We start from the raw sequence: 57,671 nt of genomic DNA, 5'->3' as shown, positions 1-57,671 counted from the left end.
AAAAAATTGGCGGTTCAAAAAGAATATCTTTTGAACCGCTCATTTTATTTAGTGACAACTAGAACCACCATTATTTGAATGACAAGCTGATGTTTTTGCTTTTGGACGAGGTAAGTCTAATGCTGGATTTCGATCAAAGAAGCCCACTGGTTTCAATTGGAAATTGATATATGCAGTTGGCATAACTGGCCAATCCTCTGGTCTTGTAATGTGATGATGCCCCATTGTATACCAAACAACAATATCTTCGTTTTCAATATTCCGATTTGCTGCAGCATATTTTGGTAATCCATCTCCTCCCTTATGTTGGTTTGGATAGTTACCGGCTGCATACATTTCATCTTTATCGTACTGAGTAACATATAAATGATTTTTCAAAAAGCCAGCCCGTTTCATTACGCTTGATTTATCGCTTGCAAATGGCAGACAGTTTTCACCAACTTGAATTTTGTAGCCAACAGGGGTGCCAACAGCATTCAAAGAATTGGGATTAATAATCTTCCATGTACGTTGAGATGCTAAATCAATGGTACGCTGAGCTTCTTGTTCCGTTTTTAACGTTTTCACATCAATATAGAAGGCATTGTTATTCGGATTATGAGCACCTTCTGACTCTGGTAGGGTACTCACTTCCACTACTGAATTCTTTATTCCATCTAACATCGTGTCTAATCGATAATTAAAAAAGTGTTGATGATATGTTGCGTTTAACTGTGGAGCGATCTCCGTACCATACTTCGATTTTCCGCTCTCATCATATGTTCCTGTATTTAACATGCCAGTAAGCTTTACTTCGTTCTCTATCGTTCCTTCTTGATAGAAACTCCAATAAAATCCATAATCGTAATTCCCTACTGTACAGAAGAATGATAGAACTAATCGTCTAGAGCGACGTACTTCCACTTGGTCTGTGCGCCAATCAGTATGTTTCCAAGCTACCCCATAATCCTCTTCGTGCAGACATACAGCATTTGGGATGGTACGAACATTCCCTCTGCTGTCTGTCATTACTGCATCAAAATAGCGAATCTCTCCTAAACAATCACATCCTAATGTTAACGGGTTTGCCAGCTGTCCTAAACCATATTCACCGCAATCAAAAGCATTTTGTGTATTATGAGAAAAAGTTCCTTCACCATATGGGACAACCATTTCCGATAGAGCTGCGCGGTATAATATTGGACGAATTTTTCCTTTATCTTCATATCCAACGGTATGAAGCACTAACCCTTCTCTTGGTGTAAATCCAAAACGAATATTCCATTTTTGCCACTTAATATTATGACCATCTACTTCAAAGCTTGGCCCTTCAGGTTGAATAATCTCTAACGGCTTTAAATCTTCCCTTACCTGAATGCTATCTGATGTTTCTGGTGTATAATTTGCATCCGTTGGTGGAATCGGCCGAACACCATGGTCTTCAAATCGATGAACCTCCATTCTATTAAGATCAACATAAACGACAATTCCTGTTAAAGGATACGCATAGCCATTGTCATTAGAGAATTTTCGTACCCAGCAAATTGCTCGAGCCAACCGCTTGCCTTCATCTTCTTTAATTCCGTAATAACCAGCAGACCAAGGGTCAACCATTACTAAATTAACATCCGTAATTCCTCTTTTCAGTAATGCTTCTTGGAATTCAGGATAGTTTTTCACAACCTGTTCACACTCTTCAAATTCATCTAACATAACAGCAGGTTGAACTCCAGGAACATATGTCCAACTAATAACCGCCTCCTTCGTTACGGAAACAACCGCTTCATACGTTTTCTCCGTTTCATTGTCTAAAACAATGATAAAGGCTTCCCGTTCAATCGGATCACCCGCTGCAAAGCTAAGCACAATATCCTTTGCTGGCTCATTTAACACAACTGTAGAAAATCTTACTTGCTCACTTAAATTTTTCTCCGTTATTAAAGTTTTAACAGCAATATTAATCTCATCAGCTGTTAGAGGTTCTAAAGGATGTTTTACTGCATTAATGATTTGTTCATTGACTTGCATAAGTAATTCCTCCCTTATTTGATTTCTCTTAGCTTATATCGATTATTGATGAATTTCACTGTAAAAAACGGAACGAATTGAAGGTTATCCTAAAAAAGCATGTAAGATTCGGTGACAAAATCTCTGTTTTTCCGGGAGGTTTGAATTACATTTGACTTATCAAGCTGAGAGGAGATTAATAAATGATAACAGGGAGTTATTTTTTCAATCCGATCCAACCTGAAATGGAGCCTCATTGTCCAATTTATATGGAATCCAAACCAAAATGTACAATGAGTCAGGATGTATCCTTATACTATCAATTCAAAACAGACGAAAACTCATCTGGAGAATTATCTGTTATTCCAGACGGCTGTATTGATTTACTATTTTCCTGCGACCCTTCTGACCCGTTTGCCATTATTGCCACTAGCCCAGAAGAACGGTGTTTCTATCAATTTAAACCAAACATTGTCCATTTCGGAGTGAGATTATATCCAGAGCAAACCAGCATTATGTTTAAATGTTCCATTAAAGAAATCATCCAACAAAAACAGATACCCCTATTTGATGTGCTAGATGGATATTATTCTTTATTTGAAGATTTCTATACTTGCACTACATTCAATGAACGAATAGTATGGTTCAAAAATTTTCTGAAAAAACAACCACTTCAAGCTGACTTCAATCAAAACATTATCCATTTTTGCTTAAACAAAATTTATGAGACAGAGGGATTAGTCCATATTAAACAACTATCCTCAGAAACTGGATATTCCTCTCGATATATCCAAAAGAAATTCGAAGACCAAATTGGATTTTCTCCTAAGCAATTCAGTCAAATTGTAAGATTACAATATACAGTAAATAAGCTACTAAATATGCCTCATCGTCTTAACGACATTATCGATAGTCAAGGCTACTATGATGAAGCACATTTTTATAAGGGGTTCAAAAAATATATGACTGTTACCCCAAAGCAATATAGATTAATTTTCAACTAACAAAATGAAACGGCAATCTGAATGTGTGTAACTTTCTTTGCTAGCCACAACTCTCAGGTTCTTTCAATCTAGAAAGTATGTTTGTGAAAGTTACATATATAATGGCAGAAGAACGATATGAAGATAGAACGGGAGGCATGTTTTATTATTTGAAGGAGTGATTTCATGGTTATATTTTCCTTTTTCAGGAGTGGTTCGGAATAAATAGTGTTCCATTTGTTCTGCTAGAGTACCTATCTTTTCCTTTATCTATGATAGATACTCTTGGTTTTCTAATTTTCTAATAAAATATAATTATGCCTGATAGAAAAATTACAAGAAAAAATTAAATGATAAGAGAGGAGATATTAGAAATAATACTTAACATTTCTAAAACAAAATCTCCGACAAATACACAACGATCGTCACTGTGAACATGCTGCATAAGGTCGACAACAATACAGCTTGGGCAGCATATTCGGGATAATTATTATATTCCAATGCAAAAAGGGAACTATTTCTAGAGGTTGGAAACGAACTTGCAATAAACAATGCCTGTGCTATTGTTCCTTCTATGTTAAAAAGGAAAATAACAATGAATGCAATTGTAGGAGATACTATTAATCTACCTAAAAGACTTAGGATCAATGGTTTGGACAAACGGGTTATTTTTATAAAAGCACTCTGTGCCCCAAGTGTTATAAGTGCTATCGCCAAAAAGGCATTGGATATATTTTCAATCGGAACCCAAATATACCCAGGTAGTCTTAAAGAAGTAATTTGAAAGAACATTCCCAATAAAAAGGCATAACATACCGGGTTTCTTAAAAAAATTTTTAATGCCTGCATTCCTTTTTTATTAACAGATACTGTATTAAATAACCCATAGGTGTAGGTAAGTAGGTTTTGAAAGATCATGACAACAATTTGTATTGATAAGCCTAAAGGATTATTTTGAAAAACAAGTTGACTTACAGGTAATCCAAAATTGCCAGAGTTACTTAATACAACACTATTCTTAAACGCTGAGGATAACCCGTTTTCTAATTTAAACATTTTTGAAAGTAGTGAACTTACGATCATTAGAAACATACTTTGTACTATTAAAATACTAATAATTAAAAGGAGTGTATTTCCTCCCATTTTACTTTGATAAACATTAGCAAAACCTACTGCTGGCATAAGTAGATATGAATTTAATTTTGATAAAGTTCCCATATCAAATGTAAATTTTCGATGAAGAAATGCACCAATTGCAATAAGTAAAAAAACGGGTAAGATCACATTTAATAAAATAGTTAAAAACACATTCATTTCTTAAAACCCCCACTATATTCTATTACAGAATAAAACAACATTCCTCCAATATAATGGAGACACTATAGAAAAACTGTTTTCTTGCCTTTACCATGCTTCAAATATTTGTATATAAACATTATAGTTTTTGTATCTTACGGTAAATGCTATGTCATATTCTCCTGTGGACTCATCAACGATTTCTTTAATTCCAGTAAACGGTAGACAGAAATATCTCCCTGTTAATGGTTCGCTAACTGAAATTCGATCATTCCGAAAATGGACTTCTCCTGCTTTAATAAAGCTCATAAAACTAAATCCTGCCTTCTTTTCCATGTTGTCATGTAAGGTTGCATCAAAGTTTTTCCCCTCATTATTTTTAAATAATGTTAAAAGTTGTTTTGCAATTTTCTTCATTTGTCTCCTCCCTTATTCATTAATTATAAAAACGATATGATTTTAATTAAAATACAAATAAACTATCGATATGTATTCAAAAAAGGAATAACCACAACAAAGAAGCACGAAAAGTCTCCGCGCTTCCATTAAATATCATGTTTAAAATCTAATTTCCCAACAAATTCAACAAACTCTTTAACAACCTTCAATTCAAGAGACTCATTGTGATAAAACATCCATGTTTTCCTTTTAAGAGTCTCTCCTTTTTCGTTTTTCAAATGAATTTGATATGTATTTGGCTGATCTTCAACTAGTACACTTGGGAGGATGCCATATCCTAAACCGTTTAGTACCATTTCTTTGCATGTATCAGCCTTATCTACTTCCATCCCAATGAAAGGAGGTACTGAAAAATTACCAGTCCACCAATTGTCAATAATCGCCTTCAATGCAGTATCTGTCTCATACTCTATTCTTGGCAATGATGGCAAGTCCTCAAGCTCAATTTTCTCTTTAGATACGATACATATATTTTCCTCAAAAAGAAGCTGTTTAGATTCTGACCAATGATAGTCTCCACGAACAATACCAACATGTACATCACCGTTATAAACTAAATTGAAGACTTCCCGACTCCACCCCGTTGTAACTTTATAGTTTACATCTGGAAATTGTTCACGAAAAAGCTTTAAAAGTTTTGGTAGCTTATGTCTCGTCGTATAATTCGAAACCCCTAACCTCAAAGTACCACTGACCTCTTGATCCATATTTTGAACAGATTCTTTAATGTGACGAATACGCATAAGCATTTCATCAGCACATTTTGCTAAAAATTCTCCTTGAGGTGTAAACTGTATACCCTTTGTACCGCGACTAATAATTGCTAAATCGAACTCTTTTTCTATTTGTTGAATTCTTTTTGTTAATGAAGGCTGTGATATAAATAAACTTTGTGCTGTTTTTGTAATGTTTTTTTTCTCATAAAGAACCTTTAAAATATGCCAATCGCGTTCATTCATTTCCATCCTCCTTCCTCATTTAAATAGCCTTATTATTTTCACCCCTTCGTGACCATATCACCACTGGAATCAGTAATAAAGATAAAAACCCTCCAACTAATGACAGCGTTAGATAACTAGAACCAGCCACAACCATTCCAGACAATGCTCCGCCAGCTGCTCCTGATAACGCAATTAAAACGTCAACTGTACCTTGAGTTTTAGCTCTTGTGGAAGCTTTAGTTGAATCAACAATAAGGGCAGTTCCACTTATCAACCCAAAATTCCATCCTAATCCAAGTAAAGAAAGAGAGACTACTAAAAGAACCATAGAATCTCCTGGTGCAAATGCTCCGATTAAACCTGCTAAAAGTAACGTTGCGCCAGAGGCAATAGCCATCGCAGTACGACCCAACTTATCAACAAGGATACCAGTAAACAAAGAAGGGAGATACATCGCACCTATATGAAACCCAATGACAAGACCCACTGCACCCAAGCTGTGTCCATGATCTCTCATATGAACTGGAGTCATTGTCATAAGAGCAACCATAACAATTTGAGTAAGCACCATAATCGTTGCTCCAACAAATATGCCTCTTTTGTTTTCTGTATTTTCAGCAGTTGCATACCTTCCTTTATCACTAGAATCTAAGTTGGACGCTTCAATCGTTCTTGCTATAAGTAATGGATCAGGACGAAGCATGATCAAAAGGACAACACCAGCTAAGATGTATGCTGCTCCTGCTAAAATGAAAGGACCTGCAAGTGATGGCACGCCAATAGAAAGGGCAAATTTCCCCATCACATTTACTAGGTTTGGACCTGCAACTGCACCAAATGTCGTAAAAACCATTGTCGTACTAATAGCAGTTGCTCTCTGTTTACGATTCGCTAAGTCAGTCCCTGCGTAACGAGCTTGTAAATTCGTTGCTGATCCCGCACCATACACAAGAAGGGAAGTAAATAAAAGAAAAACACTATTTATGATTGCAGCCATTATGACTCCTATCGCTCCGAGTCCACCAATTAAAAACCCAGCTGTCAGACCGATTCGACGTCCAAACGCCTGTGAAAGTCTCCCAACAAATAAAGCTGCTCCTGCTGACCCTAAAGTAAGTAATGCTGAAGGAAGCCCAGCGAACGCTTCAGTACCGAGCATTTGCTCGGCAAGAAGGGCCCCCACAGTAATTCCAGCAGCTAACCCTGCACCACCAAAAATTTGTGAAATACTTACAACGAGTAATGTCCGCTTGTATAACATTTTTCGTTTTTCTGAAGAATGTATCGAGTCTGTTTGGTCGTCTAACACCTTTCCACTTTCTTTCTGTGGCATACTCTTCCCTACCTTTCTATAAAACTTCCAACTAGATTTTGAATCATCATACCACGTACAAAAAAGAAATAATACGCAAAATAACATTATAATTCACAGATTACATCACAAAGTAAATACACGAAAAAAGCTCAGGGTTTATGCTCTGAGCTTTTAGAATTAGACAATTTTTTATTGAGTAATATATCAGCAAAATCATGAGAGTTTCCAGGCTGGAATTAATGAATGGAAATTAAAAAAATAACTCATAGGTATATGTATAACTGTGTAAATTGAAAGAGTAATTATATAAGTCAGAAACCATTGAGGAACAGTAACGTTAAGAAATGAGTATAGTAAGAACATTCCTACTGGAAAAGGAACTAATACTATTAACCACATTGGACTTCCTAAGGCTTCTGTTAAAGCTCCTAGTGAAACAACGGAAAAACCTATTATTATTGCTTGCCAAAGAGGTAATCCATTTTTAAGAATTAAGCTGGCAATGTAATAGGAAAAACCATTCAAAGATACAGCTAGAATAAAATCAAAAAAATATTTCATCTGTAGCCCCCTACCCTATTCAAATATATACCATAATAATTTTCTTCTAGATTAGTTCCTTTAACTACTCGTTAACGAATATTAGATTATTAAATTCTCTTATTCATTTTAACATAAATTACCTATTCCCATTTTTAATTTTTTAAAATATCCCCTTAATAACCAAAAATAACGGAAGAACAATAGTTGTTGTCACCCTATTAATAAAAAAACAAAGACTTATCACCAACCCTAAATGATAAGCCTTTGTTCTTTCCTCTTTATTTTTTGATTAGAGTTGTGTTTCCCCAAGTTTGCTACACTCTACGTTCAATTCATCACTCTATTCTCTACTTCTAAAAAGTTTACAAAATGATTCAAAGTCTGTAACGGATTTTCTTTTACTAATGAAATGTATTTCTCCTTAACACGGTCCGTTGCAATCTCACTTTTCTTTATTCGTTCAATGATATAGTCCATACTTACCTTTTGGATCTCTGCCTGTTGAAGTTTTGCTTCTTTCGAAAGAGCCATGCCTATCGCACCTATTATCGCATACACTACTAAAGAAGAGATCATTGTTTCGTTTAAACCGTTTCCAAATAACATAGATAGGATATTAAAAATGGATAAAGTGATTAAAGGAAAGGACCAGAAAACATACCGGGAAGCTTTTTTTACAAACGGAGAGATGACTTCATGTAATTTCTCAACCTCTTTCTTTGCAAAATTCGGCAATTCTATGTTGGTAAGTTTCAATACTTTTCCTCCTAACATGTATGATCAATTTCTTCTAATAATTGACTAAGATTCGATCCATTTACCTGGATGTTAATGATTGGTTCATTAACATTTTTGATATTTTTTATAAGTTTTACTTCTTCATGAAGTCTCTCCATTTTCTTGTCCAGTTCAATAGCAGATAAAGCTGCTTCTTTTAATTCATTTGTTAAATTCTCCGGAATTTCTTTCCCAAATTTGTAATAGATCTTATGTTCTAGACTTGCCCAAAAATCCATTGCTTTTGTTCTTATTTGAATCTCAACATAGGTGTCTTCTACTCGATCAGACAAAAAAACCGGAATGATTATAATAAGATGAAGACTTTGGTACCCATTTGGTTTTGGATGTTTAATATAATCTTTACATTGAACCACATCTATATCTTTTTGCTTTTGAAGCATCTCATACACTTTATAAACATCAGAAATAAAAGAACATGTTATTCGGACACCAGCTATATCTTTAATATTCTCTTTTATCGACTTTATTGTTAAATCACAATTCTTTCTTTTCATTTTTTGTAAAATACTTTCAGGTGTTTTAACTCTTGAGCTTATATTTTCAATTGGATTATAGTCATGAACATACTTAAATTCTTCATTCAAAATATTAAGCTTTGTGGTGATTTCATTAACAGCAAATTTATAGGTCATAATAAACTTTACAAGTTCTAATGTATCCATTTTGATTTCGTCATGATCTCTAACACTTAATGTATCCAAATTGTTAGTACTCCTTTATAAAAGCTTATTAAGAGAATGTTTAACCTTCTATTTTAAATGAATTGTTTTTGTAGGTCTTCTGATTAATTGAGCATTAATGCCTTGCTTTTGTAGCTTTTTTACTATGCTTTTAAAATCAATCTTAGTCTTTACAAGATCAGTTCCCACAGTTTTACTCCTTTTGAAATCCCTTTTTAAGTAATTCGATTTGATTAATATATTTGGTTAGAGCTTCTTCTTCAGATAAGTTTAGAACGAACACACGAACTAAATTATGAATTGTCACTGAGACCATTATTTCAATCATATCAATCAATTCTTGTTCACATTTAATGTTCAAATGATCTATTTTCACTAATTTTAGGAAACTTAGGTAATGAGATTTTTGACTTTTTTCATACATACTTCTAGCCAACGTATTTTCAATTTTATAATTCATATTTAAAAATACATTTTTAAAAAAAGCTTTATTATCCTGATTATGCTGGCTCTGGACAATATGTTGAAAAAGATCAATCAAGGTCTCTGTCAAATCACCCTGTTTTCTTCTTAAAATGGTCATTACTCTTCTATTCGTGTTTTGTGTAAATTCATCTAACAAATAAAAGTACAAATCCTCTTTATCATCAAAATATTGATAAAAACTTCCCCTTGGTATCCCTGCACTTTTTATAATATTGGCAATTGATGCCTCATGAAGGGGTACCCGTGAGAATTCTTTTTTTGCGGAGTGTATTAATGTATCCTTCTTCTCTTTGGGTAAGTGATAAAACGTTTGTTTTGGCATGCTATTGAACTCCTATCCGCGTAAGTGACAAGGTGTCATAATTCTCTATACCTTAATCATATATGACATCATGTCATATGTCCATTCGAAATGACAAGGTGTCACATAAATGTCATATACAGCATTTATAGGCTTATGATTCCCTTCTAAATTACGGGTAACCTGGGTTAATCGTAAAAAAGCGCCCATCAATTAATGAGCGCAGCTTTCACATTTTGTTTCTTTAGGCAATTTCTTATTTAGTTAACTTCACTGGTAGACCCTTTTCAGCTGATACTTGAGCAGCAACAGCCACTTCTTGTGTTTTATATGCATCTCTGTAATCTGATAATATTAGTGATGGATCACCGGTTCGAACAGCATGTATAAATGCTTCGTTTTCTTTTTCATATGGATTGACGACCTCTTTTACGGACGATGTTTCACCTTTTTTCGATATCTCTAATCCATTGAACCCTAAACGCAAAATTCCCTTGTTCGTGTAATAGTCAAGACCAACCATCGAGTCTCCTTCAGGTAATAGACATGTATTAGAAAGGTTTGCTATGACCCCACTGCTAAATTTGATTGCAACAGTTCCAACATCAGCTACAGTAACACCCTCATATTGAGTGGAAAGAGATCTACTAGCATAGGAGGCATAGACTTCCTCTACCTCTCCAATTGTATAGCGAAGCAGGTCAACCAGATGGGTTGTTTGTTCAATAAACTGTCCTCCCGAGGTTTGTTGATTTCGCCACCATGGTACAGTTGGCATTGACCCCATCCATTCACCAGTTGCCATTCCAAGAGTACAGTTTTTAAGCTCATTTTTTAAGTAACTAACAGAGTCTTTGTAGCGAAAATGGTAGCCCACCGATGTAATAATCGACTTTTCATTAAGCTTTGTTATTACTTTTGTTGGAACCTCTAAATCAACACTTAAAGGCTTTTCTACTAAAAAAGGAATCTCTCTAGTTAGTAATTCTAGTTCAATTTCACCGTGCGCAAATGGCGGAACACACACATAAACAGCATCAAGCTTATCGCTATCAAGCATTTCTGCTATATTTCCATAAGAATTTACATCTCCATAAGAAGAAGCAAATTTCTCAGCCTTTTCTTTACTAGTTCCACAAATAGCTTTAATTTTTACCCCTTGCATGTTACTTAAGATTTTTGCATGCACTCCACTAAACCAACCAGTTCCAATGATCCCTACCTTAACCATTTAAATCCATCCCCCTTTTTCAGATAAAAAAGAAAACGCAAACTACAGTTGGCGTTTTCAATAACAATGTTAATTCAGTTATTCTTATTAATAAATACTAGATATATGCTTCATAAATACATCCTGACCTATTGGTGTATAGGAATAACTTTATTTTTCACTTTCGTAACTTCTATATATTGAATATGGTGTCCGTCACTTTCATGTACTTTAAAGAGGTAACCGTCATTTTCTACCTCTACACCAACAGTTGCGTTGAAGTTTTGTGTAAGAAACCAACCACCGATTGTATCGATATCTTCATTAGGAAAATCTGTATCTAGGAGATGATTAACATCATCTATCAATAATTTTCCATCTAGAATATAATGATCATCATTGAGTTTTCGAATTTCGGGAACCTCATCTTCATCAAATTCATCTCTAATTTCCCCAACAATCTCTTCAAGAATGTCTTCAACTGTTACCAATCCAGATGTGCCACCATACTCATCAATTAATATAGCTAAATGCGTTCGATCCTTTTGCATTTTTAACAATAAATCATGTATTGCTATTGTTTCAATCACTTGAATAACCGGATTAATATATGAGTTTATATTAAACTCTTTATCATTACCCCCATCTGTAAAATGAGAAGTTAATAGTTCCTTTATGTTAAGGAAGCCAACGATATTGTCTTTATCTCCATCTATAACTGGGTATCTTGTATATCGTTCATTCTTAATAATCTCTACAATTTCTTCATAGCTTGTATCTATATCTATAGAAACAATCTCAGTACGTGGTACCATAATCTCTTTTGCAATTCTTTCGTCAAATTCAAAGATATTATTTACGTACTTTAACTCGTTCTTATTTATTTCTCCGCTCTTATAGCTTTCAGACAAAAGCATACGAAGCTCCTCTTCTGAATGAGCTAATTCATGTTCAGATGCAGGCTTTAACCCAAACATACCTACTAACACACGCGCTGAGCCATTTAAGAACCAAATAAATGGATACATTAATCGGTAAAACCAGATAATTGGGTGGGCAAACAATAATGTTACAGCCTCTGCTTTTTGAATCGCAACTGTTTTAGGGGCAAGTTCACCTACAACAACATGGAGGAACGTAACTAAAGCAAACGCAATACCAAAAGATAGAATATGCGTAACAGATTCGTTTAGAGCAAAATGTTCGAACATAGGATGTAATAGCTTCTCCACAGTCGGCTCCCCTAACCAACCTAGTCCTAATGCTGTAATTGTAATTCCCAATTGACAGGCTGATAGATATTCGTCTAAATGTGTTACAACTTTTTTAGCAGCTACTGCACCTTTATTTCCTTCTGAAATTAACTGATCAATTTTTGAAACACGTACTTTCACAATGGCAAATTCAGTTGCCACGAAAAAGGCTGTTAATGCTATTAGGGCTAAAATTAAAAGTAAATTAATGGTTATCAATGAGTCGTCTTATTAAGTAAGACGTACACCTCCTGGTAATAATATGAATTAGTTAAGTTAATTTCATAATTATGACTCTTAAATCAAAAAACGAATATTTTTCTTCATCCTAAACTGGTTAATACAATACACGGATAAAAACACTATTAAAGGTGAATGTCATACGTTTTTTGGTGAACAAATAATACATTATGAAATTGACTCAGTTAAGCAGTAATAACAATGATTGAATCAAAGACAGACTTTCCTGAGAAACATTCTTTTTAATAAACTCATGATTTTTTAAGTTGCTGTTTTCAAGTTGAGATAAAACCTCTGTTACGTCTTTTTCCAATCCTTTGATTTTTAGACGTAACTCCAAAACGTCAATTTCTTCTGCGTTTTTGTCAATCATTCTTTTCTTTATGTCTTCTAACGACATTCCTTGTTCTTTACACTTCTCGATATCATTTAATTGTTCAACAGATGAAATATCGTAAAAGCGATAATTCGAAGGGGAACGTTCTGCTTTTAGAAGTCCAAAATTAGTATAGTAATCTATTGTTCTTTTTGTAACACCTGTTCTTTCTGCCAGTTCACCGATTTTTAACTTTTCAGTCCCAAAAGAAACCCCCCAAACCGTCACGTGATAGTTTTATTATATTTATCACAGCTTTAAAATACAACTCATATACTGATTGTTAATAAATATTTCACAATTTGTTTACAACAAGCCTTTTTTCCTTAACCGGACAGCTTACAGGTATTAAAAAAGCTGCTCTTTGTAGAGCAGCTTTTTTAATATAACCCACTATGCAGCTTGCTTCTCTTCTTTCTTTTCTTTCGTTAAGAACCATCCAGCAGCAGCAATTCCAATTAATACAGTATAGAAGAAAAGCTTCCACCCAGTGGAATGTGCAAATTCATAAGAAAGTACACCAACATCTGGATGCCCTAGTGTTAATACAGCAAGCTTCACTCCTACCCAACCAACAATTGCAAAAGCCGCTATTTCAAGGCCAGGTCTTGAATGAAGTAACTTAACAAAAAGATTAGCAGCAAAACGCATGATAATTAATCCAATGATTCCACCAGCAAAAATAACCAGAAACTTACCTCCATCCATTCCACCAATTTGTGGAAGGTTTGTGTTCGGAAGTGTCATAGCAAGGGCAACAGCTGCTAAAATTGAGTCAACTGCAAACGCGATATCAGCTAATTCCACCTTTAAAACAGTTCCCCAAAAACCTGATTTTCCTTTTTTGTTTTCTTCTTCATTTGTTTCTTCTTTCTTTTTAAATACGAGCTTTCGTACTATATGATTTATAGCAATAAATAGTAGGTATAGAGCACCTATCGCTTGCACCTGCCACACATCCACTAGGAACGAAATCGCAAAGAGGGAACCAAATCGGAACACGAAGGCTCCTGCTAAACCATAAAAGAGAGCTCTTTTTCTTTCCTCCTCCGGTAGATGCTTAACCATGATTGCTAAAACAAGAGCATTATCTGCTGCCAACAAGCCTTCTAGTGCAACTAATAAGATTAACACCCAACCATACTCCATTAAAATTGAAAGTTCCAAATTAATTTCTCCTCCTTATGAACCCTTAGTTTAAAATCTTTCATACAATAAACTTCCAATCTTGAAGGTTACTTTTCACCTAAATCTCTGACGAACCAACATTTTGACTCACTCCTCTTGTCATGTGAATTTTCCTTAAAAAGTTTTTCAGTCTCCGGAAAAAGAAAAAACCTCTACCGTAAACGGTAAAGGTTTTAATAAAAATAAAAGACCTTTACCAATAGGTAAAGGTCTTGCTAACAACCGAACGTTGCCAACAAAGCCGAGAGATACGAAATCTCCGAAATGACGACTTTGCTGTAAAAGCTACTCCCCTTTAGGAGAACTATTTAGTTAATCAAACTATATATAATTTATTAGTTTTTGTCAACTACTTTTCATGAGGTCTTGAAAATACATTTTTTAACTCTTAAAAAAGTCTGTTGAATCCTCAGCTTGAAATAAGAAATGTTTTATTTGCATTTTGTTTTAAAAAAGAATAAGATAAAATACAAATCGTAATCATTACGTTTTAAAAAAGTTATATAAGGAGTTGTTTACTAATGGCAAAAAAGTCGAAAATTGCAAAAGAAAGAAAAAGGCAAGAACTGGTTAAAAAATATGCAGAAATACGAAAAGAGTTAAAAGAAATGGGTGACTATGAAGCATTAAGAAAATTACCAAGAGATTCAGCTCCTACCCGTTTGCATAACAGGTGTGAAATTACGGGAAGGCCTAGAGGATATCTTCGCAAATTCAAAATGTCTCGAATTGCTTTTCGGGAATTAGCTCATAGAGGTCACCTACCTGGCATCAAGAAATCAAGCTGGTAAATTAGACTAACTCCATCAAATAACATATTAAAAATCGTACTAACAACCACTTTTATGGAGGTATCTATTTATGGCAACATGGAATCTAAACAATACCACTCATCATGTTCTTATTTGTAACGGTAGCAGTTGCACTCATGTTGGCGCTGAAGACCTGACCCAGGAAATACGGAGAGAAATTTCTGAAAGAGGTTTAGATGATAGAATTCACACAACACGTACTAGATGTAATGGAAGGTGCCACGATAAGTGTGTTGTCATCAACTACCCTCAGGGACATTGGTATAAGGAATTGCTACCAGAGGATGCTCCTTTGTTTATTGACTCCCTGCTTGATAATGAGGATCATACAGGAAAAATTAGTCATTCTTATAACGGTCAAGGATTTGAGCGTTCACCGGACGTTGCGACCGGGATATCTAAGAATCGGGAAAAAGTAAACAAAATGTCAAAATAATCATAAGAAAAATAATAGTATCATGAAGAAGGTGACTTATCGTGCTCGACCAAATGTATCGCCAGGCTATCTTAGATCATTATCGACAGAAGCGCAATTTCAAGGAGTTATTAAGTGAAAGTGTTCATAAAGTGCATTATAAAAACCCTACTTGTGGAGATGTGATCACACTGTTTATTGAAAGTGAACAGTATTTTATAAAAAATGTAGCCTTCCTTGGTGAAGGGTGCAGCATAAGTATGGCATCTTCTTCTATGATGACAGAGTTAATTCAATACAAATCCATAAAAGAGATTGCCTTATTAAGAAAAGCATTTGAAGAATTGATTCGTACTGGAAAACTGACAAATGAACAAGTTGATTTAGGAGATAGTGTCTCCCTACAGGGTGTTCATCAATTTAAAGCAAGACATAATTGTGCGTTAATGCCTTGGCAAGCATTAGATAAAGTTTTTAAAGATAATCTAGAATACCGTCCGTTCCAATAAATCATGAAACAAGGACAGTCCAACAGCTATTCTTATAGACTGTCCTTTATAAACTATGAAAAAATATAAGGATTTTGGGGCGTATCTATGTTCTCCACAGCTTTTACATTAATAACAGGTATATACTGTTGATTCTCTTCCTTCACCTTCAGTGTCCCCTTTATACGTACCCATGTATTATTCATTAAGTCAAACTCATCGCTATTCTCAAGAATAAATCCACTTGCATGTGCATCCGCTACACAGTGTGTAACTTGAAATCTAGCAATTACTTTTTCTCTCTTGGACATGAATTGATCTTCTGCTATAAACCCTTCTATCTCTATTTCCTTTCCCTCAAAAACTTCAGGGTATTCTGATATCATCCCTATATATTCAGTAAAACCGGTATGATCCAAACGAATAAGAGGCTGAGTCATAAGACTTTTTATGTGACCATTTGCAAGTTCAATTCCACTCGACAACTGATGATCAAGACCGGAATATTGAATGCCCCGCTTCAATGCTTCTTCAGCCCCAAAGGTTCTATAAGGCATCATAAACCCTGTTAAAAGTGGAATTGAAATAATTCCAATAGACAATATCATTTTAAGTGAAGACCCCTCTTCTTCGTGTTGACATCCCCAAGGGCCGCAAAGACTATGATCATACTCAGCTTCAAGTGGCCTAAAAATACGGGGAACTTGAAAGAAAAAAAGAATCAAAAAAATAACGGAAGCGAACTGACTAAAATGAAGATAATTAGGGTGGATAAAATGTTTCATATCCCCCGATTGATGCAAAATGAAAATAAAACTGGCAAACAGCAGTAGAATAATTGCTTTTATTGCTTGTCTCTTTTGTAGGGTCATGAAGTAGCCTCTCCTTTATATAAATGGGTTTGCTAGTAATAAAACAGCAAGCACAGTAGTCGTTATAAGGATTGTTAGTGTTATGACAAAACGGAATTTGAAAACAGACATTAACATGATCGTATTCTTTAAATCTAGCATTGGTCCATAAATTAAAAAGCCAAGTAAAGAGGTTTTCGGAAGAAGGTGATCAAAAGATGCTGCAATAAATGCATCCGCTTCTGAACATAGAGATAATAGATAAGCAAGTCCCATCATGACGAGAGTTGATCCTACTAAACCATCTCCTAGGTCTACAATTGACTTTGTTGAGATAAACGTCTGAACAAAAGCTGCTAGAACTGCTCCAATAATTAAAAACTTCCCCATATTAAAAAATTCATCAATAGCATGTTCGACCATAGATCGTAATCGTATTGGTAATGGTTGCTTCACCTGTTCTTGGGCTTCAAGATGAAAAGAATTCTTCGTTATTTTCAATTGATTTTGCTTAAATAGCACACAGATCATAGCAGTTATCATCAGTGCTGTAAGTAATCCTAAAACCATTCGTAATAGTGCCATTTTGGGATCCTCACCAAAAGCCATATAGGTAGAGAAAATAACAATTGGATTAATTAGTGGTCCTGTGAGCAAAAAACCAACACCTGCAAAAAGAGGCATTCCTTTTCCAACCAACCTGCGAACAATTGGAACGATTCCACATTCACATGCGGGAAATAATGCACCTACAAGACAACTCATGATTATTGCTAGAAACTTGTTACGAGGAATGAATCTCCTAATTTGTTCTTCTGATACAAAAACTTGAATAATTCCTGAGATCATTACACCCAGTAAAACAAACGGTAACGCTTCTAGTAAAATACTAATAAAAACTACATTGAAGGTTAATAAAGAGTCTGAAAAAAAAGATTCACTTAGCTTTATCCTCTTTTGAAAATAAAAGAGCAAAAAGCAAGATCCAAGAAAAGCAAAGCCTATTAATTCACTATTGGCTCTTGTCCTCATTTTATAAGTCCTCTGCTACTTATCTCCACAAATAATACCTCCCTAAATTCATATTCGCTCCGTTTTACTACTTACTTAAAAAAAGGCCAACCGTTTATGTTAGCCCCTTTTGTCTTGTAAAGCTAGCTGAGAGACTCTTTATTTTTCAGCATATATTGGTTCTTTAAATGTTTTTTCCCAATCTTGTTTTATTTCTTTCGCATCAAGATTGACTCCAATCATGACTAGATAACTTTCACCATTAAATGCTGTAGGCTCCCAATTTACTCGATTCATAACACATTGCATTAAATATGTGCCTTCTTTAACAGAAAGGTATCCCTTTGCTCTGAGCAAATGATTTTTCCATCTTTTTAAAAACTTCTCAATTTGTTTTGTTGTTGTTTGTGTAGTAAGTGGAAGTGAGATGCTTTTGATCCTGGAAAAGGATGGTCTTGTATCCATTTCATTCATATCCTCTTTTCTTGTTCTTTTCTGCCTCTTTATTCCCGAACTGTGACTGAAAAATAGATCATTTATATCTACTCTACTAAAAGTTGTGTAGATTATAGGTGATGTTGTATTTTCTTTTCTCACAAGCTTTTCTACCTTTTTCTTCTTAGCTTCCGATACTAAATCCATCTTATTGATAATAAGAGTATCAGCCACATTTATTTGTTTTCTTGTTGTTCTAACAAGGTCACGGTCTGACTCAAACACTTATTATAAGCAAGAACATTTTCCGCATCCACGATAGTTATGACTTTTTCTAAGTAAAGAAGATGAAGAAGATCAGGCTCTGTTAAAGAGTCCACAACCTCTTCTGGATCTGCCACTCCTGTTAACTCAATAAAGAGCACATCCGGTTTACGACTAAGAAGTGTTTTTAGATAATCAGTTACTTCATTTTTTTTATTACAGCACATACAACCATCTAGTAATTTTTCTAGATGACTATTTTTTAACATTGTTGATATACTCTCTCCATCTGTATCTGTTTTTCCAATTTCATTCATTAAAACGGCTGGGTTTATATTCTTTTCACTGCATGTATGTAGTAATTGCTTTAACAAAGTTGTTTTTCCACTTCCTAAAAATCCGCTTAATATATACACTGGTATTTTCCCCATCACTTTCCCTCCTATCTAACACTCTACATATATACCAAGCATAAATCGAAATTATTCCTATTAGGGTAAATTAGTTTTTTCATTTGAAATTAAAAGAAGCTGATTCACATAGGAATCAGCTTCTTTTTATGACAGAAAGAGATAATACCTTTTGTCTCTTTCATTATTTTTGTTGAAATGTCTAGTATAATCAATCCACTTGTAGCTACTTATTTTCTCTTCTAGTTTAGAGTTTATTTCATCCTCAATTTGATGCATGAGCTTTAGTGTTTCATCAATTGTTAGATGAAAACGTTTGGCTGCTTGATGGTGCGGGGAATGCTCTTTAAGAAGAGTTAAAAACTGTTCCTTTGATTTCGATTGCTGTGCCAAGCTATCCTCTACACCTTCAATGAATTGATATAGCTTTCTTTTCTCGCTTGGAAGAGAAGCAATAATACTTTTAGCAAATAGCTCCATCATTTTATCAGTCATCAATATTTCCCAATTAGCTATTCTTTTTCATATTGTATTTTTGTAAGAAGCGGTCCACTCTTCCACCTTTATCAGTGAATTTTTGTACCCCTGTATAAAATGGATGAGTGTCAGAACTAATCTCTACCTTTATTAGTGGATATGTATTTCCGTCCTCCCAGTCAATTGTTTCATTTGAGCGTTTTGTAGAACCTGTTAAAAATTTAAATCCACTGTTCGTATCCATAAATACCACTTTTTGATAGTCAGGATGTATATTGGGTTTCATTTTAATCACCTCATCATTTATTCAAATCGAAATGGTTACGATTTATTCAAATTATAATACCTTGCTTCCCTAAAGTCAAATGTGCCTTAGATGTAAAGTTTCATCTCCAGCGACAATGTCATACTTATATTCACTACACACTCAAGGTTCTACTTTTTATAACAGTGAGAAAATATTATTTACATAACCAAATTTTGAGTGTAGAATACAAATCGTAATCATTACTATTTAAGTCGGATAATTTTAAAAACAAAATGTTAGGAGTTTAACCATGAATACAAAATCTTATTTACTAACCTCGATGCTAACAATAGGTCTTCTATTAACAGGATGTGGGAATCAAGAAGATCAAACTACAAACGCTACAGAAAGCAAAAATGATACTAATAGTAAGCTAGAGGTATACACAACCATTTTCCCATTAGAGGATTTCACGAAAAAAATTGGTGGAGATGAGATTACAGTCACTAGTGTTTACCCTCCAAATGTTGATGCTCATATATATGAGCCAACTGTTAAAACAATGAAAAATATCGCTGATTCAGATTTATTTATCTATACTGGTGCTGGTGTAGAAGGTTTTGCTGAACAAGCTGAAGAGACGTTACAGAAAGAAGACGTTCACATATTGAAAGCCGCCGAAGGTATTGAACTACTTAAAACACCTGAAGAACACTCACATAAAGATAATGCTACTCATGCGGAAGAACATTCACATGAAGATAATGCTGCTCATGCGGAAGAACACTCACATGAAGATGATACTGCTCATGCGGAAGAACACTCAGATGAAGATAATGCTGCTCATGCGGAAGAACACTCACATGAAGGTAATGCTGCTCATGCGGAAAAACACTCACATGAAGATAATGCCGCTCATGAGGATGAACATCATCTTCACGGAGATCAAGATCCACATGTTTGGCTTGATCCAATACTCTCTATTAAACTAGCAGAAAACATTAAAAATGCACTAATAGAACTAAAGCCAGAATCAAAGGAAATATTTGAGGATAATTTCACAAATCTAAAAGCCGATTTAACTGCTCTAGATCAAACATTTCATGAAACTCTTGAAAATTCAAAAACAAAATACATTCTAGTCTCACATGCTGCTTACGGATATTGGCAGGATCGATATGGCCTTGAACAAATTGCAATAGCAGGTCTTTCTCCTTCTCAGGAGCCTAGTCAACAACAACTTACAGAAATTATTACAGAATCCGAAGAGCATCATTTAAAATACGTTTTATTTGAACAAAATGTACAATCTAACGTAGCGAAAGTCATCCAAGATGAAATCGGCGCTAAGTCACTTACCCTTCATAATCTTGAATCCGTAACAGAAGAAGACATAAAAAATAATGAAGATTATTTCAGTATTATGGAGAAAAACATTGAAACGCTTAAAACTGTGTTAAATTAATAAGATGATGTGTTGCCAATGAGGTATGGTTGTAAACATACCTCATTTTATGTTTAAAACGCATTTTTCTAAAAGCTTCATCTTGAGGTCATCAATCAGCCTGTAAAGCTGATTCTTTTTTTGTTTCTTGGACATTTTGGTTACTAAGAACAAAACTAATAATGGCTGCAACGCTACAAATATATGGAAGGAATAGATAACCCCAATTAGATATGACATAACCACCAATCATTGAACCAATGGTGATACCAATATACAGAGCTGTATTATTCCACGCCATAACGATACCTCGTTCCTTTGGATATTCGACTGCTAATCGTGCTTGGTATGATGTAAATCCTGCATACCCAACTAAAGCCCATAGGAACAAAAAGAAATAAATCCAATAGCCATATGAGAAGAATATTCCTAAACAAACGAATAGTACAGTTAAAATAATTAGTGTAGCTCTCGAAATCTTCCCTGCACCAAACCTATCTGTAAACTTTCCACTTATAAGACTTCCTAAAACAGCACCAATCCCATAAAAAGTAACAGCTAATGCGATTTCTGATGATGAGAATCCATTTTCAGAATAAAGAGCTGCTCCTAAGTAAACATATAGAGCATACATTGAAATCGCCCAAATGGTGGTTACACTTACCGAACCAAGTATTCTTAGTAGATTTCCTTCTAGTAAATTTCTTGTCACATCACTTTTAGGGACATATTTCCATGTTTTGAAATTTACTACCGCTAAAATAGTCCCTATAATAGCCATTACAACAAATACTGAACGCCAACCAAGAAAATGCTCTAGTAACGTACCGACTGGTGCTCCTGCCCAAAGAGCTGTTAGATGTCCTGAAACAACAATTGAAAGCCAAGTTCCCCTCCGACTTGATGGTGCAAGATCCCCGATAATGGCGTAAATTAGAGGAGTAATTGCAGCAACCGACAAACCAGCTAAAATGCGACTAATGATTAACCAGGTGAAAGAAGGTGAAAAAGCGGTTAAGATATTAGAGAAGGAAAATAACAATAACCCAAACGTAATAAAAATTCCTCTTCCATTTTTATCTGAAGCCCAACCAAAAAAAGGTGCTACAATAGCATATGTTACAGCAAAAACAGTTATCATCCATCCTGTCATCGCTGAACTAACATGATATGCTTCCGAAATGAACGGTAGTAACGGAGATACTACAAATAAATCAGTACCCATGAGAAACAAAGTGATCCAGCCAACACTTAAACATACTCTCCCTTGCGAGTTCATTCCATCCCCCATTTACACTTAATGTTATATGTATATTCTTTAGAGTCTAAAAAGAACTTCTTGTTCAGTACACTCCCGTTAGAGGCATAACAAAAGGGCTGCCGCAGCAACCCTGAATCTTCAACTCTAGCATATTTAGTTTAATAAGGAACACTTCCAAAATACTGAACTACCGTAGCATACTCTCCAATTTCTCCTTCACTAGCACCCATTCTTGATCGATAATACTGTAAAAAACAGAGTCTCTTAGATAACCGTCAGGCATAACTACATGATTCCGAAGCACTCCTTCTTTTACCGCACCCAGCCGTTCCATTGCCTGCTGAGACCGCACATTACGACTATCTGTTTTTAACTGAACACGAATCGTCTCATGTGTCTCAAAGCAGTGTTTCAAAAGAAGATACTTACATTCTGTATTTACTCTAGTTCTCCAAACAGTTGGAGACAGCCATGTCCAACCAATTTCCAAGTTACGGTTTGCGATGGATATATTAAGAAAACGAGTGCTTCCCACTATTTTCCCCGATTCCTTATCGTAGATAACAAAAGGAAATTCGCTTCCTTGCTCTCTTGCTAGAAGTGCTCCATTCACAAGGCACTTCATATCTTCAATCGATTGAACCTTCATTGGCATGTATGCCCATATATCTGGATGATTTCCCGCATCAAATAATTCCTGTACGTGATCATCTTCCATAGGTTGTATCTTTACTCTATCTCCTTCTAATACTACTGGTGTTATCTCCATTATTCTTCTCTCCTTGTTCTAATTTGGTAGAATTAGATAAACAAACCCTTTCGAAGCAAATGCGCTTTTTTGCAAAAGAGCTATTTCACACGTCTAATGATAATCGTTTATCAATACTCATGATATTAGTCGTTAAAATTATTGTACCCTATACATCAAATAGATTTGATCTGCTATATAGTCTGAACTATGATGAAGACCCTTTCTTATCCACCACATAATAATCCCTACCAATGAGGCTGTCTTAATATCAACAGAAACATAATCCTCTGGCAGATCCTTCATTGTCCTCTTCCTCCTTGTTTCCACTAATTTTTTTAGTAGTGAAAACAATTGCTCTTCAAACTTATTCATATTGAACAAATTAAGTAGATCATTTCTATGTACATATAAATAATCGAGTAATTGTGTAAGCTGTTGTTTTTCCGTTAAGTCCTCTGCATGAATTAAAGCAACAATTTTATCGGAAAGCTCATTTACTATCTCATCAGTAATTGTAATCAATAAATCCTGTATATCTTGGTAATGCAAGTAAAAAGTTGTCCGATTCAAACCAGCTTTTGCTGCAACCTTTTGTACATTAATACTTGAAATAGATCCTTCTTCCTTTAATAGAGATAGAACAGCTTTTTTCAACATTTCCTTTGTACGAGTTGTACGAGGATCTTCTTTTTTTGTAGTAGACATCCCAAAACTCCTTTGTAGATTTTTTATTCCTTTATCGACACATGCTTTCCCCTTGTCTATTAGTGAACACTTTTAAAAAAACTGTTCATGGTAAAGGTTAGTATATTTTGTTACTATCAATTTTATCGACACAATGTCGATAACTCAACCTTTAAAGTGAAAGGAGTTTCTGAATGCAGAAGGAAATATCGGAGAGGAATAAAAAAATCTTATTAACTGTACTTATTGCTGGTTGTTTTTTATCTACGCTAAATCAGACATTATTAAATGTAGCAATGAGTAGTTTAATGGACATATTCAAGGTAACACCTGCAACTGTACAGTGGTTATCAACAGGTTTTATGTTAGTTAACGGTGTGTTAGTTCCTATTACAGCCTTTTTAATGAAAAGATTTTCAACAAGACAGCTTTTTATTAGCTCAATGTTCTTTTTATTCATAGGATCAGTGCTATGTGCAAGTGCTTTGGATTTTAGCATACTTTTAACTGGAAGATTAATTCAAGCTATTGGTGCAGGTATTATTGTCCCTTTATTAATGACAGTTATTTTATATTTATATCCAAGTGAAAAACGCGGAAGTGTTATGGGGATAATTGGGTTTGCGATGATTTTCGCACCAGCTATTGCTCCAACTTTATCTGGGTTTATCGTTGAATATGTTTCATGGAGATGGCTGTTTATCGGATTAATCCCATTTGTTTTAATCGTCATTGCACTAGCCTATAAATATTTAATGAATGTTTCAGAAACAATAAAAGCAAAATTGGACACTACAAGTGTGATTCTATCTACTATTGGTTTTGGTTGTATTCTCTTTGGATTTAGTAGTGCTGGTAGTAAGGGATGGGATAGTCCTATTGTTCTATCAACAATTATTGTTGGGATGATCTTTACGACGATATTTTGTTTGCGTCAGTTAAAATCCAATGACCCTTTATTAAATTTATCTGTATTTAAATATAAAATATTTACTCTCACTTCGATAATCAATGTACTAGTTACATTGATTATGTACGCAGATTTAATACTTTTACCGATTTATTTGCAAGATGGCCGGGGCTTTACCGCCTTTGAAGCTGGGCTACTTTTACTTCCAGGAGCTGTAATAAATGCCTTCTTATCCCCTGTTACAGGGAAAATGTTTGATAAATACGGTGCCAAGCCACTCTTTATTACAGGTTTAATCTTTATCATTATCTCCATGTGGGGAGTGACCGAATTAAAAGAATCTACTACCTACATGTATTTAATGATTCGCACTTGTATTCTAAGAATTGGATTGAGTTTCATTACTATGCCACTAAATACAGCTGGGTTGAACGCTCTTCCTCGCGAATTAGGTTCACACGGTTCAGCATTAAATAATACAGTCCGTCAATTAGCAGGTGCCGTTGGTACAGCCGTTGTCGTTACAATATATACAATTCAATCAACTTCACATGCAACTGTTTTATATACGGAAAATGCAAATATTACAGCTACACAAGCGTCTAAATTAGCATCTATATATGGATCGAGTGATGCCTATGTATTTATGTTAGTTCTGTCTTTTATCGCCTTAATCATCTCATTCTTTACACCTAGAAAGGCTAAGAAAAGTAACTTGTCTAAAGAAAGAGACCTAAAAATAGTTAAGAAAACAGTGTGACAAAGGCGACTCCAATATACATCAGTTAAGCATATCTGAATTTTTCGGATGTGCTTTATCTTTTTAATTTAAGTTTAACTTTAACAAGATTCCTAGCCTATTTATCTTCGACTATCAATTATTATGGCCTATTGCTCCTGGCACCTTTTCCAACCATTCTTTTTCAATAAGGAGTCGAGTAACCTTCTCCGAAACAGCGCCAGCTTTAACAATTAGAGTTGAATAGGTTGCAACTAAATCATGTTTCATTACAGCACCTAGAGAAAAGCCATATTGGGACAATAATGAACCAAGTAAACCAGCAAAATGCGTCACCATGATTCGGTCGGATAATACTCTTTTCTTTGAATTGGTTATTTCTGCTGAAAAACCTGGCGGAATTGGTAATTCGTCTTTCTCTAACAATTCAGCCAATGCATGATATTGTTTTTTTGCTATCTTAACCCCTCTTAGAAGTAATTCAGCTATTTCATCAGAGTCAGAAGTTTGGGCAAAACCTATACACAGTGCTTCTATAATCATTAGAAGATCCATGTTTAGATAGAGGTTAGCAAGCTCCATACTATTAATTGGACGATTATCTCCATGCCATCCATTTAAATAATCATTTTTTTGAATATACTCCGGATATGTCGGTGCGGGTAATGTCGGTGTTCTCCAATAGAACCCTTTATCTAGTAGAATATCCATCACTCTCTCATTTAATTGGGTAGTAGAATTTAAACAATTAGTATGATATTTGCGTATATCTACTCTCGTGGCTGAAGCTAACGATCTAGAGTGGAATTCAAGACCTAGACGGGACCCAATATGCAGATAGTACAACAAAAATCGATCTGAAAACAAAATGGGAGAGCTTACATGAATATCCGATTCCGAAAAGCCAATTGGGATTGGATATCCCTCCTTACTAAGTAATTTTTCCCGTTCAATAAGAATTTCATTTGTATTCTTTAACGCATATGTATATAAATCCTTAATTTTTTCATCCTGTGATTGCTCACGAAATAATGTTAGATACCACTTTGACATTTCATTGATAGAATAGCCGGTCCATAGATAGCCAAGTTCAGAAGATGTTAGGGAAATTGACTTTGGGCTTCTCATTATGAGATCCCTCCTTTTTTTATTTTTATATAGGGTCGAAGTAAATAGCTTGCGACTTTAAGCGGGTTAATCGTTTTCGTGTGGAACAACTTTTCTCCCCAGTAACCTCCTAGTGAGTGAATGATTCGATCCAATCCATTATTCGATAATTGTTCCATTGCTCTTCTTAAAACTAGAGAATCTTCATAGCTCTTTCGAAATGGTTTCATTAACTCCTCATATTTTCCGAAACCGCACAAATCATAGGCGGCATAAATTCCACTTAATATAGATGCATACTGTCCAAAGCCCATAAAAGGCATCATGGTTCCGTAGCAATTTCCAATGTAAAAAGTATTTCCTACCCGCCCTGACCTGCAAATCCCTATTGGATATCGAGTAACTTGAAACTGATCGGTTATAGGTAATGCCTGTTTAAACTTAGAACGTACTTTTTCGTAAAAAAAATCCCAAAGATTATTGATGTTTACATTCGCATTTACGGGCAAATCTGGGATCGCAATAGAGATAGATGCTTCATTCTCTGAAAATGGAATAAGAAAGCAGTACCCATAAGGAGCTAGGTCGTAATCAATCCAAGCCATGACAGTATAGCGGTCAAAACTACCTTCAATTGTGGCGCCTTTTATAGATACAGTTAAATCTTCTCTGAAATTTCGTGTCTTCTTTGCATAAGCTCCGTCTCCAGTTGCTATAACTACATGTGAATATTTACTAAGTAATTGTTCATATGTTTCCTCGGAATTAAAATAAATGGCTGATTTGGTTTGTTGTTCTAGCTGAGATTCAAATGAATCCTGTTCCCTGCCACGAATATTTGTGAAACCTAAATGTCCCTCTATGATCGCCTTTTCATATTTTGAATAAAGCTCCATTTTCTGAATATTTGAAGTAGGTTTAAGATAAATTCCATACTCTTCTGATAATGATGCAATACAATCATGAACTGGTCTTGTGAAAATTGACAGCAGTACCTCTCCGTTAACAAAACGATCCCCTACTTTACTTCGTTTTTCAAAGATCGTTGGAGTTATACCATTTCTTTCAAGAGTAATGGCACACGCTAAACCGGAGAGGCCGGCGCCCATGATAGCAATTTCCATTTCGAACCTACCTTTAAATTTTTGTATAGTAATAGCATTCCCTCTTTGTAATAATAAATGCCATCTAATTTCCAAATAATTGGTATTTTTATAGTGGATATGATTTTGGTTAGCTTTTTACCTAAAACAATTATATTTAAAGATGGGTAATTATTGATGTATCAATGACAACTATAAAGCCTTCACGTTCAAATTATCATTCTTACAATATTCTTAACGAATGAACTAAACATTCAAAAGAAGTTAATTTCATCATATTTTATTTCATATAAGTATTCACCGTTCTTATTCAACACTTCTGCTTGTTTATTTAAAATCTTCCATTACAAGACCCTTGGCAATCTTTACTTAAAATCAAAGACAGTACAGTTGAAATAGAAAGTAATAATCCAATTATATCCACAAAATAGTCCTATATTTAAAAATTACATGGTAAGCTATAAAGTATGAATTTATTAGGGAGGAAGATAGATGAAGCAAGATATCTTGTTGCGAAACAATGTTCAAATCGAAGGATGCGGAAAAAGGACAATCATATTTGCACCTGGTTTTAATTGTGATCAAACGGTTTGGAATTCAGTTGCTAATGCATTTAAACAGGAGTATCGTGTTATTCTTTTTGATTATGTCGGTCTAGGAAAATCTGATATTCAATCATACGATTATAAAAGATATGGTACATTATCAGGGTATGTTCAGGATTTATTGGAGGTTTGTGCTGCATTAGACTTAAAAAAGGCAATATTTATTGGACATTCAGTTAGCAGTATGATCGGAATGCTAGCGTCAATTGCCCATTCAAATTATTTTTCTCATTTAATTATGATTGGACCCTCCCCATATTATCTGGACGATCCTCCTTCTTACTATGGAGGCTTTCAAAAAGAGGATCTTTTAGGGTTAATTGATATGATGGAAAAGAATTATATCGGTTGGGCAAATATGTTTGCATCACTTGTTATGAATAGCCAAGATCAGCCCTCTATAACAAAGGAACTTGAAGATCGATTTTGCTCTACCGATCCCCTCATTGCTCGTCAATTTGCTGAAGCAGCTTTTTTTGCAGATAATCGTGGGGATTTATCAAAAGTAACTGTTCCTTCTCTCATTATGCAATGCTCTAACGATATTATTGCTCCTACAGAAGTAGGAGAATACCTTAAAGTTCATTTGCCTTATAGTCAATATAAAAAGCTAAAAGCAACAGGACATTGTCCGCATATGAGTCACCCTGAGGAAACAATTGAAGTTATTCAAGAATACCTAAGAGCAACTGTTAAACAATAAATTCAAGGAGATCAAACTTAATGGATGAACAGTTGAACCATGCTCCAGGTGGATTTCTAACGTTATCTGAAGATGGAATTATTATATCTAGTAACCAAACATTACTAGAAGAACTAAATTACAGCTTACCGCAACTAATTGGTCAACATATTAATAAAATTTTCACCAAATCTGCTCAACTTTTTTATCAACTTTATTTTGTTCCACTTATTAAAGTAAATAAGAAAGTAGATGAGATGTATCTTTCGTTAGAATCAAAGAATAAAAAAGAAATACCTGTTCTTTTAAATGCACAGGCCAAGGTAAGGCAAAACGAAACTGTTATTGAATGTGTCCTAATTCCAATCCGGAAACGCGAGGAACTCGAAAATGCTCTGCTTGTAGCAAAGAAAGAGGCTGAAGCAGCCTTAATGGCAAAAAACAAGGCTGTTTCCGATTTAGAGATTGCTTTGAGATCCTTGGAAGAAAAGCAAGCAGAATTACTCAAAGTAAATGAGCTAAACCAAAAGTACAACATAGAAACAAAAAAGGAATTAGAGCTTGCCAGAAAAATACAAGAGACAACACTAACGGATTCTATCAGTAATGAATATATACATATCGAAGCATTCTATAAAGCATCTCATGAACTTTCAGGGGATATCTATGGGATTTATCAAATTGACAAGCATCGTTATGGGATCATCATACTGGATGTAATGGGCCACGGTATTTCTTCATCATTAATTACCATGTCTGTTCAATCATTATTTCAACGATTAATTTCAAGAGAAGGGAATCCTGAGATCGTCATTAAAGAATTGGATCACCATCTGCATAGTCTTTTTCAAAATAATGAAGAGGCTTGGCATTACTGCACAGTTATTTATTTACTAATAGATACAAAGGAAAAGAAGATTGACTTTATTAATGCTGGACACCCACCTGCCTTCTTACAGAGTTCTAAGGGAATACAGGAGCTTAATTCTTCTTCACCTCCAATCGGAACATTTGAAGGGGTACAATTTAAAACAACAACAATTCCTTATCTAAGAGGGAGTAGGCTTCTTCTATATACCGATGGAGTGACAGATCCTTTTGGCTTTAATCATTTAAAGCCCTTGCTACAAGATAATAAAACAAAGCCAATGCATGATCTTAAAGAGATGATCATCCAATCAATGAATAACACTGAATTGGCTTATCATCAAAGTGATGATAAGTGTTTTTTGTTGATTGATTTGCATTAAAGGAATACAGATGTCAAAAAAACCATTCATTCCCCATTTCTTCATTCTATACAAATTGACCCTGTAGAGTAGTTTTTTACGTGTTAACTCTACAGGGTACATTACATATTTCCGCATTTGTTGCTGAAGATCACTTCTTCACTATTTAAAGCGAAGTTAACTACACATTAGAAATGTTTGTCTTCCTTTCTTCCTCCTATGTTACAGATTTGAGCGAAATTCATTAAATAATTCAAATTATGAATTACACAATTGAATAGTGATATTAAAAATTATTTTGAATAAAGTTAAATTGGAGGTGTTGAAATTGACTAAAATATTTATGCATATAACTAGACTTTTGTTAGGAGTCATATTCTTTGGTGCAGGTCTAAATGGTTATTTTGTTATCTTTGGCATTGAACCGTTTATAGCAACCAGCACCGAAGCAATGGCACTATTCGAATTTAAATATCTATTAATTGTGGAAAAATCATTAGAAGTTTTATGTGGTATCTTACTTTTGATGAATCGATTTGTTCCTCTAACTTTGGCAATATTAACCCCAATTATCGTCAACATCCTTTTGCTTCACTTGTTTTTGGACCATTCCTTGCTTCCACTAGCAATTATACTTGTCATCCTTCATTGTTATTTGCTTTATTTATATAGAAATAGCTTTAAAAGCATCCTTGAACAAAAACCAACTCTATGATTGTCGAAAGATATTTCTTTTATCTTCGATTAAATTGATAATTGATCTTCAAGATTATTTTTAATGTACAGTTTCCTTCAAACGGATAAAATTGGGTATCCTTTTCTCTTACTTCTATGATGAAGAAGCATTATTTTCAAGATGGAACTCCTTCTTTATCACTGGTGCGTTTTTCCCGATTATTACGCATATCACAACTATAATAGCTAAACCAATCGTTAGCCAAGTTATCGATTCTCCTAAGAATAATACAGAAAATCCTATCATTAAAAAGGGTTGTAAGTATTGAATCTGCCCTACTCTTGAAATGCCTCCTAAAGACATCCCACCATACCATGCAACATATGCTAAAAACTGGCTTACAACACCTAAATAAAACAAACTGATCCAAGCTTCGATTGGCGCTTCTAACATATTAACTGAAATACTGAAGCTGACAGGAATAATAAAAAACGGGGCACCAATTACTATAGCCCAAGCAATCACTTGCCAACTACCAAGCTCTTTTGATAATTTTCCACCCTCTGCATAACTTAATCCAAGTAAAAATACAGCCAGAATTAATGCAATATCCCCTGTTTGCAATTGCCCTAATCCTAAATAGAGAGCATATATAGTGACAGTTATCGCACCAATTGTACTGGCGATCCAATAGCGTTTTGAAGGTCGCTCACCCCCACGCCACATCGCAAAGCCAGCTGTCGCAAGCGGTAATAAAGCCAATTCAATTGCACCATGTGATACAGGGAGTGATTTCATTGCAAATGTAGTTAATAATGGAAAGGCAAGTACGGCTCCAACAGTAACAATAAGCAAACTTTTGAACTGTCTTTTATTAGGTAACAATTGCTTTTTTATAATAAAGATAGTCCCTACAATAATAGCTGCAATAACTGTTCTACCTAATCCAACAATCACCTCACCAAAATAAGGTAGGGCAATGCTTGTAGCTGGTAATGTAAGACTAAAACAAACTACGCCAATAAAGCCCAATAACATGCCTCTTTTCATTTTAGTTTCCACTTAATTTCCCCCTTCTCAAGCATAAAAAAATATCCGATAATCATAGTTAAAAGGATTACGCTATTAAGCATGATTGTAATGAATATCAACTTTTTTTAAAACAAGAGAATTCCCCATCTGTCATGGTACAGATAGCGAAGGAGAATAGTTGTGACAACAAAATATATTGGCATTTTAGAATGGGTGAAACAACAAATCAAGGATGAGAAGTTAAAGACAGGAGATAAACTACCATCGATTCGACTGCTAGCTGAACAATTTCAATGTAGTAAAAATACCGTTGTTAAGGCATTACTTGAATTGGAAAAACAGCATATTGTCTATGCTAAACCGAAAAGTGGCTATTACGTAGTGGACAATTATCAAACAACTACTAACCATGAAATTGAAATTGATTTTTTATCTGCTGGTCCAGATAAACGAACCATGCCGTATAAAGACTTTCAGCATTGTATCAATCAGGCGATTGACCATTATAAAGAACAATTATTTACTTATAGTGATCAACAGGGACTTCTTTCTTTACGGCTAGAGCTTGTGAAATATTTACAACATTTACAGGTGTTCACGAAACATGATCGACTTGTCATTACTTCTGGATCACAACAAGCCCTTCATATTCTGTCCATTATGCCGTTTCCTAATGGGAAAAAGAATGTATTAATTGAGCAACCTTCATACTTTGGTATGATAGATTCCTTACAGTTAAATCAAATTACAACGTTAGGGATTGAATTAACAATGGAAGGGATTGATTTTGAAAGACTTGAGAATTTTTTTCGAACCAATGATATTAAATTCTTTTACATCATTCCAAGATTCCACAACCCACTGGGACATCATTACACAAATGAGGAAAAGAAAAAAATTGTTGCTCTTGCAGAAAAATACGATTTATACATTGTAGAGGATGATTTTTTAGCAGAATTAGACATGGATTCAAAAGCAGACCCTTTGTTTGCGTACGAACCCAACGGAAGAGTTATTTATGTTAAGAGCTTTTCGAAGGTATTTTTGCCCGGACTACGTATTGCTACAGTTGTACTCCCTGAAAAAATGATCCCTTCATTCATTCATAATAAATTTAGTACAGATTTCCATACATCTCCACTTTCACAAGGGGCATTAGAAATCTATTTAAAAAACGGTATGTTTCAATATCATGTAGAAAGCGTAAAAATATTGTACATAAAAAAAATGAAAACATTATTAGAAGCCTGTTCATTGTATTTACCTAACTATGTACAATTTACAAAACCAAAAAGTGGCTTTTATCTCACAATCTTTTTGCCTTCCCATATAAATATCGACAAATTGATTTACCTCCTACATGAAAAACATATATACGTAGACAACGCTTCAAGAATGTACTTAGCCGAAAACCAAAAGAAAGCAATTCGACTAAGCATTTCACAAGTAAATGAACAAAAAATCAATCTCGGTATTCAACTATTAGCAGAAACTATAATTGATCTGTATGAAAAAAATAAATATAATCCACTCTCATTTAATTCCTATCATTAAACCAGCTTTGAAAGGGGAGGAGGGCGAATCCGCTCGGATCATCAGAGTGAACTTCAGTTCCATATGGGGTTGGGCTCTATGTTATTTGTAAAATATTGTTCCTTAGTGTTTCTGGAAATTAAGATTATTTACCTAAGTTACAAAAGGATATCTTTTTTTCATTATATGTTTCTGCTCTAGCAATGATTGAATTAATAAAGTTAAGTTTAATAAAGTGTTAGTATATATTGATCCACGTTTGACTTGTGGTCCTAAAATAAGTTAAACAAGGTATATAGTCAGTTATCTATAACAAACAAAAAGGAGGCTAAAATTTATAGAACCCTCCTTTTTGTTTAGTAATTTAATTCTACTTATTGTGCTACTTTTACAGTCTGACATCAACTACTAACAACATACATACTACGTGGCAAACAAAAGAATCAATAATCCATCTCTTAACTTTTCATTAATATTTTAATTTTATTACCCGAAGGATCCTCAACAGTCAGTTCCTGATTTTCCTCAAGATAATTGTACTTTAATTGATCAAGATTTTCTTTTGCATCTTTATACTCTTCTTCAGTAAAATGAAGGGTGAAAAATTTTAATCCTAATGCTTTTTTTGGAGGTGCAGGTAACCCTTTTCCTGCCCAAATGTTCATCCCTATATGATGGTGGTATTCATCTTTAGAAACAAAAAGCATATGAGTATCTTTCGCAACAATACGAAGCCCAAGTGCTTCCACATAAAATCTCTCTGATTCTTCTATGTTTGATACTTGTAAATGCAAATGACCTATTCTTGTTTTGCTTGGTAGACCATTCCAAGTATTCCCTTTTATTTCAGCGAATAAATTCTCAGCATCCAACGGGTTAGTCGCTCCGACATAACCTCCGTTTTCGTCTCTAATCCACTGACTAGAAGCTCTGTCTACATATATTTCAATTCCGTTATTATCAGGGTCTGCGAGGTATACAGCCTCACTATATTGATGATCTGAGGCACCTTGTATAGGATAGCCACTTTCTAATAAATGTTTTGTAGATAAAGCTAAATCCTTTCTAGTAGGAACAACAATCGCAAAGTGATATAGACCTGTTGTTCCAGGCGGTCTTTCAACAAATGATTCTTCTTCTTTTAATATGAGTTGCGGAACCAGACCATTTGTTGTAAGTGTTGCTGTTTTTTTATCTTGCTCTAATACTTGAAACCCTATTAATTCCTCATAAAAAGTTAAAGAACGATCTAAGTTAGAGACTTGCAACTCTACATAACCAATTCTAGGTTCCATAACCCCTTTGTAAGTTTCAACACTCATCTCTTCATCTCTCCCTTCCTTTTTTAGAAATATAAATAAAACCACTATAATAGCAAAGATGATAATTACTGAAATGATCGTCATATTCTTCATCTTTATAACCCGATAGGCCTCTCCTCTTTTATCGAAATTATCATTTGTTCCTTGCTTTTGATATATAATGATCTAAAGAATAAAGCTTACTTCCGTTTAGTAAGAAATAGGCTGACATTGCCAATAATGCAAGATCATACGCGTAGCCTCCAATAAAACCTGCAGCTAATTGAACCTTCACAATTGCCCCTAAAAGCACTAAGACAAAAAGTCCTCCCACTATACGTGTAGCCAAACCAAGTAGCATTGCAATCCCACCAACCAACTCGATAATTGCCACTGCATAAGCCAAGAACCCAGGCAATCCAATGCTATCAAACCATCCAGCTATATTTCCAATACCACCTTGAAATTTTGCAACACCATGTCCTATAAAAATAACTCCTAGAACCAATCGTAGTAAAAGTGCACTAATATCTTGTTTATTTTTCATTATAAATCCTCCTAAAGAAATAATTTTTATCAAGCCAAATTCATGTTTCGTAACAACTAATTTTTATCCCCCTAACTATCACCTTTTCTAAAATATTTTGTACAATCTGCTTTGAGACAGAAAGTAAGTTGTAATACAATCGAAAACAATTATTCATATTAAAAAACTAATTTACAAAAAAATAAAAACATCACGTTGTTTTCTAATAGGAATATTAGTTTTTTATATGGTAACAACAAGCTTGTAGACTGTCAATGATTTTGCTACTATTATAAGTATCGTAAACAGAAATGATATAGAGGTGAGTTGGTTGGATATAGGATCTAAAATTCGATCGATTAGAAATAAAAAAAAAATCACGATTGCACAAATGTGTGAAGGTACAGGGCTATCAAAAGGCTTTATAAGTAATGTTGAAAACAATAATACGTCACCCTCCATAAACACACTAAATACCATTGCGGAATTTTTGAAGGTACCGCTACCCTACTTACTATTAGAAAAAAAACAGCACATGCGTGTTGTTAGAAAAGATACTAGAAGAACCTCGTCGTTAAAAGATTTAAAAATTGAGCATATAACCTCAAAAGGACCATTACGAATGATAATTGTTGAGTCGCCTCCTGGATTTGCAATTGGAGAAGCAGAACCCCATGCACATGAAGGAGAGGAAGTCCATTTAGTGCTAGAAGGAAAAGTACTTGCTGAACAAGGAGAAGACTCATTTATCTTAGAAAAAGGCGATTCTTTTAGCTGGAATGCAAGTGTTCCACATATGGTAAAAAACATTGGAGACACAAAATCAGTCATCCTAATTGCCATTTATTCAGACACAAAATTGGACGATCTATTATAGGTCCTAGTAACTAGAGAAGAACACAAAGTTGGATAGGCTAGCAAGAATCTTGCTGCCTATTTGGTGTGCTCTTTACTAAAATAATAAATTGTTAATCCATTTCCCCTTTGCTTCACTATCTAGATGGCTTGTTTATCCACGTGGACACTTTTTCCATAATGTTTATTTGGGTTACCTTTCACAACAACATAAACCACATAGATAACTAGAGCCATCCCATAAACAATTGTTGCGACAAGGTATACTGCTTGATACGATGCTACTGTGGCAACTAGACCAAGAACAAAGGAGCCACCACCAATACCTAAATCAAAAAAGTTGAAGAAGGAAGCCATCGCATCCTCATGTTCATGTTCCTCCACTAAGTTCATGCACCACGTCTGAACGGCTGGGAAGATTGCACCAAAGCCAAAACCATAAATGATTGCCGCAATTAAGAACATGCTATCACTTTCTGCTACATACAGAATAATCAACCCTACAATCGATAAAATGGATCCTGGAATTAAAATAATTGACGGCCCGTACCTATCAAATACCTTTCCTGATAGTAAACGAATGATAAAACTTGCTGCTGCGATCAATAAGAAAAACAGTCCTACTTGAGTAAAGTCCCTCTCTATAGCATATAGAGAAAAGAAAGACATGATCCCTCCTGCCGCAATTCCAATTAAAAAGATCAGAAACGAAGGAAACAAAACTCGTTTCTCCAATAGTTTAAATTTCTCACTTACCTGCTTATCCGCCTCTTTTCCTTTAGGAGCTCTTTTTATAAAAACAGCCATGATAACAGCTAGTAAAAGTACGGCCATTCCTCCAAAAAATAATCGTTGAAAGTCATATAATTCTAGTGTCATAATCCCAATCATTGGACCAACTGAGATGGCAACTGTTTCTCCAACACCAAAATAGCCAATCCCCTCACCTCGACGGTCTTTAGGAATGATTTCAGCAGCAAGTGTCGCAAAGTAAGTTGATGCTAAACCGAATCCAGCCCCATGGATCAACCGAATAAGTAATAATGTCGATATGTTACTGGAGAGATAATAGGCACCTGTGGATAGAGCAATAATGAGAATACCTAAAATCAAAAGGATTTTTTTATCAAACTTCCTTGAAAGTATTCCTGCAAAAGGGCGAATTAAAATAGCTGATAACATAAAAATACCTGTTACTAAACCAACCTGACCTGCTCCTCCTCCTAACGCCGTGACAAATAAGGGAAGAGTCGGTAATAGCATTTCAAAAATCATAAAAACTAAGGCATTTAAGATCACTACGATAATAAACGAAAGTGACCATATCTTATTATTTATCGTTGTCATATTTTTTCTCCTTCGGTGAAATTGATTTATGCAAAACAACATATAAAAAGGCCTTTTCAACAGCAATACAAATAATAAACCTTCCCCTAAGGGGAAGGTCAATAGGTAACTTGAATTTGTATTTCTGTCAGATAATCTTCTTTGTTTTTTGAAATATAATGGTCAATGATGGTCCTTTCGATGGCATCCCCTATTATTTGAAGGTCGTTTCTCTGAATATAATCTAGCAGGATTTTATAATACTGAAATGAGTTAGTATGATCTCCTCTATAATAAATGCTAGCATACGTTCCTTTTTGAAAGGTTGTTAATAATGGGCTTTGGATATCTTCGTCCTCCGTTAAGATGAAAATAGAATTATATTTATCAAATCTTTGATTTTTCAGGTCATTGATATCTACTGTAAGTCCAACACCACCAATAAAAATGGAGGAATTCATGTTTGCCAAATTCTCTAATTGCCTCAATGAAACCTCCATCTCGGGTTCAGAATGAATTTTTTCCACCAGTCTCACTATTTTTCTCTCATTTATATCTACTATTTTCACTACTTCTAAATCAATTATTTCTTGAGCCAATATAATATCGTTAATACGATTTTGAAACCTACGGTTAACTCGTTCTAGTTCCCTTATTTTTCGCTCTGTTAGCTTTTTTTGCTTCTCCAATAAATCTAAGAAACCAGTAATATCCCTATGGTCTAGATGACTCTTAATTTCCTTCAAAGAAAAACCTAATTTCTTTAAATACTGAATCGTATTTAGTTGTTCAAACTGTTCGGTTGAATAGTACCGATACCCATTACTTTCGTCAATTTGAATCGGCTCTAGTAATCCAATCTGATCATAATATCTCAGTGTTTTCATAGTCATATTATGGAGTTTCGCCATTTCTCCTATCGTGAACAGATTTTTCATTGAAGCATCCTTTCTCTATATTTTTTAATAACACTATCATACCCACTTTATTCTAATAATCAGTAATATATCAAAAGAAAAGACATTAACATAGTTGTTTCATATTGAATACACATGCTAATGTCTTTTTAATTTAAGGATTTCTACTGTAACAATATTTCCTGAAAACGACAGATCCAAAAAAGAATAATCATTACAATTTCAACCTTTATCTTTTTCACTTTTAAGTCTATGAAACTCTTCCTCAACATGTATGCCAACAATTGTTCCTACCTTGGTACAAACGATTGCACCCACTTTATTACTAAATGAAATGACTTGTTTAAGATGTTCAAAGTCTGATAGAATTTTCTTCTTTGGCTAACTGATAAAGCGTTGCTCCTACAAATGCGTCCCCTGCACCTATAGAATCTATTGAATCAACTTCTATACTTGGAAGAATTTACCAAACCAGTATTATCAACCTATTCTTTAACTGAACCCACGACAATACCAGTGATAAAATACTTCTGTAACAGCGGATAGATTAATAATAATGGTATAGTGGAGATTACAATTTTAGCAGCATTTAAATTCCTATTGGAAACTTCCGTTACATTTTCCAATTGACTTGAGCTTGCTCCTGCTTTTAACATATCTTGAATATCAATTGACAATGATTGAATATAAGTCATCAATGGATAATTACTTACTTTCGTCATATAAATTAACCCTGAAAAGAAGTCATTCCAATTACCAACAATACTAAATAACGCAACCGTAGCTAGTGCCGGTAAGGAGATAGGAATATAGACCTTTATCAATATTTGCCAAGGATTAGCTCCGTCCATTATGGCTGCTTCTTCTAAAGATTTTGGTACCCCTATGAAGAAATTCATTACCAAAATAATACTAAAGATCTGTACCGCTCCAGGTAATACCAAGGACCAAATAGTATTTAGGAGATCTAAATTTTTCACTACTAAATAAGTAGGAATCATCCCCCCATTAAACAACATCGCAAAAATAATAAGATTCATATATATATTTCTACCTCTAAAATTTCTTTTAGATTTAGAGAGAGGATACGCCATTAAGACAATTATGATCATATTAATAATAAGTGAAAGAATGACTCGTTGAATAGATATAGAAAATGAGCGCCAGAATTGTCCATCCTCCATAATCATCGTGTATGCCTTTGTTGTAAAATTTATAGGTGTTAAACCAACGGCATTTGCTGCAACTGCCTCACTACTGCTAAAGGAAATTGCAAGAATATTCCACAATGGTAGGAGACAGATTAGTCCTAAAAAAATGACGATTGCATATATAGCAACCTTTCCTAAGCGCCCGAAAAAACTTTTGTCCTGTACCACAATTCCTCTCCCCCTTAGAATAATTTACGATCTGTATATTTTTTAGCTGCATTGTTTGCTGATAGTATTAAAACTAACCCTATTATGGATTTAAATAATCCAACTGCTGTCCCGAAACTATACTCGCGGCCTAAAAGACCAATTCGGTATACATAAGTATCTAGAATATCTCCTGTCTCATAAACCATAGGCGAATACAAGTTGTAAATTTGATCAAACCCAGCATTCAAAATGTTAGGAAGACTTAGAATGGCCAACAATAAGATTATGGGCAGCATCCCAGGAAGCGTTATGTGCCAGATCCTCTTCCACCAATTCGCTCCATCAATTCCAGCTGCTTCATGAAGTCCAGGGTCAACTGCTGTTATTGCAGCTAAATACACAATGGAATTAAATCCAAACTCCTTCCAAACATCAGTACCAATAATTAATGGTTGGAATAGCTTGTTACTTCCAAGAAAATTTAGTTTTTCGAATCCCAAAAATGACAGTATTTGATTCACAGTTCCATCTAGATTAAACATATTTAACACTACAGCCGCCAATACAACCCATGAAAGAAAATGAGGTAGATAGACAACTGTTTGAATTGATTTTTTTAACAGTTTAAGACGAACTTCATTTAATAAAATAGAGAAAACAATTGCCATTAATGTCCCTAAGATGATTTTCCCTAGTGCAATAACAACTGTGTTTGTAAAAATTTGTCCGATATCTGGCAATGAAAACATATAAGTAAAATGATCAAAACCAACAAACTCCGAGCCTAGCATTCCTTTTGCTGGAATATAATCTTGAAATGCCATGATGATTCCAAACATTGGGATATAACTAAAAATGAATAGAAAGATCATCCCAGGCAACAACATAAGATGATAAGAAGCTTCCAGTTTAGACAATTTTCTTCCTTTTTTCTTTTGATAGATGTGCTCTATACTTGTATTTGCATGCGGTTTCATAAAAGATTTTCCCTCCTTTATAGAATAAGGACTGCGAAGCAGCCCTTATTCCTTATGCATTATTCCTCTTCGGCAAGTATTGCTTCAATTTCAGCTTTGATTTCATCTCCACCTTGACTTTTCCAATTTGATACAAAGGTATCAAAATAATCAAGAGGCTCAGCACCTGTTACAATTTTAATGAAATCTTCTTCTTCTAATTTTAGAAGATTTGCTCCTTTTTTCTCCAACGTCTCTGTGTTTCCAAAGTATACTGGTGTTACCCAATTGAATTTATTCTCCTTCGTAAGTTTATCGATCAAACCCATCCCTTTTACTCGAGAGTGATATTTTGACCAGTCTGCCGTATCAGCCTCATTAGGATTTTCGTTATATTTCATAATACTAGTTGCTGCATCTCTTGCTTCAGAAGACGCGATTTCTTCCATCTCAATTACACCGTTAACCGCACCCATTATATTTGAATAGTCAAATAATAAATTATCAGATTTTAACACTTCAATATTAAACGGTCTTGTTGAACCATCAACACCAAGTTCTTTATATTCTGCAACCTCTGGATAATCAGTTTTTAAGTCTTTCGAATTTGCTAGTTCATCATAGAAAAGATTCAAAATTTCAATGGCTAATTCAGGATGTTCATAGTCTTTTCTGACAACAATAAATGAACCAGTTGGGTTTGTGTGAGCAACGTTTACTTTTCCATTTTCATCTTCTAATGTATAAGCTTCGAAATTTGCATTCTTATCCATTTCTCTTACTGTTGATAATCCCCAGTCTGGAATATGCCAAGGACCAGTGACAATACCTGTTTGTCCGTTTGTTACAAGAGCCATGATGTCATCCCATGTTCTGGTTCCGAACTGTGGATCAAGGATCCCTTTCTTATACCAATTTGCCAAGACACCTAGCGCTTGCTTTGTTCCTTCTGTTATTGAGCCGTTTGTGACATTTCCATTTTCATCTTCAAGCCAAAATCGAGGATAAGCATGAAATATTCCAGCAATTGATGTCATATTAAGTGCAGAACCTCCATAGGTTCCGGAATTTAACCAGTAAGCCATTGGGATTCCAATAGGATTACCTGACCCTCCAGGATCATTTTCTATGAAAGCCTTCGCAGTTTTTTCTAGTTCATCTAATGTAATAAGACGATCTCCATCACTATCAATTTCTAAACCTAACTTTTCAGTCCAGTCTTTTCTAATCCAAATCATATTAGGAGCTTCATCCCCAATTGTCGCTGGAAGCGCCATTAGTCGTTCATCGAATGATGCATCCTCTAAGCTTCGTCCATCATAGGAATCATATATAGCTTTAATGTAATCGCTTGCATTTTTATCATAAACATCCGTTAGATCTGCTATTAAGTCATTCTCAACTAACTCTTTCAATTCTTCTCTTGAATCAACACGCATCATATCTGGTAGTTCTCCAGAAGAGATAGCAAGTGCAACCTGTCTTGTATAATCTTCTCCTTCACCTTCAAATGCATTGACGATTTTTGCACCTAATTTTTCTTCTACAAGACGGGTATAGGCATTATTCTCATAAGTATCACCTTCAGGTAATTTTGGATTTGCTGACGTTACACGTCCCATTTTAATGACTTTTTCTCCATTCTCTGATACAGAATCCGCAGCATTTGATGGCTCTTTTTCTACACATGCCACTAAAGAAAATGTCATAATTGTTGCGATAGATAGCATGGTAATTCGCTTAAATAATGAGTTTCGCTTCATTGTTCTCCCCCTCGTAATTCCCTTTTTGTTTAAGCCATGTCGATGGCACACTTTTAGTGTAAATGTTTTAGCTTTCTTCAAAAATATTAAATAAACCGTTTTCATGTACTTTTTTCCGGAACATTCCTCACTAATTGTTTCTTAAAAAAACTCAATGATATAATTAATTAGCATGTTATCTTGGAGGTAAAGCTATGTATCGAATCTTAATAGTAGATGATGAAAAAGACGAACGAAACGTCATTCGTTTTCTTCTGAATAAATACCATTTCCAACTTGATATAATTGAATCAAACAATGGAAAAGAAGCTCTTACTCAGTTAGAGAAACAAACTATTGATATTTTATTCACAGATATTAAAATGCCCTTTATAGATGGAATTGAATTAGCTACAAGAGCTAGAGAACTGTATCCTACCATTCAAACGATCTTTTTTACTGGTCATGATGATTTTGACTTTGTTAAAAAAGCTCTTTCATTAAGGGCGGTTGACTATATCTTAAAACCAGTAAAACCTGATGAATTTCAAAACACCCTTTGTTCAGTTATACAAAATATTAAAAACAGTGAGAAGAAACAAGCACAAATAGAAGCTAATACTGAGCTTCTTAAAACTCATATCCTTAATCGTCTTATTAATAAGGCTCCTATGGAAAAACTCAATAATGAATACCCTTCCATTGATTTTGCCTTTTTAAATGATTATTCTCACATGATTTTAATGCAGTTTGATGAACCTTTTTTCGATCGGCTTCCTAAAGAAAGAGACACTCTTTATTTTTACCAACAAATCAAGGAAGCAATTCCAAACTTCTCTTGTGACTTTATTGATCTTAATCCCTTTCAGATTTTACTGTTAGTCAAGAAAAATAAAGATACCATCTTTACGACAAAGCGGCTCGAAACAAGAATTCATAAACAAATTCACGGAAAATATGGTATTAACTGTTTGATTTCTATTAGTACAGAACTCTCATCACCTAGTGAGATGCCTCAAATATTTGAGAAGCTGGAAAAGGATATCGAGGACCGGTTTTTTTATTCTGACTCCTATGTTTATCCTAAAGATAAAACATTATCAGAAAACATAGAATCCCCTGAAACAGATGATGACCTTCTACAGACCATACAAAATGCCATTAAGTTTGCAGATATTGTTAGTTTTAGGAAAAATATGAATCTTTTGTTCGAAAAGTACCGTTCAAATCTAGATATTTCCCATATATATGTGAGGTTTTTATTTTCAAAATTATTACAAATGCTTTGTCAGAATCTCCACATATATGATAAGAAAACAATTAATAAAACAATGGAGGCTATTTATTCCTGTCATCATTTTTCTGATATAGAAGAAATCTTAATATCCGTTCAAAATGAGATCACAAAAAGATTAGAGGAAGAAAAAAAATCTCCAAAGCATGTCATCCAAATTGTAAAGCAATATATTCACGAACATTATCAAGAAGACTTATCTTTGAATTTATTGTCTGAACAAGTGTACTTAACACCAGGATATTTAAGTGAAATATTTATCGAAGAAACGGGTTGCGGAATCAATAAATATATTAAAAATCTAAGGATGGAATTAGCAAAAGATCTCCTCCATCGTACAAATATGAAAGTAAATGATATATGTCAGACGGTAGGCTATCATAATCTTTCATACTTCGTACGTAGTTTCCGCGAACACTTCGGAGCTAGTCCGGAAAAATACCGTCAATTGGAAAGAAAAATGAAAGAGAACTCTTAATATGCTTAATCTAAACATTTGGTTTAAGAATTTAAAATTCAGGAATAAAATATTATTTATCTGTTTACTAGCAAGTCTACTCCCAGTCATTACTTTAGGAAGTTTTTGGTATAACCAGATTCAACATTTATTTATTACACGCGAAAATGAAGTGTTAGATGAATCGCTTAATCAGGCCATTTCCAGTGTTAATTATAAAGTGAATACTTATTTTGATGTGATAAATCATATTGTTTGGAATGAAGATGTAAAAAGAGGAGTTACCTCTCATTATGACAATAACTATGAAATGTTTTTATTTTATCACGATACACTAGATCCTCTACTAAACACTTCGAAATTTTTACAAACGGACATTAATCGAATTACGATTTATAGTAATAATAAAATGCATTCTCATGGTGAAAGCCTTCGTCCTTTATCAGATATAGAAACATATAGTTGGTTTAATAGTATTTCTAAAGCGACTACACCAAGATTAATTGTATCGGCTAAAGAGGAAACATTCGAGGTTGCTAGTCAACTTTTTGATCGTCATCATAATACAACTAATATCGTTTATATGGATATCAATTATGGAAATGTGTTTGAATCAATGTCCACCTTATATGAAAACAACTATGGACTCATTATTCTTGATGAAAATGATATGCCTGTGTACCAAATAAACAAATTTTCAAAAAAGAATATGTCTTATGCTCTAACAGAAAGTGAATTACTTAATGGATTAATGGAAGATTCCTTAAAAGAACAGTACATCTATAAGAAAGCTGAACTTATGCCCTACAACTGGAAAGCCTATCTTTATCGTCCAATCGGTACAGTCTCTGCCTCTTCTTATGAACTTGAACTCACATTTTTTATAGTCGTTCTTTCTTCCATACTAATCTTGTTTTTCTCAATCTATTTTCTTTCTAAAGTGGTTGTCCGGCCGCTAATTATGCTATCAAAAAATATGGAGCAGATTGAAAAAGGCGAATTAATCGTAACTGTTACCAACACAGCATCTGATGAAATCGGAAACTTAATTCAGAAATTTGGAGATATGGTTCATAAATTACAAACTATGATTAATGAAGTATACAAAAGTAAAATTGCTCGTCAAGAGTATGAAATGAAAGCATTACAGGCCCAAATAAACCCTCATTTTTTCTATAACAGCCTTTCCCTTATCAATAGCAAGGCAATTATGGCTGATCAAGAGGATATTAGCCAAATGGCTCAGTATCTTTCATCATTTTACCGTACGACGTTGAATCAAGGAAAAAGTATCATCTCTGTCAAAGATGAACTCGAAAATACCACTTCCTATATTCAAATTCAACGAATGATGCATTCTGATTCATTTGAAGTTTATTGTGATGTTGATAATAAAATTCTTAATTACACGATGATTAATCTTCTATTACAGCCGTTAGTAGAGAATGCCATCAATCATGGGATTGACCATAAAGAAACTCCTGGTAAAGGAATTTTAACGTTATCAGGTAAACAAAATGGAGATAACTTGATATTCACAGTAACTGATAATGGTTGTGGAATTGATCCTGAAAAGCTAAGAACGATCTTAACTAACAAAACCAAGGGGTATGGAGTACGGAACGTCCACCACCGCGTACAACTTTCTTACGGTAGAGAGTTTGGTTTAGCTTATCAAAGCGAATTAAACCTGGGAACCACTGTAACACTTACCATTCCTAAAAGACATACAACATAAGATTGATTACTTGATAGCTGGAAATTCAAAAAATCTAAAAAAGAACCTCTCACTAATTTTGTGAGAGGTTTTATTCGTAGTGGATTTGATCCTTTCAGTTACTTCGCTTATCTCCTCATAAAATTTAAACTCGTTGTATTATTCCGTTCTTACCTTTTCGTTAATTATTTCACCGTTAATGAATATAATAGGTCTACTGCGTAATATAAGAGTTCTGCAACGTAGAATAATTGTGACAGAAAGAGAGATGTTTAGAATCTGATGTTTCATCCCTCTAGACGTGTTAATAACACTTATCATTAGAGTGGAAAAGTATATACTGACGAGCTCTTCTGCAGAGGCTCACATAATCAATACAAAGCCAAATAGGTTCGCACATAGGTTCGCACTCTAGAAAAAAAGTTCCATTCCATATAAATGAAGCTTCTCACTCTGATGATCCGAGAGGGATTCGAACCCCCGACCCCTACCCTGTCAAAATTGGGTGGGGAATTAATAGAGTTAAGTGTAATAAAACTGAGTTAAATAAGTAGTGATAAATCAGCGTTTTTGGCTTGTGGTTGTAAAATAAGTTAATCAAAATCAATGAAATAAATTAAGTCTGTGCAATTTTTGTGCAATATTAGCTTATTGATCTAGCTAAGGATATTAGGCTCTTTTTCCAAAAAGGCGACTAGATCGTATTATAATGTCAACTGGAACATTCATAGATGTACCATTTCTCATCAGAGTCCAACATCAACTTTTTAATAAAAAACCGACCTTTTCTCGTAAGAAGGTCGGTTTATCTTCATTATTGATTTTGGGAATTATCTATTTTATTTTGATTAAGTGTTTGCTTTTATAATTTGTGTAAGTGCCTCTTTAATTGGCGTAACTGGGCGACCGAGAACTTTTTCAAAATCATTGCTTTCAATTTCAAGCGAACCATTTCGAATGCTTTCTTGAATTCCTACTACAATCGGAATGACAAATTCAGGTAAACCTAGACCTTTCATTATTTCGGCATATTCTTCATCCCCAACTTGCTGTACAGGTATTTCTTTTCCTAATACAGCACCAATAGCCTTCACTAATTCTTCTTGGGTTAAAAGAGGGCCTGAAAGTTCATAAACTGTATTTTCGTTCCCTTCACCTAAAAGAACTGCTGCCGCTGCATCTGCATAATCTTGTTGTAGTGCCCAGCCAACTTTACCAGCTCCAGCAGAAGTTACCCATGGAGCCCCTGCCATAGCACCTTGAATGCTACTAATTTCATTTTCCAAATACCAATTATTACGCAAGAAAGAATATGGGATACCAGTCTTTATGATGGCTGCTTCTGTAGATACATGAGGAGGAGCCATTAAATTTTTGCTTTCTGCTGCATTTGCGATACTCGTGTATGCAATAAATTTTATTCCTGCACGTCCAGCTGCTTGCACTGCATTAGCATGTTGACGAATTCTTGTATCATTATCACCATCTGCAGAAATAATTAATAAACGATCAATTCCTTCAAAAGCATCATCTAATGTTTCTGGATGGTCAAAATCACCTTTTCTAATCTCTACTCCACGAGCTCGGAGTCCTTCTGCTTTCTCAGGATTTCGAACACTCACAGCCAGCTCACTCGCAGATATGGATGTTAATAACGACTCCACAACCTTAGATCCTAATTTTCCAGTTGCTCCTGTAACTAATATTTTCATTTATATTCCTCCAGTTCAGTTTCACTTGTAACGAATTTGATTACATGTATTTATTTTAGTTACATGTAATCGTTTTGTCAACAGGAGAGGATTCATATATTATTTTGTTTGAAATTTGGTATAATACACTTGTAATCAAATTAATTACACTTATAAAAAGATTTGTTCACAAGGGTGGTGACTGAACATGTCCATCAGCAGCCGATTCGCTGTCGGCATTCATATATTAGCTTTAATTGAATTAAATAAAGAAGGAACAACATCTTCTGAATTTTTAGCATCAAGTGTGAATACAAACTCAGCGGTGATCAGAAAACTTATGGGAATGTTAAAAAAAGCCGGTTTAATAGAGGTAAAACCAGGTATTGCAGGAGCTAAACTCGCAAAAGAATTATCTGATATTTCACTGTTTGATGTTTATAAGGCAGTGAATGTTGTACAGGAAAAAGAGTTATTTAGCGTACATGATAATCCAAATCCAAAATGTCCAGTAGGTAGGAATATCCAGAATACAATTGAACCATTGTTCACAGCTGCTCAGTTAGCTATGGAGAAGGTATTGAGGAGCGTAACACTAGAGGATGTTGTGAAAGATATTGCTACGAATGAGAATAACTAGTAAAAAGGCATTCCAAAAATGGAATGCCTTTTTCACCTATAGTTTGACCTAGATTGTTTCTTGAAAAAACCGCCAGAAATCTATCGCTGGCGGTTTTGATGTGAAAACTTAATTTGTTTTTACAGGCAATTTTTCAAGATTCACCCACTGGCCTTTTTCAGCTGATTCAAGAATCGCATCACTAATAACCGCAATTCGATATCCATCGTCAAAGTTAGGAGAAACTGTTGTGTCTTCTACAATTGATTTAATAAAGTCATACGCTTCAATAATCTTTGTTTCACCATATCCAATCCCTAAAGCAGGAATTGGCCATAAACCCTCACCGTATGGATGGGCTGGTCCAGTGTAAACGGTTCTGAAGCCTTTTGCATCTCCTGGATCGTCTGAGAAGCATACTTGAAGTTCATCACGTCGCTCATAGTTAAAATAGATTGAGCCCTTATCCCCGTGAATTTCAAATGTTAAGAAGTTATTGCGGCCCCATGCATTACGAGTTGCTTCAATGCTTCCGACTGCACCATTTTCAAATTTGACTAATGTTGTGATTTCATCATCTACGTCTACTTTACCTTTAGGAACATCTCCTGCACTTTTTACTGTTCCTAATTTGTCTGCGCCGCCTGATTGAACTGGTCTTTCTGGGATCCACGTTTTTGATACGGCATTGACATCTGTGATTTCTCCAACTAAGTAGCGGGCAAAATCAATAACATGTGTACCAATGTCACCTAGTGCACCTGATCCGGCAATTTCCTTTTGGAAGCGCCATGATAATGGTGAGTTAGGATCTGCAGACCAGTCTTGGAGATATGTTCCACGGAAGTTTAAAATGTTTCCGATTCTACCTTCTTCAATATATTTCTTTGCAAGTGCTACAGCTGGTGTTCTTCTGTAGTTAAACGCGACCATATGCTTTACACCTGCTGCTTCTACTGCATCTAGCATTGTTTTTGTTTCAGCAGCATCTCTAGCTAAAGGCTTTTCACAGATAACATGTTTGCCAGCTTTTGCTGCAGCGATGGCAATTTCAGCGTGCGAATTATTCGGTGTTACAATGTCAATAATATCAATCTCTGGATTTTCTACTACCTCTCTCCAGTTAGATGAGTAGTTATCAAAACCTAATTTTGCTGCTGCTTCTTTTGCAATTTCATCTGTCACGTCAACAAGCGTGTGACGATGTGGGACAGCAGGTGCCGGCCAAAAAAACATTGGCATTCCCGCGTAAGCAAGAGCATGTGCCTTTCCCATAAATCCTCCGCCAATCATTCCTACGTTTAATTTTTTCATATTTATTCCCTCCAATTATTTAGTCTTCTATTATTTTGCCGCTTCTTGAATGGTATCTGGAGCTTCTTTTGAATAAACAAGTTTCCAAGAATCCAATACATTATCCGGAGTTACTTTTAATGCCGGAACCGCTACATATGCAGGTGCTTCTTTACCAAGCAAGCCATATCCAGCTAAGATCGCTTCTGAGATTCCTTGATCATATGGAAGTTGTGCGCCTAAGCCTTTAATCATTCCATCTGATGCAATATCAATGGCAACTGTTGTTCCTAAGTCAATTGTTGTGATTACTAGATCATTTCTTCCAGCTGTACGCGCTGCCGCTAATGCCCCTTCTGCAGGAACATCCCAAACGACAAACATTCCATCAAGATCTGGGTTCTTTGTTAACATACCTGATGCGACTTTTTCTCCATCATTTGGTGCCACAATTCCTCCACGCTCTACGATCTTAATGTCAGGATATTTTTCTGTTATAGTTTTCTCAAATGCTTCAACACGTTGTTTTGTAACAAAATAATCTGCATCATGATAAACAACACCGATATTTCCTTTTCCACCTAATTCTTCAGCCATGATTTCAGCTGCCTGTACTCCATTGCCATAGTTATCAGCAGATACAACACTGACATAATCTTTACCAGCTTCTAAATTATTTGGCTTATTATCCATAAAGACTACTTTCACACCTGCGTCAGCTGCTTTCTTAAATGCTGATGCTGTAGAAACAGGGTCAACAGGAATTCCCACAATGATGTCTGGTTTTTTAGCTAAAACTGTTTCGATATCAGATACTTGTTTTTCGGCTTTGAATTGTGCATCTGTTACTGCTACTACCTCAATTCCCATTCTGGCAAATGTTGCTTTCAACCCTTCAATTTGTGCTGTAGCCCAGTCATTTCCAGCATAGTGCATGACAATGGCTGCCTTATAGTTACCTTCTTTAATCTTTTGAACTTCCTCTTCTGTTAGCTCAAGTGTTTTTGCCGACACAGCCGACTCTCCATCAGGCCCTTTACTTAAGATTTCTTGATCAGGAATTTCCTGGTTAATGACGATAGGGCCAGATGCTTCTGTTGCGACTTCTTCTGCTGAACCTTGATCTTGATCACTTGTTTCAGAGGTAGTAGAACTTCCTTGACTGCATCCTGCAAGACCTAGCATTGTTGCTAACATAACCATAGATAAAATAGAAAGTAACTTTTTCATAATGAGTCCCCCTTGTTTTGGACAATCTTTAATTTGATGTCAAAGATTCATATTTTGAAAGATATTTACGACTAATTTCTGCACCAGCCTTTGGATCTTGGTAGCTATCAAGTTCAACTGTTATCCACCCATTATATTGAGCTTCGTCTAATACTTTAACCATTACATCAAAGGCTTGATTTCCTTCCCCTAATGGTAAAAACTCCCCGTTTTGATAATCTTTAAGATGAACATATTTAATACGATCGATGTATTTTCTCATGACCTCCACCGGATCTCCTCCACCTGCTTCAATATGAGCGGTGTCTGGGCATAAGTTAATCACAGTTAGAGGCATTAATTTTTCTAATTGTTCCGGTGACTGCACACACGTACCTAAGTGTGGATGGTAGCTTGCAATAAGCCCATATTTTTCAGCAATATGACTGACTTTATTTAATGCTTCACCTAAATCTCTGTAATCGCTCTCTAAAATACCTTTAGCTCGAATGGCTCCACCACCAACAACAAGGTGTTTTGCTCCTAGAGTAGATGCTAGAGCAGCAACTTCTTCAATTTTCACTAATTCATCTTCTAAAATGTCGGGAAAGATAAAGTTCCCACCAGTATAAACTCCAATAAAATCTAGCGAAGATTCATTCATTAATCTCTTAAATTCTTCTTCTCTTCCTTTATATTGCATCAAATTACCATCAAAAAGTTCAAAACCCTTGTAACCTGCTGCAGCAATATCTTTCAATGCTGCCTCCGTTGAGCCATTCGCAAGATAGTATGCATCTTTTACTGACGTTACACCTGCAGGATGGCCAACTACGCCTCCCCAAGTGTTCGTTTGATAACCTAACTTCATCTTGTACCTCCTAATTCAAATGATTATATTAAACAATACTCACCTCCTAAAGGGCTGAGCAATGCAACTTAGACTTACAGTGGATTCTAACCATTATAGAATCTACCACTTTTCTTAGTAGATTTCAGATATCTTTTGTTTTAAGAATTCAATTGATGTTTTTGCGTACCAATCTGGTTCTGACTGTCTAGAATGGAAACCAACTTCCATTGAAAGATACCCATCATAATTAATGTCCTTTAAAGCTTTTAACACCGCATCAAAGTCACATCTTCCTTGTCCTGGAGGAAGGCGATCATTGTCTGAAATATGAACATGGTGTAGTTTATCTTTCATGCGATAAACATAATCACTAGGTACTTCATTTCGATATAGGGCATGGAATGTATCAAACATTACTTTCACATTATCCATTTCTGATTCCTCGGCTAAAAGAAGTGCATCATCAGCAGTTTCTATTAAATTACTATCAGCAGGAGTTGGTTCAACAACTAACGTGATGCCAAGACCTTTTGCATAATTTGCAACTTCTTTTAAACCTTCTAAGCTATAATTCCAAGCATCCTGCTGTGATGTCCCAAATGGTACCCATCCGGCAATCCACATAACAGTTGGACATTCCCAATCATATGCTAATCTAACAACATCTTTATAATGCTGAATCGTAAATTCTCTTTCCTCTTTAATTGGTGAGCTTGGATTCATACCAGGACCACCACCTGGAGCTGGTAGCATAGCTGAAACTTTTAAGTTCTTTTCTTTTAATAGATTAAATATTTCTTGTCTTCTCTCTGGTGATAAATAATCTGGCCAAGCATGAGGACTTGCGCAGCCAATTTCAATTGCATCGTATCCAAATGATGATAAACGGTTAATTACTTCCTCTAGAGGATAAGAAGGTACCCAAGCTGGAAAACTGCTATAAACCCATGTATTGAAAGAAATGCCCTTTAACATACAACATCAACTCCTATTTTTTGAGAATCGTAGTAAGTAACTATCTTCTCTGTTATCACCAAACAAACACAGCTTTTTCTGTTTTTCTTTCATCGAACATACGGAATGCATCTGCTGCTTCTTCAAGTTTGAACGTATGTGTAACTAGTTTTTCAACAGGTAGATTTTTTCTCACAATAAATTCTGTAATTTCATCAAATTCTTGAATCGGGAAATACCAGGAGCCCATAACAGTAATTTGTTTACGAATTAATTGCTGACTTGGTTTAATGGTTGTTTCTTTGCTTTCACCGATGAACGCAACTCTTCCATGAGCTTTCACACAATCTAGCGCATCATTTTCAGCATAAGGACTTCCAGAGCAATCGATTGCTGCATCAGCACCTGCTCCATTTGTAATGCGATTAATCTCTTCTTGTACGTTAAATTCTTTTCCATTAATTGTGTAATCAGCAGCTAGATCTTTTGCTAATTCTAGGCGTTCATCAAGCATATCAACGGCAATAACAGTTGCTCCTAAGCCTTTTGCAATCATAACGCCAGCCCCACCCATAGGACCCATTCCAAAAATAACGAGCGTATCTTTTCCAGATATGTTCATTCTTTTTTGAGCATGATAGAGAGTCCCCACTGCATCCGTCGATACAGCTGCTGTAACAAAGCTCATATTATCAGGTAACCTCATGCAATTTTCAGCTGGAACAACCATGTAATCTGCGTCACCACCATGAGAGTCAAAGCCAATACATTTAAATTCCTTGCAGAACATTTTGTAACCACTCTTACAATGTGCACATTCACCACAGCCTAGTGCTAAGTAAACAGCTACGCGATCTCCTTCTTGGAATTTGGTCACTCCTGGACCTACACCTGTAATCACACCTGCTGGTTCGTGACCTGGAACCGTGCAACCTGTTTTTGTGCCTTCAAATACAGACGTACCATGGTATAAGCTCATATCACTTCGGCAAATAGCGGATGCTTTTAACTGAATTAACACTTCTCCCTGACCAGGAGTTGGAATGTCAACCTCTCGAATTTCTACTTTTTTATCTCCTGGGAAAAAAACTGCCTTCATTGACATTGTTGTTTCGCCTCCATTGTTGAATTGTTAACTATTATTAAGCCCACCACATTTCAGTTAGTTCTTCTTTGAACATGGCTCCTTTTAATAGAGAGATTGCTTTTTTTAGTCCTTCATCAGTCGAAGCCAGCATATCTTCATGTTCAATTGAGATCACATAATCATATCCAACTGATCGCAATGTACTAATCATGTCTTTCCATAATTTCTCATCATGCCCATATCCAACTGATCGAAATGTCCATGATCTATCTAAAATCTCACTGTAGTGCTTCGTATCTAAAACACCGTTTACTTTTATGTTTTCTTTATCCAAATAAGTGTCCTTTGCATGAAAATGGAAGATCGCATTTTCACGTCCAAGCTTTTTAATCGCTGCAATTGGATCGATTCCTTGCCAAACTAAATGACTTGGATCAAAATTTGCTCCGATGTTATCCCCTGCATGTTCTCGTAACTTTAGCAATGTTTCAGGGTTATAAACGACAAATCCAGGATGCATTTCAAAAGCAACTTGAATACCACGTGATCTGGCAAACTTTGCTTCTTCCTTCCAGTAAGGAATCACCACTTCATTCCACTGCCAGTTTAGAATCTCTGTAAATTCTGGCGGCCACGAGCATGTTACCCAGTTTGGATTTTTTGCTTCATTATGATCTCCAGGACATCCGGAAAATCCATTTACAACAGGTATTTCTAATTTTTCAGCTAGAAGAACTGTTTTTCTCCACACCTCATGAGAATCATCTGCTAACTTTTTATTAGGGTGCAAAGGATTCCCATGGAAACTAAGCCCACTAATGGATAATCCTCTGCTTTCAATCGCTCTCATGAACGCCTTTGCTTTTTCAGGTGATTGAAGTAATTCATCTGGATCACAGTGATGGTTACCAGGATAATTTCCTGTCCCAAGTTCAACCGTTTCTAATCCCATTTCCTTCACTTTATCTAGCATCGTTTCAAATGGGAGGTTTTGATAAAGTGGTGTAAAAACACCTAGTTTCATGAATAGGCCTCCTCTTCAATTTTAACCTTCACCCATTTCTGCTGTTGGTGACTGTCTAAGATCGCATCAGTAATACACATTGATAAGTGACCATCTTCAAACGTGGCAAAGTTAGGCTTATCTGTTTTAAGACTTTTTTCTTCTCTAACAAACGTATAGAAGTTTAGCATCATATTTTTTAATGCATCAGGCCAGCCTTCATTGTGACCACCGGGATGATGGATCGCAGTTTTTGCTTCTGCCGAGAATAAGCTAGGATCTGCTAACAAAATTTCGTTTGGTTTGTCTCGGTGACCAATCCATAATTTTTCCGGTTCCTCTTGATTCCAAAATACTGAACTCTTACTAGCATCTATCTCAAAACTCAGTCTATTTTTTCTTCCCGCACTTACCTGTGAAACGGTGAAAACACCTCTTGAGCCATCCTCAAAACGAACAAGTACTGATGCATAATCCTCTGTATTGATGGCAACATCCTCATATTCCTGCTCCTCAAGATTAACTGCGCTGAACGTATTACTGCCAGACGTTGCTTTCTTTCTTACAGGGATAACCGTGGCAAGATCAGCAAAAACTTCTACAATTTTTTTCCCTGTTACATATTGAACCGTGTCACACCAATGTGAGCCGATATCTGCAATAGCGCGGGATTTCCCCCCTACCTCTGGGGCTAGCCTCCAGTTGAAATCTGTTTCATATAATAGCCAATCTTGTAGATAGCTTCCATGTACCAAGTTGACTTTTCCTAGATCTCCGTTTGAGATCATGGCACGTAAATTTTGGACACTTGCATGCTGTCTATAATTAAAATTGACACCATGAACAACATCTTTTGTTCTAGCCAGTGCCAACAATTCAGCTGACTCTTCACTATTCATTGCTAGCGGCTTTTCAGATATCAGATGTTTCCCCGATAAAATGATGTCCTTATTTATAGCAAAGTGAACATGATTTGGCGTACAATTATGCACAACCTGGATTTCATCATTCCTTAGCATTTCTCGGTAATCTCCATAAGCAAGTGAAATACCAAGTTCAGAAGCTTTTGTTTCTGCTTGTTCCTGACTTGTTTCTGCCAAAGCAACCACTTCTACAAATCCAAGTCTTCTAATTGCTTCGATATGAGTTGGCCCAATAAAACCTGTACCAATAATCCCTACCTTTATTTTTTCCATGTTTCATCCTCCTGTCCTGTCATTTCTTCTTGATGATTTCTTTTCACTATTTATCTCTTAATTGCTTTTTTACCGAAAGCTACAGCTAAAATGATAATAATTCCTTTTATAATCATTTGCTGACTAACATCCAGACCCATAATGATAAGTCCATTATTAATTGTCCCAATCATTAAAGAACCTACGAGTGTTCCAATAATTGTCCCGACTCCACCAAAAAGACTTGTTCCACCTAAAATGACAGCAGCAATAACAGAAAGCTCATCTCCTTCACCGAATGAAAATCTTCCTGCGTTCATACGCCCTGCATATAGTAAACCGGCTAAACCAGCCATTGCACCTGTTCCTAAGAAAACGAGCAACTTAATTTTCATTGTCTTTACACCTGAGAAACGTGCAGCGCTCTCATTACCACCAGTTGCTAATACTTGTCTTCCAAAAGACGTCTTACGTAGTAAAACATGAGCAATGATTGTAAAGACAACAGTCCATAATAGCAATACCGGAATTGGCCCAATATCACCAGAACCAAAGATAAAGTTGAAGTTTGAATTAATAATTGGAACTGGAGCTGTATCTGTTACCCACATCGCAACACCTTTTATCGCTCCCATTGTCCCTAGTGTTACTAGGAAGGATGGAATTGCTACTTTTGTAACGAGTAAACCGTTAATAAGGCCAACCACAATACCTGTACCAACACCACCAATTAATCCGCCAATGATACCGTAGCCTGCCTGTAGTGCTAATGCCCCAACTAATGAAGATAAAGCCGCTATCGATCCAACGGAAAGATCAATTTCACCTGTACTGATAACAAATGTCATTGCAAGTGCCATTAAAGAAATGGTTGCTGTTTGTCTTACAATGTTTAATAGATTGTTTGAAGATAAAAACCCTTCATCATATAAATTGATAGAAAAGTAGATTAACACTCCTACGAAAGCAAAATAGACGATATAGTTACGCCATTCGAATTTCTTAAACATAGGTAATGCTGGTTTTTCTACTTTAGAAACCTTGGATTGCATATTGTATATCCTCCTCTGATTTAATCTCAGTTCGTTGTAGTTCCTTTTTTATCTTGCCTTGATGCATCACAAGGACACGATCACTCATAGCAAGAAGTTCAGGGATTTCTGATGAAATGACAAGTATGGCCTTTCCGCTAATAGCTAATTCTCTAATGATATCGATAATTTCTGTTTTTGCTCCAATGTCTACACCAATTGTTGGTTCATCAAGCAATAAAACTGTTGGGTTATTTGCTAACCATTTTGCAAGAACAATTTTTTGCTGATTTCCACCAGACAATAGGCCTGATTTTTTAAAGATATCATCAGTTTTAACATTTAACTTTTTGACAAGTTGATTGCTTATTTTATTTGCTTTTTTGTTATCAATAAACAATCCTTTGTTCACTTTAGATAAGATTGGCAGAATCATATTGTCTTTTACACTATGTTCTAGAACCAATCCTTGCACACGTCGATCCTCGGGAATTAATGCAATCCCTGCGTCTATTGCATCCGTAGCCGAATTAATTGAACGTTTTTGACCATCAACGTAAATTTCACCACTGTCTATTGAGTCAATTCCAAATAAGCAACGAACTAATTCCGTTCGACCACTACCCATCAATCCAGCAATTCCTACTATTTCTCCAGGTTGTATTTTAAGATTAATATTTTGAACCTTATCTCCAGCGCTTACATTTTTCACCTCAAAAATCGGAGGTACTTCTTTCGAGTATTCCCTCTCTTGATATTCAAAGGCTTGGTCAAATTCTTGTCCTACAATATGCTGAATAACTGTATCAAGATCAGTTTCACTACAATCCTCGGTTGTAATATATTGACCATCACGCAAGATCGTGATGCGATCACAAATTTCGAAAATCTCATCCATTCTGTGAGAAATATAAATAATCGCATAACCCTTTGCTTTTAATTGATTGATGAATTTGAATAATACTTCCGTTTCCGTTTGAGTTAACGAAGAGGTCGGCTCATCCATAATCAATATTTTCGCTTCCTGAGATAGTGCTTTTGCAATCTCAGTCATTTGCCAATAACCAACTCCTAGATTTT

Annotated in this window: 56 protein-coding genes and 1 pseudogene (1 of these 57 cut by a window edge); 14 read left to right on the top strand and 43 right to left on the bottom strand. The window is 35.2% G+C overall.

Annotated features, from left to right (window positions below; all coding sequences use genetic code 11):
* Positions 1-48: 48 nt before the first annotated feature.
* Positions 49-2,007 (bottom strand): primary-amine oxidase, encoded by a 1,959-nt coding sequence (locus tag D9842_RS25295; protein ID WP_121664841.1) that lies wholly within the window; start codon positions 2,005-2,007, stop codon positions 49-51.
* Between the two features lie 182 nt (positions 2,008-2,189).
* On the opposite strand from D9842_RS25295, the gene D9842_RS25290 reads away from it, so the two are divergent.
* Positions 2,190-2,990, top strand: a complete 801-nt coding sequence (locus tag D9842_RS25290) for a helix-turn-helix domain-containing protein (RefSeq protein WP_121664840.1) — start codon at positions 2,190-2,192, stop codon at positions 2,988-2,990.
* A gap of 369 nt (positions 2,991-3,359) precedes the next feature.
* On the opposite strand, the gene D9842_RS25285 is transcribed toward D9842_RS25290, so the two are convergent.
* From D9842_RS25285 to D9842_RS25230, 12 genes are all read right to left on the bottom strand, one after another.
* Positions 3,360-4,283 carry an AEC family transporter gene (locus tag D9842_RS25285; protein ID WP_121664839.1) on the bottom strand — a complete coding sequence of 308 codons (924 nt, stop codon included), beginning with the start codon at positions 4,281-4,283 and terminating at the stop codon, positions 3,360-3,362.
* A 90-nt stretch (positions 4,284-4,373) separates the two neighbouring features.
* The gene (locus D9842_RS25280; RefSeq protein WP_121664838.1) at positions 4,374-4,682 is read right to left on the bottom strand and encodes a hypothetical protein; all 309 of its coding nucleotides are present in this window, start codon (positions 4,680-4,682) and stop codon (positions 4,374-4,376) included.
* 128 nt (positions 4,683-4,810) lie between these two features.
* The gene (locus tag D9842_RS25275; RefSeq protein ID WP_121664837.1) at positions 4,811-5,683 is read right to left on the bottom strand and encodes a LysR family transcriptional regulator; all 873 of its coding nucleotides are present in this window, start codon (positions 5,681-5,683) and stop codon (positions 4,811-4,813) included.
* A 19-nt stretch (positions 5,684-5,702) separates the two neighbouring features.
* Positions 5,703-6,998, bottom strand: a complete 1,296-nt coding sequence (locus tag D9842_RS25270; RefSeq protein WP_121664836.1) for an MFS transporter — start codon at positions 6,996-6,998, stop codon at positions 5,703-5,705.
* 195 nt (positions 6,999-7,193) lie between these two features.
* Positions 7,194-7,541, bottom strand: a complete 348-nt coding sequence (locus D9842_RS25265; RefSeq protein WP_121664835.1) for a hypothetical protein — start codon at positions 7,539-7,541, stop codon at positions 7,194-7,196.
* 309 nt (positions 7,542-7,850) lie between these two features.
* Positions 7,851-8,279 (bottom strand): YwnF family protein, encoded by a 429-nt coding sequence (locus D9842_RS25260; protein ID WP_257535948.1) that lies wholly within the window; start codon positions 8,277-8,279, stop codon positions 7,851-7,853.
* A gap of 11 nt (positions 8,280-8,290) precedes the next feature.
* Entirely contained in the window at positions 8,291-8,986 is a 696-nt protein-coding gene (locus tag D9842_RS25255) for a GTP pyrophosphokinase (RefSeq protein ID WP_121665183.1), read from the bottom strand.
* 211 nt (positions 8,987-9,197) lie between these two features.
* Positions 9,198-9,812 (bottom strand): TetR/AcrR family transcriptional regulator, encoded by a 615-nt coding sequence (locus D9842_RS25250; protein WP_121664833.1) that lies wholly within the window; start codon positions 9,810-9,812, stop codon positions 9,198-9,200.
* A gap of 235 nt (positions 9,813-10,047) precedes the next feature.
* Complete coding sequence (locus D9842_RS25245) at positions 10,048-11,022, bottom strand: Gfo/Idh/MocA family protein (protein WP_121664832.1); 975 nt, start codon at positions 11,020-11,022, stop codon at positions 10,048-10,050.
* A gap of 128 nt (positions 11,023-11,150) precedes the next feature.
* Complete coding sequence (locus tag D9842_RS25240; protein ID WP_121664831.1) at positions 11,151-12,473, bottom strand: hemolysin family protein; 1,323 nt, start codon at positions 12,471-12,473, stop codon at positions 11,151-11,153.
* 202 nt (positions 12,474-12,675) lie between these two features.
* On the bottom strand, positions 12,676-13,098 hold the full coding sequence (locus tag D9842_RS25235; RefSeq protein WP_257535947.1) for a MerR family transcriptional regulator: 423 nt from the start codon (positions 13,096-13,098) through the stop codon (positions 12,676-12,678).
* A gap of 165 nt (positions 13,099-13,263) precedes the next feature.
* Positions 13,264-14,037 carry a TerC family protein gene (locus D9842_RS25230; protein WP_121664830.1) on the bottom strand — a complete coding sequence of 258 codons (774 nt, stop codon included), beginning with the start codon at positions 14,035-14,037 and terminating at the stop codon, positions 13,264-13,266.
* A gap of 542 nt (positions 14,038-14,579) precedes the next feature.
* Between D9842_RS25230 and rpsN the strand changes: the two genes are divergently transcribed.
* From rpsN to sufU, 3 genes are all read left to right on the top strand, one after another.
* On the top strand, positions 14,580-14,849 hold the full coding sequence (rpsN, locus tag D9842_RS25225) for a 30S ribosomal protein S14 (RefSeq protein ID WP_121664829.1): 270 nt from the start codon (positions 14,580-14,582) through the stop codon (positions 14,847-14,849).
* 70 nt (positions 14,850-14,919) lie between these two features.
* Entirely contained in the window at positions 14,920-15,306 is a 387-nt protein-coding gene (locus tag D9842_RS25220; RefSeq protein ID WP_121664828.1) for a (2Fe-2S) ferredoxin domain-containing protein, read from the top strand.
* Positions 15,307-15,347: 41 nt separating this feature from the next.
* On the top strand, positions 15,348-15,794 hold the full coding sequence (sufU, locus tag D9842_RS25215; protein WP_180320408.1) for a Fe-S cluster assembly sulfur transfer protein SufU: 447 nt from the start codon (positions 15,348-15,350) through the stop codon (positions 15,792-15,794).
* Between the two features lie 53 nt (positions 15,795-15,847).
* On the opposite strand, the gene D9842_RS25210 is transcribed toward sufU, so the two are convergent.
* From D9842_RS25210 to D9842_RS25185, 6 genes are all read right to left on the bottom strand, one after another.
* A complete protein-coding gene (locus D9842_RS25210; protein ID WP_121664827.1) occupies positions 15,848-16,645 on the bottom strand; it encodes a TIGR03943 family putative permease subunit in 798 nt (265 codons plus the stop codon).
* A gap of 15 nt (positions 16,646-16,660) precedes the next feature.
* The gene (locus tag D9842_RS25205; protein WP_121664826.1) at positions 16,661-17,656 is read right to left on the bottom strand and encodes a permease; all 996 of its coding nucleotides are present in this window, start codon (positions 17,654-17,656) and stop codon (positions 16,661-16,663) included.
* A 138-nt stretch (positions 17,657-17,794) separates the two neighbouring features.
* Positions 17,795-18,304: a GTP-binding protein gene (locus D9842_RS25200; protein ID WP_162987561.1), complete on the bottom strand. Its 510-nt coding sequence runs from the start codon at positions 18,302-18,304 to the stop codon at positions 17,795-17,797.
* A 2-nt stretch (positions 18,305-18,306) separates the two neighbouring features.
* Entirely contained in the window at positions 18,307-18,765 is a 459-nt protein-coding gene (locus D9842_RS25195) for a GTP-binding protein (protein ID WP_121664824.1), read from the bottom strand.
* 126 nt (positions 18,766-18,891) lie between these two features.
* Positions 18,892-19,239 carry a hypothetical protein gene (locus D9842_RS25190; RefSeq protein ID WP_121664823.1) on the bottom strand — a complete coding sequence of 116 codons (348 nt, stop codon included), beginning with the start codon at positions 19,237-19,239 and terminating at the stop codon, positions 18,892-18,894.
* A gap of 13 nt (positions 19,240-19,252) precedes the next feature.
* Positions 19,253-19,507, bottom strand: a complete 255-nt coding sequence (locus D9842_RS25185) for a type B 50S ribosomal protein L31 (protein WP_121664822.1) — start codon at positions 19,505-19,507, stop codon at positions 19,253-19,255.
* Between the two features lie 271 nt (positions 19,508-19,778).
* Here D9842_RS25185 and D9842_RS25180 point away from each other — a divergent pair, with 271 nt between their 5' ends.
* Positions 19,779-20,933 (top strand): metal ABC transporter solute-binding protein, Zn/Mn family, encoded by a 1,155-nt coding sequence (locus D9842_RS25180; protein WP_121664821.1) that lies wholly within the window; start codon positions 19,779-19,781, stop codon positions 20,931-20,933.
* Between the two features lie 91 nt (positions 20,934-21,024).
* On the opposite strand, the gene D9842_RS25175 is transcribed toward D9842_RS25180, so the two are convergent.
* The 3 genes from D9842_RS25175 to D9842_RS25165 all read right to left on the bottom strand — a co-directional run bounded on the left by D9842_RS25175 (position 21,025) and on the right by D9842_RS25165 (position 23,629).
* Positions 21,025-22,191, bottom strand: coding sequence for an MFS transporter (locus D9842_RS25175; RefSeq protein WP_121664820.1), 1,167 nt, complete (start codon positions 22,189-22,191; stop codon positions 21,025-21,027).
* 169 nt (positions 22,192-22,360) lie between these two features.
* Positions 22,361-22,942 carry a GNAT family N-acetyltransferase gene (locus D9842_RS25170; protein ID WP_121664819.1) on the bottom strand — a complete coding sequence of 194 codons (582 nt, stop codon included), beginning with the start codon at positions 22,940-22,942 and terminating at the stop codon, positions 22,361-22,363.
* A 138-nt stretch (positions 22,943-23,080) separates the two neighbouring features.
* Positions 23,081-23,629, bottom strand: coding sequence for a TetR/AcrR family transcriptional regulator (locus tag D9842_RS25165; protein ID WP_121664818.1), 549 nt, complete (start codon positions 23,627-23,629; stop codon positions 23,081-23,083).
* A gap of 173 nt (positions 23,630-23,802) precedes the next feature.
* Here D9842_RS25165 and D9842_RS25160 point away from each other — a divergent pair, with 173 nt between their 5' ends.
* Positions 23,803-25,278 (top strand): DHA2 family efflux MFS transporter permease subunit, encoded by a 1,476-nt coding sequence (locus D9842_RS25160; RefSeq protein WP_121664817.1) that lies wholly within the window; start codon positions 23,803-23,805, stop codon positions 25,276-25,278.
* A 114-nt stretch (positions 25,279-25,392) separates the two neighbouring features.
* On the opposite strand, the gene D9842_RS25155 is transcribed toward D9842_RS25160, so the two are convergent.
* Positions 25,393-26,385, bottom strand: coding sequence for a DUF3231 family protein (locus D9842_RS25155; protein ID WP_121664816.1), 993 nt, complete (start codon positions 26,383-26,385; stop codon positions 25,393-25,395).
* Positions 26,385-27,488, bottom strand: a complete 1,104-nt coding sequence (locus D9842_RS25150; RefSeq protein WP_121664815.1) for an NAD(P)/FAD-dependent oxidoreductase — start codon at positions 27,486-27,488, stop codon at positions 26,385-26,387. Before D9842_RS25150 ends, D9842_RS25155 begins: the two co-directional genes overlap by 1 nt.
* 471 nt (positions 27,489-27,959) lie before the next feature.
* Here D9842_RS25150 and D9842_RS25145 point away from each other — a divergent pair, with 471 nt between their 5' ends.
* The 3 genes from D9842_RS25145 (at position 27,960) to D9842_RS25135 (ending at position 30,698) form a co-directional block, all read left to right on the top strand.
* On the top strand, positions 27,960-28,775 hold the full coding sequence (locus D9842_RS25145; RefSeq protein ID WP_121664814.1) for an alpha/beta fold hydrolase: 816 nt from the start codon (positions 27,960-27,962) through the stop codon (positions 28,773-28,775).
* Between the two features lie 20 nt (positions 28,776-28,795).
* On the top strand, positions 28,796-30,004 hold the full coding sequence (locus tag D9842_RS25140; protein ID WP_121664813.1) for a SpoIIE family protein phosphatase: 1,209 nt from the start codon (positions 28,796-28,798) through the stop codon (positions 30,002-30,004).
* A 307-nt stretch (positions 30,005-30,311) separates the two neighbouring features.
* The gene (locus tag D9842_RS25135; RefSeq protein ID WP_257535946.1) at positions 30,312-30,698 is read left to right on the top strand and encodes a hypothetical protein; all 387 of its coding nucleotides are present in this window, start codon (positions 30,312-30,314) and stop codon (positions 30,696-30,698) included.
* Between the two features lie 114 nt (positions 30,699-30,812).
* Here the strand turns inward: D9842_RS25135 and D9842_RS25130 are convergent, their stop codons facing one another.
* On the bottom strand, positions 30,813-31,709 hold the full coding sequence (locus D9842_RS25130) for a DMT family transporter (RefSeq protein ID WP_373995135.1): 897 nt from the start codon (positions 31,707-31,709) through the stop codon (positions 30,813-30,815).
* A gap of 162 nt (positions 31,710-31,871) precedes the next feature.
* Here D9842_RS25130 and D9842_RS25125 point away from each other — a divergent pair, with 162 nt between their 5' ends.
* Positions 31,872-33,245, top strand: coding sequence for an aminotransferase-like domain-containing protein (locus D9842_RS25125; protein ID WP_121664811.1), 1,374 nt, complete (start codon positions 31,872-31,874; stop codon positions 33,243-33,245).
* A 437-nt stretch (positions 33,246-33,682) separates the two neighbouring features.
* Here D9842_RS25125 and D9842_RS25120 read toward each other — a convergent pair whose 3' ends face one another.
* Complete coding sequence (locus D9842_RS25120; RefSeq protein ID WP_257535945.1) at positions 33,683-34,546, bottom strand: VOC family protein; 864 nt, start codon at positions 34,544-34,546, stop codon at positions 33,683-33,685.
* A gap of 133 nt (positions 34,547-34,679) precedes the next feature.
* Positions 34,680-35,072 (bottom strand): DoxX family protein, encoded by a 393-nt coding sequence (locus D9842_RS25115; RefSeq protein WP_121664810.1) that lies wholly within the window; start codon positions 35,070-35,072, stop codon positions 34,680-34,682.
* A 310-nt stretch (positions 35,073-35,382) separates the two neighbouring features.
* Here D9842_RS25115 and D9842_RS25110 point away from each other — a divergent pair, with 310 nt between their 5' ends.
* Positions 35,383-35,928, top strand: coding sequence for a helix-turn-helix domain-containing protein (locus tag D9842_RS25110; RefSeq protein ID WP_121664809.1), 546 nt, complete (start codon positions 35,383-35,385; stop codon positions 35,926-35,928).
* A 119-nt stretch (positions 35,929-36,047) separates the two neighbouring features.
* Here the strand turns inward: D9842_RS25110 and D9842_RS25105 are convergent, their stop codons facing one another.
* The 6 genes and pseudogenes from D9842_RS25105 to D9842_RS25080 all read right to left on the bottom strand — a co-directional run bounded on the left by D9842_RS25105 (position 36,048) and on the right by D9842_RS25080 (position 42,229).
* Entirely contained in the window at positions 36,048-37,253 is a 1,206-nt protein-coding gene (locus D9842_RS25105; protein ID WP_121664808.1) for an MFS transporter, read from the bottom strand.
* Between the two features lie 98 nt (positions 37,254-37,351).
* Entirely contained in the window at positions 37,352-38,170 is an 819-nt protein-coding gene (locus D9842_RS25100) for a MerR family transcriptional regulator (RefSeq protein ID WP_121664807.1), read from the bottom strand.
* Positions 38,171-38,371: 201 nt separating this feature from the next.
* Positions 38,372-38,612 (bottom strand): annotated as a pseudogene (locus tag D9842_RS25095) (PfkB family carbohydrate kinase); the annotation flags it as partial.
* 22 nt (positions 38,613-38,634) lie between these two features.
* Entirely contained in the window at positions 38,635-39,528 is an 894-nt protein-coding gene (locus tag D9842_RS25090; protein ID WP_121664806.1) for a carbohydrate ABC transporter permease, read from the bottom strand.
* Positions 39,529-39,542: 14 nt separating this feature from the next.
* The gene (locus D9842_RS25085) at positions 39,543-40,397 is read right to left on the bottom strand and encodes an ABC transporter permease (RefSeq protein WP_218975623.1); all 855 of its coding nucleotides are present in this window, start codon (positions 40,395-40,397) and stop codon (positions 39,543-39,545) included.
* Positions 40,398-40,546: 149 nt separating this feature from the next.
* Complete coding sequence (locus D9842_RS25080) at positions 40,547-42,229, bottom strand: extracellular solute-binding protein (RefSeq protein ID WP_121664804.1); 1,683 nt, start codon at positions 42,227-42,229, stop codon at positions 40,547-40,549.
* Between the two features lie 194 nt (positions 42,230-42,423).
* Here D9842_RS25080 and D9842_RS25075 point away from each other — a divergent pair, with 194 nt between their 5' ends.
* The gene (locus D9842_RS25075) at positions 42,424-43,980 is read left to right on the top strand and encodes a response regulator transcription factor (RefSeq protein WP_121664803.1); all 1,557 of its coding nucleotides are present in this window, start codon (positions 42,424-42,426) and stop codon (positions 43,978-43,980) included.
* Position 43,981: 1 nt separating this feature from the next.
* Positions 43,982-45,697: a sensor histidine kinase gene (locus D9842_RS25070; protein ID WP_121664802.1), complete on the top strand. Its 1,716-nt coding sequence runs from the start codon at positions 43,982-43,984 to the stop codon at positions 45,695-45,697.
* A gap of 827 nt (positions 45,698-46,524) precedes the next feature.
* Here the strand turns inward: D9842_RS25070 and D9842_RS25065 are convergent.
* The gene (locus D9842_RS25065; protein ID WP_121664801.1) at positions 46,525-47,388 is read right to left on the bottom strand and encodes an SDR family oxidoreductase; all 864 of its coding nucleotides are present in this window, start codon (positions 47,386-47,388) and stop codon (positions 46,525-46,527) included.
* Positions 47,389-47,575: 187 nt separating this feature from the next.
* Between D9842_RS25065 and D9842_RS25060 the strand changes: the two genes are divergently transcribed.
* Positions 47,576-48,007, top strand: coding sequence for an Rrf2 family transcriptional regulator (locus D9842_RS25060; protein ID WP_121664800.1), 432 nt, complete (start codon positions 47,576-47,578; stop codon positions 48,005-48,007).
* Positions 48,008-48,115: 108 nt separating this feature from the next.
* On the opposite strand, the gene D9842_RS25055 is transcribed toward D9842_RS25060, so the two are convergent.
* The 9 genes from D9842_RS25055 to D9842_RS25015 all read right to left on the bottom strand — a co-directional run.
* Complete coding sequence (locus D9842_RS25055; protein WP_121664799.1) at positions 48,116-49,300, bottom strand: levoglucosan dehydrogenase; 1,185 nt, start codon at positions 49,298-49,300, stop codon at positions 48,116-48,118.
* A 30-nt stretch (positions 49,301-49,330) separates the two neighbouring features.
* Complete coding sequence (locus D9842_RS25050; protein WP_121664798.1) at positions 49,331-50,509, bottom strand: substrate-binding domain-containing protein; 1,179 nt, start codon at positions 50,507-50,509, stop codon at positions 49,331-49,333.
* Between the two features lie 28 nt (positions 50,510-50,537).
* Positions 50,538-51,359 (bottom strand): sugar phosphate isomerase/epimerase family protein, encoded by an 822-nt coding sequence (locus tag D9842_RS25045; RefSeq protein ID WP_121664797.1) that lies wholly within the window; start codon positions 51,357-51,359, stop codon positions 50,538-50,540.
* 114 nt (positions 51,360-51,473) lie between these two features.
* The gene (locus tag D9842_RS25040; RefSeq protein WP_121664796.1) at positions 51,474-52,316 is read right to left on the bottom strand and encodes a sugar phosphate isomerase/epimerase family protein; all 843 of its coding nucleotides are present in this window, start codon (positions 52,314-52,316) and stop codon (positions 51,474-51,476) included.
* Between the two features lie 55 nt (positions 52,317-52,371).
* Positions 52,372-53,400 (bottom strand): zinc-dependent alcohol dehydrogenase family protein, encoded by a 1,029-nt coding sequence (locus D9842_RS25035; RefSeq protein WP_121664795.1) that lies wholly within the window; start codon positions 53,398-53,400, stop codon positions 52,372-52,374.
* 37 nt (positions 53,401-53,437) lie between these two features.
* Positions 53,438-54,406 (bottom strand): sugar phosphate isomerase/epimerase family protein, encoded by a 969-nt coding sequence (locus tag D9842_RS25030; protein WP_121664794.1) that lies wholly within the window; start codon positions 54,404-54,406, stop codon positions 53,438-53,440.
* On the bottom strand, positions 54,403-55,581 hold the full coding sequence (locus tag D9842_RS25025) for a Gfo/Idh/MocA family protein (protein ID WP_121664793.1): 1,179 nt from the start codon (positions 55,579-55,581) through the stop codon (positions 54,403-54,405). The genes D9842_RS25030 and D9842_RS25025 overlap by 4 nt, the downstream gene beginning before the upstream one ends.
* Positions 55,582-55,631: 50 nt before the next feature.
* Positions 55,632-56,612, bottom strand: coding sequence for an ABC transporter permease (locus D9842_RS25020; RefSeq protein ID WP_121664792.1), 981 nt, complete (start codon positions 56,610-56,612; stop codon positions 55,632-55,634).
* Positions 56,593-57,671 carry the 3' portion of a sugar ABC transporter ATP-binding protein gene (locus tag D9842_RS25015; protein ID WP_121664791.1) on the bottom strand. It continues 421 nt past the right edge of the window, so the window shows 1,079 of its 1,500 coding nt (coding positions 422-1,500); its start codon lies beyond the right edge, outside the window; the stop codon is at positions 56,593-56,595. The genes D9842_RS25020 and D9842_RS25015 overlap by 20 nt, the downstream gene beginning before the upstream one ends.

The organism is Metabacillus litoralis (genome assembly GCF_003667825.1).
GTDB classification, from domain to species: domain Bacteria; phylum Bacillota; class Bacilli; order Bacillales; family Bacillaceae; genus Metabacillus; species Metabacillus litoralis_B.
This window is presented reverse-complemented; position numbering and strand designations above follow the sequence as displayed.

Coding starts and splice junctions, on each gene's coding strand:
- D9842_RS25295 (WP_121664841.1), bottom strand. CDS start 2,007: ATGCAAGTCAATGAACAAATCATTAATGCAGTAAAACATCCTTTAGAA.
- D9842_RS25290 (WP_121664840.1), top strand. CDS start 2,190: ATGATAACAGGGAGTTATTTTTTCAATCCGATCCAACCTGAAATGGAG.
- D9842_RS25285 (WP_121664839.1), bottom strand. CDS start 4,283: ATGAATGTGTTTTTAACTATTTTATTAAATGTGATCTTACCCGTTTTT.
- D9842_RS25280 (WP_121664838.1), bottom strand. CDS start 4,682: ATGAAGAAAATTGCAAAACAACTTTTAACATTATTTAAAAATAATGAG.
- D9842_RS25275 (WP_121664837.1), bottom strand. CDS start 5,683: ATGAATGAACGCGATTGGCATATTTTAAAGGTTCTTTATGAGAAAAAA.
- D9842_RS25270 (WP_121664836.1), bottom strand. CDS start 6,998: ATGCCACAGAAAGAAAGTGGAAAGGTGTTAGACGACCAAACAGACTCG.
- D9842_RS25265 (WP_121664835.1), bottom strand. CDS start 7,541: ATGAAATATTTTTTTGATTTTATTCTAGCTGTATCTTTGAATGGTTTT.
- D9842_RS25255 (WP_121665183.1), bottom strand. CDS start 8,986: ATGGATACATTAGAACTTGTAAAGTTTATTATGACCTATAAATTTGCT.
- D9842_RS25250 (WP_121664833.1), bottom strand. CDS start 9,812: ATGCCAAAACAAACGTTTTATCACTTACCCAAAGAGAAGAAGGATACA.
- D9842_RS25245 (WP_121664832.1), bottom strand. CDS start 11,022: ATGGTTAAGGTAGGGATCATTGGAACTGGTTGGTTTAGTGGAGTGCAT.
- rpsN (WP_121664829.1), top strand. CDS start 14,580: ATGGCAAAAAAGTCGAAAATTGCAAAAGAAAGAAAAAGGCAAGAACTG.
- D9842_RS25220 (WP_121664828.1), top strand. CDS start 14,920: ATGGCAACATGGAATCTAAACAATACCACTCATCATGTTCTTATTTGT.
- D9842_RS25210 (WP_121664827.1), bottom strand. CDS start 16,645: ATGACCCTACAAAAGAGACAAGCAATAAAAGCAATTATTCTACTGCTG.
- D9842_RS25205 (WP_121664826.1), bottom strand. CDS start 17,656: ATGAGGACAAGAGCCAATAGTGAATTAATAGGCTTTGCTTTTCTTGGA.
- D9842_RS25195 (WP_121664824.1), bottom strand. CDS start 18,765: ATGGGGAAAATACCAGTGTATATATTAAGCGGATTTTTAGGAAGTGGA.
- D9842_RS25190 (WP_121664823.1), bottom strand. CDS start 19,239: ATGACTGATAAAATGATGGAGCTATTTGCTAAAAGTATTATTGCTTCT.
- D9842_RS25185 (WP_121664822.1), bottom strand. CDS start 19,507: ATGAAACCCAATATACATCCTGACTATCAAAAAGTGGTATTTATGGAT.
- D9842_RS25180 (WP_121664821.1), top strand. CDS start 19,779: ATGAATACAAAATCTTATTTACTAACCTCGATGCTAACAATAGGTCTT.
- D9842_RS25175 (WP_121664820.1), bottom strand. CDS start 22,191: ATGAACTCGCAAGGGAGAGTATGTTTAAGTGTTGGCTGGATCACTTTG.
- D9842_RS25170 (WP_121664819.1), bottom strand. CDS start 22,942: ATGGAGATAACACCAGTAGTATTAGAAGGAGATAGAGTAAAGATACAA.
- D9842_RS25165 (WP_121664818.1), bottom strand. CDS start 23,629: ATGTCTACTACAAAAAAAGAAGATCCTCGTACAACTCGTACAAAGGAA.
- D9842_RS25160 (WP_121664817.1), top strand. CDS start 23,803: ATGCAGAAGGAAATATCGGAGAGGAATAAAAAAATCTTATTAACTGTA.
- D9842_RS25155 (WP_121664816.1), bottom strand. CDS start 26,385: ATGAGAAGCCCAAAGTCAATTTCCCTAACATCTTCTGAACTTGGCTAT.
- D9842_RS25150 (WP_121664815.1), bottom strand. CDS start 27,488: ATGGAAATTGCTATCATGGGCGCCGGCCTCTCCGGTTTAGCGTGTGCC.
- D9842_RS25145 (WP_121664814.1), top strand. CDS start 27,960: ATGAAGCAAGATATCTTGTTGCGAAACAATGTTCAAATCGAAGGATGC.
- D9842_RS25140 (WP_121664813.1), top strand. CDS start 28,796: ATGGATGAACAGTTGAACCATGCTCCAGGTGGATTTCTAACGTTATCT.
- D9842_RS25130 (WP_373995135.1), bottom strand. CDS start 31,709: ATGAAAAGAGGCATGTTATTGGGCTTTATTGGCGTAGTTTGTTTTAGT.
- D9842_RS25120 (WP_257535945.1), bottom strand. CDS start 34,546: ATGAGTGTTGAAACTTACAAAGGGGTTATGGAACCTAGAATTGGTTAT.
- D9842_RS25115 (WP_121664810.1), bottom strand. CDS start 35,072: ATGAAAAATAAACAAGATATTAGTGCACTTTTACTACGATTGGTTCTA.
- D9842_RS25105 (WP_121664808.1), bottom strand. CDS start 37,253: ATGACAACGATAAATAATAAGATATGGTCACTTTCGTTTATTATCGTA.
- D9842_RS25100 (WP_121664807.1), bottom strand. CDS start 38,170: ATGAAAAATCTGTTCACGATAGGAGAAATGGCGAAACTCCATAATATG.
- D9842_RS25085 (WP_218975623.1), bottom strand. CDS start 40,397: ATGTTGTTGCCTGGGATGATCTTTCTATTCATTTTTAGTTATATCCCA.
- D9842_RS25080 (WP_121664804.1), bottom strand. CDS start 42,229: ATGAAGCGAAACTCATTATTTAAGCGAATTACCATGCTATCTATCGCA.
- D9842_RS25075 (WP_121664803.1), top strand. CDS start 42,424: ATGTATCGAATCTTAATAGTAGATGATGAAAAAGACGAACGAAACGTC.
- D9842_RS25070 (WP_121664802.1), top strand. CDS start 43,982: ATGCTTAATCTAAACATTTGGTTTAAGAATTTAAAATTCAGGAATAAA.
- D9842_RS25065 (WP_121664801.1), bottom strand. CDS start 47,388: ATGAAAATATTAGTTACAGGAGCAACTGGAAAATTAGGATCTAAGGTT.
- D9842_RS25060 (WP_121664800.1), top strand. CDS start 47,576: ATGTCCATCAGCAGCCGATTCGCTGTCGGCATTCATATATTAGCTTTA.
- D9842_RS25055 (WP_121664799.1), bottom strand. CDS start 49,300: ATGAAAAAATTAAACGTAGGAATGATTGGCGGAGGATTTATGGGAAAG.
- D9842_RS25050 (WP_121664798.1), bottom strand. CDS start 50,509: ATGAAAAAGTTACTTTCTATTTTATCTATGGTTATGTTAGCAACAATG.
- D9842_RS25045 (WP_121664797.1), bottom strand. CDS start 51,359: ATGAAGTTAGGTTATCAAACGAACACTTGGGGAGGCGTAGTTGGCCAT.
- D9842_RS25040 (WP_121664796.1), bottom strand. CDS start 52,316: ATGTTAAAGGGCATTTCTTTCAATACATGGGTTTATAGCAGTTTTCCA.
- D9842_RS25035 (WP_121664795.1), bottom strand. CDS start 53,400: ATGTCAATGAAGGCAGTTTTTTTCCCAGGAGATAAAAAAGTAGAAATT.
- D9842_RS25030 (WP_121664794.1), bottom strand. CDS start 54,406: ATGAAACTAGGTGTTTTTACACCACTTTATCAAAACCTCCCATTTGAA.
- D9842_RS25025 (WP_121664793.1), bottom strand. CDS start 55,581: ATGGAAAAAATAAAGGTAGGGATTATTGGTACAGGTTTTATTGGGCCA.
- D9842_RS25020 (WP_121664792.1), bottom strand. CDS start 56,612: ATGCAATCCAAGGTTTCTAAAGTAGAAAAACCAGCATTACCTATGTTT.